The sequence below is a fragment of the Frigoribacterium sp. CFBP9030 genome (assembly GCF_034045195.1).
GTDB lineage: Bacteria > Actinomycetota > Actinomycetes > Actinomycetales > Microbacteriaceae > Frigoribacterium.
Genome location: NZ_JAXCWG010000016.1, coordinates 1 through 55,517 on the forward strand (window position 1 = coordinate 1; position 55,517 = coordinate 55,517).

The following is a 55,517-nucleotide window of genomic DNA, read 5'->3' on the forward strand; positions in this document are numbered from 1 at the left end:
CCCCGCGCGCGCCCCGCGCCCCGCGCCCGCTCCGCGTGCGCCACCCCGTCGAAGTGCCCCAAAACGTTGCTCCCCCGCCCCCGACCCCCCGCTTCGGGGCACCTCGTTCGCCACCGCCCCCGCGCCCGCGCCCGCCGCGCGTCGAAGTGCCCCAAAACGTTGCTCCTGCGCCCCCGACCCACCGCTTTGCGGCACCTCGTTCGCCGCCGCCGCGCCCGCACCCGCACCCGCGCCTCCCGCGCTCCCCGCGCGTCGAAGTGCCCCGAAAGGTTGCCCCAGCGGCCCCGATGCCCCGCTTCGAGGCACCTCGTCCACCAGCCCGGCGCCACGCAGCCTCGCGAATCGGGGCGGCAAGCGGGTGAGCCTGCGCGCCGTGCGGTCCGTTCGCGGGGCGGGCGGTTACCCTCGTACACGATGAGCGAGCACGACCCCCACCTCGGATCCGCACCCGGCAGCGCCCGCCCCCAGAGCGTGCCCCCGGGCCTCGCCGCGCCTGTCGGCTCCAGGCTGGGCGGGGCCGGCGGCTTCGAGCCGATCAGCCTCCGCACGGCGGTCGACGTGCCCGCCGCCGAGGCCCGCCTCGGGGCGCTCGGGCAGAGCCGCAGCACCTCGGCCCTCGGCGAGCGCGCCGATCTGCTGAGGCTGCTCGGTCGTCTCGACGAGGCCCTGGCGATCGCCGAAGAGGCCTTCCGTCTCGCGCACTTCACCGGCGATCGGGCCGACTCGACGGCTGCGCGGATCCGTCGGGCGCACATCTTCCGTGAGCAGGGCAAGCTCGAGCGTGCGCTCAACGACCTGCACACGAGTCTCATCACGGCGTCGACCGAAGAGTGGCGCGAGCTCGAGGCCGCGGCCGCCGAGCTCGAGGGTTACACGCTGCTCGAGCTCGGCCGCCACGACGAGGCGCGGGCGAGTCTCGCCCACGCGCTGACCGCCTACTCGGCGAGCGGCGCCCCGCGCGATCGCGCGGTGGATCTTCAGAACGCCATCGACGACATCCTCCGTGCCTACCTCGCGCAGACCGACGGCCAGTCGGTCGAAGAGCTCGACGACCCCGCTTCCGGAGGCGCGGCGGAGGTCTTCGACGCCGGTCACGACGCTCCCCGCCCCGGCGACACGAACCCCACGGGCGGTCTGCCGTCCGAGTCGCTCGTCGACCCCGCGGCCGCCGCGCGGGCCGCCGCGACGCGCACCGACGACTCCGACGAACGTGCGGCCCGCCACGCCCGGCGCGACGAGGTGCCGCCCGCCCCCGAGAGCGACCGTCCGGTGCGAGCCGACACGAGCCTGTGGGGCAAGATCTCGAGCCTCGCCGCGAACGCCGCCGGTCACCGCGAGGGCGACCGGTTCCGTGACTCGTCCCCTCGGTCGGACCGCGGTGCGACCTTTGGCCGACCCGACGACGAGGACGCCGAGACGACCCGACCCGGAGCGACCGGTGTCACCGGAGTCGTCGACGCCCTGCCCAAAGACGACCAGCCGTCGACCTGGCCGTTCCCGCCCCGGTGACCCGCGCCTCCTCGGCGTGCGCGGCACCTCGCGTGCCGGTTGCGCCTCGGATGCTCGGTGCGCCCCGCGTACGCACGCTCGGCGTGACGGGCGCACGCGTGCTCGGCGTGACGGGCGTGCCTCGCGCGACCCGCGCCTCCTGATCCGCTCATGGCCGATCTCGATCGGGTGAGGCGCTGGGCCGACGCGCTGATCGCCCTGCATCTCGACCCCGCCGTCTGGAGCTTCGGCTTCGACAACGCCAAGACCCGCGCCGGGCTGTGCAACTACACCCAGAAGCGCATCACGGTGTCGAAGCACCTGGCCGGTCGGTACGACGACGACGAGATCCACCAGGTGCTGCTGCACGAGGTGGCGCACGCCCTCGCCGGGTCGAAGGCGGGGCACGGACCGCGCTGGAAGTCCGTCGCGACCGATCTCGGCTACATCGGAAGCCGTCTGCACGACGGGGCGATCGCGTCGGATCTCGCTCCGTGGGTGGGCCTCTGCTCGGCCGGGCACGAGCACTTCCGGTACCGCGAGCCGAAGCGCCCGCTGTCGTGCGGGCGCTGCTCGCGCAGGTACGACCCCGACCACCTCATCACCTGGACGAAGCGCGAGCCCTGAGCAGCGCGGCAGGGCAGAGCGGGAGCCGAGGAGGCGCGTAACCGGTTAGAGTGGTTCGGTGCAGACCGGACAGTGGCTCAGATCAGACACCGACACCCGCTGGTTCTTCGACTCGGGCTCGCTCGGGCTCGACTTCGCCTACCTCGGAGGGTTCCGCGCCGGCTCGCGCTTCGGCCCCGAGTCGGGGCTCGCGCTGCCCGCCGACGGGTCGACCCCGTGGGACGGCCTGCTGCTGCCGCCCGACCTCGACGACTGGATCGGCGAGCGCTTCGAGGGGGTCGCCGGTGCCGCGGGCGAACGCGAGCTCGCCGACGCCCGGGGTCTGCGCGACGCGATCGCCCGGCTCGCCGTGGCCGCAGCGGACGGCACCTCGACCGATCCGCAGGACGTCGACACGCTCAACCTCTTCGCCGCGCTGCCCGACGTGCCGCCGTCGCTCGAGGGTGGTCGGCGTCAGGCCGGTGCAGGGCGGCTCCGGCTGGGGCAGGCCATGGCATCGGTCGCCCGCGATGCGGTCGCGCTGTTCACGACCGTCGGGTTCGGCGGCGGGCCGGACTCGCGGATGCGGCGCTGCTCGAACGAGGCGTGCGGGCTGGTCTTCTACGACGAGTCGCGTGCCGGCAGCCGCCGCTGGTGCTCGATGCAGCGCTGCGGCAACCGCGCCAAGGTGCGAGCGCACCGCCAGCGCACCGCCGCCCACTGACCCCCGCCGCAGCGCCCGCCCGCTCGGCCGCCTCGCGCTGCACCCGCCACGCCGCCTGCACCCCCCGCACCGCCAGCACCCCCGCACCGCTCCCCCTAAGACGCCAGCACCCCCGCGCCGCTCCCCCTAAGACGCCAGAAAGTGAACACGACGCCACGTATAAACCTGGCGTCGTGTCCATCTCCTGGCGTCGTGGCGCTGTGGCGACCTGGCGACGTGGCGACGAGGGCGGCCTGACGGGCCCGACCCGCGCCTCCTCGGGTCAGTCGACGATCTGCACGTCGTTGTAGAAGGCGACGTAGCCCGAGTAGTCCGAGCCGACGCGGTCGAACGACGACGGGATGGGGGTGGGGTAGCTCCAGGCGCGGTCCTTCAGCAGGGTGTCGCCCGATCGGACGCTGAAGTACTGGGTGTCGCCCTTCCACGGGCAGTGGTACTGAGTGGGGCTCTTCTCGAGCAGGCTCTCGTCGACGCTCGACGGCGGGAAGTACCAGTTGCCCTCGATCGAGACGAGCTCGTCTTTCGGGGCCTCGGCGACGACGGTTCCGTCGGTGAGCACTGCCTTCATGGTTCCTCCAGCGGTTCGGGCGACGGGTGGTCGCGATGCGGCACAGGCTACGCCGCGCCCCCGACAGTGGGCACCGGCGCGGCCCCGGAGGCGCGGCGCAGCTCAGGAGGCGCGGGTCGCCGACACGAGGTCGGCCCGGCCGGTCGCGACGAGCTCTCCCGCCGAGGCCGACGCCGTGAGCAGGTGCGACGTCGCCCGCCGGAGCGACACCGCGGCGGCGCAGGCGACGGCCGCCTCGGGTGACGACGAGTCGATGCCGACCGCGGCGAGCGCGTCGACGACGGCTCCGGCGGCGAGCTGGTCCTCGACCGCGGGGCGGAAGCCGTCGGGCTCGACGGCGCCGGCGGCGACGATCGCGACGACGGCGCGGTCGCCCCGGTCGGCCTGCCGCTCGAGCACGCGGCGGGCGACGCCGTCGGCGTCGGCCGGGGTCGTCACGAGCAGCACCTCGACGGTCTCGGCCTGCACGGGCCCGTCGCCGCGCTCGGTGTCGTCGGCGCCCTCGTTCCGGTCAGCCCCTTCGGACCCCTCGGCGACGGCATCGAGCACGGCGGCGACCGTCTCGTCGGTCGAGAGCAGCCCGTGCCCGTCGAGGGCGTCGACGACCACGACGAGGTGGGCGCCGGGTGCGATGCGGCCGGCTCCGGCGATGCCGTGGTCGAGCCTGACCTGGTACTTCTGCTGGCCGTGCGCGTTCATCCCTCCACAGTAGGTCGGGCGAGCGGGGCGGTGGCCGAGCATGACGCGCGATGACGGACCGCCGCGACCCGCGCCTCCTCGGCCCCTCCACCGGCGAGTCCCCTCCACAGGCGAGCCCACCCACAGCCCCCGCGCCCGCGCCGCCCCTCCACAGGCGGCCCCCTCCACAGGCGGCCCCCTCCACAGCCCGCAGGAGTTGGATCGACGCATGCACGTGCAGCTCAAGATCCGCCTCGCCTGCCCCGTCGACGTCGCGACCGACGCCCTCCGCGACCCCCGCGTGATGGTCGCCGTGACGACGCCCCTGGTGAAGTACCGTTCGGATGCGCCCGAGGGCTTCCCCGAGCGCTGGACCGAGGAGGCGCACCCGGTCTCGGCGAGCATCCTCGGCATCCTGCCCCTCGGCAGCACGCACGTCGACCTCGACTGGCACGAGCGCGACGGGGCGTGGATCCAGCGCGACACCGGCACGGGCACGAGCGGCCAGTTCGCCCGGATGCGCATCAACCACCGCATGGCCGTCTCGCCCGACGGCCCGGACGGGACGCTGCTGCGCGACCGCATGGAATTCCACGCCGGCACCCTCGGTCTGCTGCTCTGGCCCGGGCTCTGGGCGACCTGGCAGTGGCGGGCGCTCCGCATGAAGGCGCTCGCGCCGACCTGGCGCGGGGCGCCGACGCACCCGAAGCACGCCTAGAAGGCGCTCGACGGGCGGGCGCCGGAGCATCGCGGACCTGAGAAGGAGGCGCGAGCAGTGTCGGAGGCGCTGCGTACGGTGGATGACGTGACCGACCCGACCCGCGCCTCCTCGTCTTCTGAAGCATCCGACTCCGCGACCCCTGTGGCCGCGGCAGGGAGTGAAGGGCCCGGGGCCTCGGCCCCTAGCGCGGCCCGGTCGGCGCTCGACATCGCGTCGTGGCGTCGGACGATCCACCGCCTCTACCGCGATGTGCGCGAATCGGCGGATCTGACGGAGGCGCACGACCTCTGGCGACGCACCCGCGACGAGCTGTTCACGACGCACCCGTCGACGCCGCTCCTGCCCGAGGACCGTCCCGGTTTCACGGGGCTGCCGACCACTCCGTACGACCCGGCCTGGCGGTTCGAGGTGGCGGTCGAGCCGGTCGAGACGCGACGCATGGTCGTAGAGACGGGCACCGACGGCGATGTGCAGTTCGACCTGGTGGGCGTGGCGGATGTGCCCGGCGTCGGGCGGCTCGACGTGTGGAAGCTCGTGCAGTACGGCGGCGGACTGTTCGTGCCGGTGAAGGATGCGCTGGCCGGCAAGCCGGGAGGGACGTACGGAGGCGGTCGGTACCTGATCGACTCGGTCAAGGGCGCCGACCTAGGCGCGGGCACCGAGCCCGGCACGATCGTGCTCGACTTCAACTTCGCCTACAACCCGAGCTGCGCCTACGACCCCGCCTGGGCCTGCCCCCTCGCCCAGCCGGGCAACACGGTCGCCGTGGAGATCCCCGTCGGCGAGCGCTACGGGACGGTGCGCTGAGGCGTCGTTCGAACGGAGGCTTGATGCTTCCGAAGTCGCCTGGCTGACGCTCAGGAGTGAAGAACGTCATCCCTGGTGGGGCTCGCTAGCCCCCACTTGTATTACTACCAGTCGTTAGACATACTGCCTACCATGTTCACTGCAGATGACGTACACCTGCGGAGAGACCCACTGTCGGCAGACGCGAGACAACCGGTGGCTCGCGATCATCAATGCCGGGATGTGACCACAGCGAGACGCCATTGGAGGTTCTGGAGCACTCTCACACTGGGCGCTTTATACCCGCTAACACTCGCTGGTCTCTTTCGCAGCGCCGTCCTTGGGCCCACCCTCCTGACGTGCAGCATTCTCCTCGTCGTCACTATTCTCTGTCTTCACGCATGCGTGGACTCGCTCCAGTCGCGCAGATCGACTGCCAGACAGCCGCGCTTCTTCATGCGCGTTCTCCATGTGATCGTCGCTCTACTCGCGGTGTGCTACATCGCATTCCATGCTGTCTACATCGTGGCCGGGCCGAATTCGACTCGCGACTGGGTGACCGCATTCCTGACCATCGCCTACCTCTTACTGGCCATAGCTCCCGCGAGTATCAGCTTGATCGCCCTCGATATCGAGGCGCGTCCGTGCGTCTCACGTGAAAACCGGAGATTGATTCTCGGAATACTCGCCGGGGCACTCGTCGCCGTCACCGTCTTATCGGTGACGAGTTGGACTTGGCGCGGGGAGTACTGATGACCCCACCCGAGCTTCTCGATGTCGCTTCGACAAGGCTCGTCGATCTATTTCTAGGCAGCTCATGAGTCCGATTCTGATCACCAGGCTGCTCACCCTCTGCTCTGCACTCATCACATTCGCACTCATCGGGGCGCAGAGCCTCGTACTGTCGATCTGGGCTCTTGAGACAGTATGTGGAGGCGTCCGGCCTGTGCAATTGATCAGGATCGGTCTGGCGACGACCCTGACAGGTTTCATTCTGATAGGGAGCGGACGTTTCGTATCCCGACGTGATCAGAGCCAGAAGGCAGCCTCCGTCACAAGAGGCGTCCGCGCCGGTGCAATGCTGGGATTCGTATTCACCGCACTGCCTGCCTGGTTTCTCGTCTCGGCCATCTGGATACTAGGACTCTGGGGCTCCCAGCAGATGGCGACCATGATCCTGCAGACGACGATCACCCTGGCCGTGACATCGACAGCACTTCTCACCATCGCCCCCGTATGGGCTCAACTCGGGCCCCGAACAGGGTCGCGTCGAAGGTCTGCGGCACCGCATCGCTTCGGTCACACCCAATGGACCATGTTCGCCCTGATGCCCGTCTGCCTGCTCGCAGCATCGATGCTCGCCGAAGCCACCTTCGGGGCGCGCTGCCGTCCGTAGAGGACCCGCGCCTCCTCGGCACCCCCGTCGCGCTTTCCGTGCACCTCCGCTAGGCTGGGGTCACTTGCGAGTCGGCCTGACCGGCTCCCTGCGTCGTAGCACGCCCCTCCCCGCCTCTCCCGTCCTGGCACACACCCAGGCAGACCAGCAGGCGCGCGAAGCTCACTCTGCGGCGAAACGATCGTGCACACCTGCACCGTCGCCACATCTCGAGCCCGGCTACGACAGCCGTTCTCCCGGCACTGCCCCGCCTTCGCGCGAACACGTCAGCACGACGTCGTCGCCCGACACGGTGGTCACGCAGCCTGGCCCGGCTCGACACCGATGCCCCGAAAGGTGCACCACATGTCAACGAACACCCTCGACACCGAGAACACCACCCCCGACGGCTCGACCGTCGACGAGACGGCCGACACCGTCACCTTCAGCTCGCTCGGCGTCCCCGCCCCGATCGTCAAGTCGCTCACGGCAGAGGGCAAGACCACCGCCTTCCCGATCCAGGTCGACACCCTGCCCGACACCCTCGCCGGGCGCGACGTGCTCGGCCGCGGCAAGACCGGCTCGGGCAAGACCCTCGCGTTCTCCATCCCCATGGTCGCGCGCCTCGGCGGCAAGCTGGCCGGCGGACAGCGTCGCGCCGGTCGCCCCCTCGGCCTGGTGCTCGCCCCCACCCGCGAGCTCGCCACGCAGATCGACGCCGTCCTGGCCCCGCTCGCCGCGGCCTACGGCATGCGCACCACCACCATCTTCGGCGGCGTCTCGCAGAACCGTCAGGTGCAGGCCCTCAAGGCCGGCGTCGACATCATCATCGCCTGCCCCGGCCGCCTCGAAGACCTCATGAAGCAGGGCTTCGTCAAGCTCGACGCCATCGAGATCACCGTGCTCGACGAGGCCGACCACATGGCCGACCTGGGGTTCCTGCCCGGTGTCACGCGCATCCTGAGGGCCACCCCGACCGACGGTCAGCGCCTGCTCTTCAGCGCGACCCTCGACAACGGCGTGGACAAGCTGGTCAAGCAGTTCCTCCACAACGAGGTGCTGCACTCGGTCGACGAGGCCAACTCGCCCGTCGCCAAGATGACCCACCACGTGTTCGAGACCCCCGACCTCGACAGCAAGAACGCCCTCGTGCAGACGCTGGCCGGCGGCAAGGGCCGTCGCATCCTCTTCATGCGCACCAAGCACCACGCCAAGAAGCTCGCCAAGAAGCTGACCGACGCCGGCATCCCCGCCGTCGACCTGCACGGCAACCTGTCGCAGCCGCAGCGCGACCGCAACCTCGCCGCCTTCCAAGACGGCAGCGCCCGCGTGCTCGTCGCCACCGACGTCGCCGCCCGAGGTGTGCACGTCGACGACATCGAGCTCGTCATCCACGTCGACCCGCCCACCGAGCACAAGGCGTACCTGCACCGCTCGGGCCGCACCGCCCGCGCCGGCGCCGAGGGCGACGTCGTCACCCTCGTCATCCCCAGCCAGAAGCGCGACGTCGCCCAGCTGATGAAGAAGGCCGACATCCGCCCGACCATCACCGCCGTCGTGCCGTCCTCGCCCGAGGTCGCCGCGTTGGTCGGCGAGGTCGCCGCGTACGTCAAGCCCGCCCCCCGTGCCGCCGTGCAGCAGCAGCAGGGTGGCGGCGGTCGCTCGCAGGGCGCCAACGCGCAGCGCAAGCGCGCCGCTCGTCAGGACTCGCAGGGCAACCCCATCGCCCGCCAGGACCGCTCGGGTCGCCCCGCGGCGGCATCGGCCGGCGGCTCGCGCGACGGACGCCAAGGAGGCGCGGGTCGCGGCTCCGAGACCGGTCGCGGTCGCGACGGTGCAGCCCGCTCGGGTGGCTCGCGTGACGGCGGACGCCAGGGTGCCGGCCGCGACGGCGGCGCCCGCCGCGACGCCGCCCCCCGCGGTGGCGCCTCGACCTTCTACTCGACCGAGTCCGGCCGTGGCGCCGTGACGCCGGTGCGCGAGGGCGGCCGTGACGCCGGCCGCGACGAGGCCCGTGGCACCCGCCAGACCGGACGCCGCGCCCAGAGCGACGGCGGCCAGAGCCGCACCAACGCCGTCCGCAACGACCAGGCCGACTTCGCGGCGTCGCAGGGCGGCCCCCGCGAAGGCGGGCAGCGCTCCGGCGGACGCCGCGCCTCCTCGGAGGGCGGACGCCCCGGCTCGCTGAAGGTCGGCGGCCTCGTCGGCGGCAAGGCCCGCACCGGCGGCGGCCAGCGCGGCGGTCGCTGACCCGCGCCTGACGGCGCGACCCGCCTGACACCCCGTTCTCAGCGCAACACCCGCATTCATCGGGGTGTAGCGCCGAGAACGGGGTGTTGCGCGTTGCAGCGGCGCGGCGCGCGCCGCGCAGCGCGCGCAGCGCGTCAGCGCACGCCGGCGCGGCGGAGCGCAGCGACGAGCGGGTCCTTCCGGAGGGCGTCGGCCCAGCTCCACCTCACGACGGCCCTCACGCCGGACAGCGAGCGCAGGGCGTCCTCTCGGCGCTTCTCGTCGATGACGACCTGCTCGGGCGTGCGTCCGCGCCTCGGACCCGCATCTCGGTACTTCACCTCGCCGTCGAACTCGCCGATGACTCCGCATTCGGGCCACCAGAAGTCGACGATCCCCACGAGCGATCCTCCCCGCGGGAACCGGGCCTGCAGCTCGGGCTTCGAGAGGCCCGCGAGATGGATGACAGCGCGACTCAGGGATTCGCCCGGCGAATCGGCGCGAGCGTCGGCGAAGGCGATCGCGGCCGCGGCGCGTCGACTGCCCGGAACGCCGGGACGCCGGGCCGCCACCGCCTCGAGCTCCGCTCGCGAGAAGGCGCCGGTGCGCAGACCGTGGTCGAGGATCACGGCGCCGCCCGCGAGATCGTGTCGCCTCACGGCGTCGACGGCGGCCTGACGAGGCACCGCGACGCGCAGACCGTCGACGACATCGACCTCGTCGCCGACGACCGGCCCAGCGTGCTGATGCGCCCAGGGGCCGACCTTGTCGCGATGACGCCGGGGGTCGATGACGTGCACGCGCTCGGGCCAGTCCCCCAGCAGCGGGAAACCGCGGAGCGCCAGCGCCGACTCGTGCGAGACGACGACCTCGTCGCCGAACCGCGGCACGACGGCGTGCACCCGGATGACATGGCGCTCGGCGGCCGTGAGCGCCTGCCAGACCGGAGTGGGCACGTAGGCGCCGGGTGCGACCCGCCGCAGAAGCCCTCGCCGGGCGTCGCGCTCGATCGCGGAGCTGTCGCCGCCCGATCGGATGACGGAGTCACGGCGGATCAGCGTTTCGAGCACGGGTCGAGCATGACGCATGTGATCCGCACGGCGCCACCCGCGCCTCCTCGGCTGTGGATGACGGGCCCAGCACCCCGAAAGCCGCGCTACACCCCGATGAATGCGGGTGTAGCGCGGCTTTCGAGGTGTCGCAGCGAACGAGCGCCGGCGCAGCGGCGGGGCGCGGCGCGGCGGCGGCGGGCTACTGCAGGGCGCCGACGGAGGCGAGGGCGCTGCGCAGCAGAGCGCCGCGCCCGCCCTCCATCTCGGCGGCCACATCGTCGCTCGCCGCCTGGTGCGGCGTCAGCCAGGTGAGCTCGAGGGCGTCCTGGCGCGGGTCGCAGGTGCCCGTGACCGGCACGACGTAGGCGAGCGACACGGCGTGCTGACGCGCGTCGGTGTAGACCGACGTCCCCGGCAGCGGGAAGTACTCGGCGACCTGGAACGGCACGGGCGACAGCGGCAGCTGCGGGAACGCCATCGGCCCGAGGTCCTTCTCGAGGTGGCGGAAGAGCGCCGTGCGCAGGCTCTCGCCGTACATCACGCGGCCCGAGACGAGCATGCGCGACATCGAGCCCTCCGACGAGGCGCGCAGCAGCACGCCCACCTCGGTGACGACGCCCATGCCGTCGACCCGCACCGGCACCGCCTCGACGTACAGGATCGGCAGCCGCTGACGTATCTGGAAGAGCTCCTCCTCCGAGAGCCAGCCGGGATTGGGGTCAGGGGTCTGCACGGAGCTCATGGGGCATGTCTACCAACCCCGTGTGACGGTCGGGTGACGAAAACGCTACGGGCGAACACGACGACGGTGGCGCTGGATAGGCTCTGGCCATGGTGCAGATCGATCCCTCCGTGGTCACGTGGTCCGTCGACGAGTCCGAGCGCGACGGCCGGCCGCTGCTGGTGCTGCTGCACGGGGTCGGTTCGCACGAGGGCGATCTGATCGGGCTGGCCCCCTATCTGCCGCAGGCCTTCGCGATCGCCTCGCTGCGAGCGCCCCTGCCTCACGGCGACGGCTTCTCGTGGTACCCGCTCGCTCTGCCGGGCTCGCCCGACCCCGCGCCGGTCGACGAGGCGGCGACAGCCGTCCTCGACTGGCTCGACTCGCTGGCCGAGTCGTACACGAGCGTCAGCCTGCTCGGCTTCTCGCAGGGCGGCTCGTTGTCGCTGCAGCTGCTGCGTCGCGCGCCCGAGCGCTTCACATTCGCGGCCGTGCTGGCCGGCTTCGTGGTCGCCGACCCCGCCTCGGCCGACGCCGACGCCGCCCTCGCGCGGGTGCGCCCCGCCGTCTTCTACGGTCGCGGCGACGCCGACCAGGTCATCCCGATCGACGCCGTGACCCGCACCGTCGAGTGGCTCGGCGAGCACGCCGACGCCGACGTCGAGGTCTACGCCGAGCTCGCCCACGGCGTCTCGCAAGACGAGCTCGACGACCTGAACGCGTTCATCTCGAGGGTGACGAACCCGGTCACCGCCGAGGGCACGCACGCGCCCGACAGCACCGACCTGGTCGTCTAGAGGGCGGCGGAGACATGGCCGACATCGTCGTCTCGGGCACCGTCACGCACCGTCATCACGCCGAGAGGGGGCTGCTCCGGCTGGCGGTCGAGCTCGAGGGCGACGACCGCGCGGCCGTCGTCGACGAGGGCATCGCGGTGCACAACCGGGTCACCGAGCAGGCGACGGTGCTGCGCCGGCAGGGCGCGGCCACCTGGTGGACGGCGCGCTCGGTGTCGGTCGGTCTCGTGACCGAGCCGGCGTCGCCCGACGGGAGCCGTGCCTCCTCGGTCCGGTACCGCACGCGGTCGACGATCGAGGTGCGGTTCCAGGACTTCGCCGCGCTGGCCGACTGGGTCGGCGAGCTCGCGCACGTCGAGGGCGTGTCGATCGACGGCATCGAGTGGTCGCTCGGTCACGCGCGTCGCGCCGAGGTCGAACAGGACGCCCGGCTCGCCGCGGTCGCCGACGCCGTGGCGCGCGCCTCCGACTACGCCGACGCGCTGGGCCTCGGCAGCCCCGTGCTGCAGGCCGTCTACGAGCCGGGGCTGCGACCGGGCGAAGGAGGCTCAGGAGGCGCGGGTCACCTCGGCTTCGGCTCGTCCCGTTCGCTGATGGCCGCCTCGATGCTCGACGACGGCGGTTCGGTGGTCTACGACCTGCACCCCGCCGACATCGAGGTCACCGCGACGATCAGCGCCGACTTCACGGCCTGAGCCTCCTGCTCCACACCCCCTCGTACTCGAAGGGGACGAAGCCGACGGCCTCGTTGACGTCGAGCATGGGGCGGTTCTCCTCGGCGTTGAAGGTGAAGACGCCCGGGTGGCCGGGCCGTTCGGCGGTGAGCAGGTCGGTCGTCGCGATCTTCAGCAGCCAGCCGAGTCGGTGGCCGCGGTGCTCGCGCAGCACGAGGGTGTCCTGCTGGAACGCCGGTCGCGACCGCTCGGCCGGCGCCTCGAGCTGGCTGAATCCCGCCAGCCGCCCGGTCGGCACGTGCTCGACGACGGCGGTGAAGCGCGTCCGTGGCCCGGCGAGCGCCTTCTCCTCGGCGTCGCGGAACCGCTCGGGAGTCCAGACGTCCTCCGGCTCGTCGACCCCGCCCGAGGGGGCGTCGGTGCTCATCCGCGTCTCGAGCGCGGCGAGGTCGTCGAGCCACCGCTCGGGTGAGCGTCCGACCCAGGTGTGCAGTCGGTAGTCGTCTCCGGCGGCGGCGCGGGCGCGGTCTCGGATGCCGGCCAGCGCCTCCTCGTCCACCGGCAACGCCAGGCGGCTGCAGCGCACCACCTGCCCGAGCACCCAGCCGGCGCCCTGCAGCAGCTGCACGGCCGCATCGTCCGCGCCGACCGACCCGGCACCGGTGGGGGGCAGGAGGCGCGGTTCGGCCTCGCCGGTCGACCGCACGTAGGCGATCGCCTGGGTCCGGCCCTCGCGGCGCGCGACCTCCTCGACGTGGGCGAGCAGCGCCGAGCCGATCCCCCGGCGCCGGTGCGAGGGGAGCACCATCACGTCGACGTAGGCGGTGCTGGCGCCGTCGCCGTCGAGTCGGCTCTCGTACGACCCGGTCGCGACGATGCGCCCGGCGTCGCGGACGACGTACCACCGCATGTCCTTGTAGGCGTCGAGCCAGTTCGGCAGCTGCTCGTCGGGCAGCCAGGCCAGGTCGTCGGAGCCGATCGCGTCGGCCCGGATCTCGTTCTCGACGGCGACCGTCTCGACGAAGTCGGCGGCGTCGGGCGCGTCGATCGTCTGCGGGATGGTGATGCGCTCGATGACGATCGGTGCTCGGTCGATGGGCGTCGGGTCGGTCGGGTCGGCGGCGGGGGTCGGGTCGGTCGGGTCGGCGGCGGGGGTCGGGTCGGTCGGGGTCATGTCGGGCCTTCCGGCCGCAGGTGCGTGCGGTCGATGCGCGCCGCCCCGTGGGCAGCCGACCAGACTAGCGGGTCCGGTGCGGCGTAGAACAGATCGATGAGCGACACCCACGACTCCGACCCGCGCAGCCGCGAAGGCGACGCCGACGTCGCCACCGACCCGTTCGACCTCGCCCGCTTCGTCACCGCCCAGGAGGCGCACGGCACCTACGACCGCGCCCTCTCCGAGCTGCGCGACGGTCGCAAGACGAGCCACTGGATGTGGTTCGTGTTCCCGCAGATCGCGGGGCTGGGTCGCAGTGCGACGGCGCAGCACTACGCGATCGGGTCGATCGGAGAGGCCCGCGCGTACCTGGCGCACCCGCTGCTCGGGCCGCGGCTGTGCGAGAGCGTCGACGTGCTGCTCGCCCTGCCGACCTCCGACGCCGAGGCGGTGTTCGGCGGTGTCGACGCGCTGAAGGCGCGCTCGTCGCTGACTCTCTTCGCGCAGGCGGAGCCCGCCGAGCCGCGGTTCGGGCGCGCCCTGACGGAGTACTTCGGCGGCGAGCGCGACCAGGCGACCCTCGGCCTCCTCTGACGCGCACGCCGCCGCGCCCCCCGGCACGGATCGAGGAGGCGCGCGAGGGATAGCCTCGGAGCATGAGCGTTCTGATCGCGGGCTGCGGCGACCTGGGCACCGAGGCGGGTCTGCGGTTCGCCGCCGACGGCCACCGCGTGGTCGGACTCCGCCGCCGCGCCGACCTGCTGCCCGCCCGCATCGAGGGTCGCTCGGTCGACCTCCGTCGCGAGACCCCCGTGGTCGACGACGACACCGAGGTCGTCGTCGTCGCTCTGGCGGCCGGCTCGCGCACGCCGGGCGAGTACCGCGCCACCTACGTCGACGGGCTGCGCCACGTGCTCGACGGGATCGCGGCGTCGGCGGCCGACCCGCGCCTCCTCGTCGTCTCGTCGACCGCGGTCTACGACGTCGCCGACGGCGGGCTCGTGACGGAGGAGACCCCGGCGCGCGGCGGAACGCCGACCGCCGACGTGCTGCTCGAGGCCGAGCGGCTGCTGCGCGAACGGGCTCCCGAGGCGGTGCTGCTGCGGCTCGGCGGGGTCTACGGGCCCGGTCGCGAGCGACTGATCGAGCAGGTGCGCAGCGGTGCGGCCACGCTGTCCGACCGGCCTGGGGGGTCGCCGCACACGAACCGCATCCACCGCGACGACGCCGCCGCCGCGATCGTGCACCTGACGACGACCGTCTCGCAGCCCGAGTCCGTCTACCTCGGCGTCGACGACGAGCCCGTCCGCCTCGACGACGTGCTGCTGTTCCTCGCGGACGAGCTGGGGGTCGAGGCTCCCCCGAGCGCGCCTCCCACCGGGCGGCAGTCGGGCGGCGACAAGCGGCTCTCGAACGCGCGGCTGCGGGCGACGGGGTTCGCGTTCGCGTACCCGACGTTCCGCGAGGGGTACCGGGCCGTGATCGCCGGCGAGGGCGCGCGGCACGCCTGACCCGGCACGGCTGCTCCTCCTTCATGCGGGGCCCGTCGTCGCGTGGTCGGAAGATGCTCTTGCCGGCGCCCGGAAGAGCATCTTCCGACCACTCGATCGGCGCGGCCCGACGCGCGACCGAGCGCCAGGCGGCCCCGGGTACGGTGGACGCGTGCTCCCCGACCACGACGTCCCTGCCGCCCGACGACGGATCCTCCCCGTCATCACCCTGCCGATGGGCGTGCGCCGTGTCGACCGCGCGGCCGCGAACCTGATCAACGGTCGCGAACGGCACCCGCGATCGGATCGCGCCTGGAAGCGCCTCTCGCACTCGGCCGACCACGGCACGCTCTGGCTGACGACCGCCGCCGTGCTGCTGCTCGTCGGCAACCGCCGCGCCGGTTCGCGCGGCGCGCTCTCGCTCGGGATGGCCAGCCTGATCGCCAACGCGGTCGGCAAGAACCTCGTCGGGGGTCCGCGGCCTCTGCTCGACGACGTGCCCATCGGCCGTCAGCTGCGTCGCCAGCCTCGGAGCGCCTCCTTCCCCTCCGGCCACACCGCCAGCGCGATCGCGTTCGTCACCGGGGTGGCGCTCGAGTCGCCCCGCACCGGTCTCGTGCTCGCTCCGCTGGCCGCCGCCGTGTCGTACTCGCGGCTGAAGGTCGGCGCCCACTGGCTGTCCGACGTGGTCGGCGGCGCGCTGCTCGGCGCCGGGGTCGCGGTCGCGGGCCGGCTCGTGCTGCCCGTGCCGGCGCACCCCGTCGGACCGGCCGCTCTGGCCGGCGAACCGATCGGACTGCCCGCGTCGGCGCGCGGCGAAGGCGTGCTCGTCGTCTCGAACGGGGCGTCGGGGGCTGCTCGTCGGCGAGACCCCGTGACCCTGCTGCGCAAGCGGCTTCCGGAGGCGCGGTACAGGTCGCTCGGCGACACCGACCTCGGCGAGATGGTCGCCGCCGAACTGCGGCGGCGGAATCCTCCGCGGGTGCTCGCGGTCGTCGGCGGCGACGGGACGGTCGAGACCGCCGCCCGCGTCGCGCTCGAGCACGATCTGCCGCTGCTCGTCGTGCCCGGCGGCACCTTCGATCACTTCTCCCGCGCGGTCGGCACGGACTCGGTCGAGACCGCCGTCGCCGCCCTCGCCGCCGGCACCGGTGCGCGGGTCGACGTCGCCGCGGTCGACGTCGACGGCGAGCCGCACCACCTCGCGATCAACGCCACGGCCCTCGGCGTCTACGCCGACTACCTCGCCGAGCGTGACCGACTCGAAGGGCGGCTGGGCAAGCGCGTGGCCGGGCTCGTGTCCGGGGTGCAGATCCTGCGACGGGGGCGCACGGTGACCTTCGAGCGGGACGGCGATGCGGCGAGCGCCGGTGGCCCTGGTGCGGCCAGCGTCGGTGCGCCGGGCGCCGATGCGCCGGGCGACGGTGCGACGGGCGACGGCGGCGCTGTGCGCCAGGGGGCCGCGCGCACGGCGTGGTCGGTCTTCGTCGGGGTCGGGCGCAACGACGACGACGTCGTCTCGCCCATGCGGCGCCGGGCCCTCGACGACGGCTCGCTCGAGGTCCGCACCCTGTCGTCCGGCTCGAGACTCGGCCGTATCGGCGCGCTGTCGTCGCTCGCGTTCGGCCCGAGGAGCACGGCGACCCTGCGCCTCCTCGGTCTCCTGCCCGAGAAGGAGGCGTTCTCGACCGAGGTCACCTCGCGGTTCGCGGTGACCGTCGCAGGGGCGCCCCGCCCGGCGATCGCTCACGACGGCGAAGGCGACACCTCGCTGCCCGAGACCGCCGAGCGCGACGGGTACCGCTACGAGGTGCGCCTGCTGCCCCGGGCGTTGCGCGTGTACCGCCCCCGCGGCTAGCGCCGCACGCCCCACACCCCGGAACCGGCGTCACACCCCGCGTTCTCGGGGTGTCACGCCGGATACGAGGTGTGACGGGGCCTGCCCGGCCCACCGGGTGCGCTCAGCGGCGCACGGCCGGGTGCGCTACCAGCGCGGGTGCACGGCCTCGCGGAAGTACTTCTCGTAGATGCGGACGACCTCGGAGTCGAGCCCCTCGTCGAGCGTCACCTCGCCGGCCGCGGCATTGGCGCGCGCCTGCTCGACGTTGCGGGCGCCGGGGATGACGGTGCTGACGCCGGGCTGGTCGACGATCCAGGCGAGGGCCGCCTGGGGCACGGTGACGCCCTCGGGCACCGACTCGGCGAACTCGCGAGCCGCGGCGACGCCCTGCTCGAAGTCGACGCCGCTGAAGGTCTCGCCCTGGTCGAACGCCTCGCCGTTGCGGTTGTAGCTGCGGTGGTCGTTCTCGGCGAAGGTCGTCTCGGTCGTGTACTTGCCCGAGAGCAGACCGCTGGCCAGCGGGACGCGGGCGATGATGCCGACCCCCGCCTCCTCGGCTCGGGGCAGCACCTCGTCGAGCGGCTTCAGCCGGAACGCGTTGAGGATGATCTGCACGGTCGCGAGATTCGGGCGGGCGATGGCGGTGAGGGCCTGGGCCGTCTCTTCGACGCTGACGCCGTAGGCGGCGATCGCGCCGTTCGCGACCAGCTCGTCGAGCGCGTCGTACACGGCGTCGCTCTCGAAGACGGGCGTGGGCGGGCAGTGCAGCTGCACGAGGTCGAGGGTGTCGACGCCGAGGTTGCGGCGTGAGCGGTCGGTCCATTCGATGAAGTTCTGGCGGACGTAGTTGGCCGGCAACTGGTCGAGACGGCGGCCCATCTTGGTCGCGACGGTGACGTCGACCTCGGGGTTCGCGGCGCGGAACCGGCCGATGATCTGCTCGCTGCGCCCGTCGCCGTAGACGTCGGCGGTGTCGAAGAAGGTGACCCCCGCCTCGACGGAGGCGCCCAGCACCTCGAGCGCGTCGCTCTCGGTGACGTCACCCCAGTCGGCTCCGAGCTGCCAGGTGCCGAGGCCGATGACGGATACTTCGCGGCCGGTGCGGCCGAGTGTGCGACTGTGCATGCGGCCAGCGTAGGCGGTGCCGCCGACACCGGGCCGAGGAGGCGCGGGCCGGCTCAGCGACGCGGGTCGCCGCCCCGTGGAGCCCAGGAGGAGCGGGTCGGCTCAGCGACGCCGGGTCGCCGCCCGGGCGAGTGCGAACGCGACCGCGATCAGCGCGACGGCGATGACGACGAAGGCCGCCCCCGCCACGACGTGCGCCTGCAGGATCCGCACCAGACCGACGAGGAGGGCGAGCGCCGAGGCGAAGGCGAGCGCCTTGCTGACGGCCAGCTGCCCGCGGCGGAGAGCCGCGCCTCCTCGGCGGGTCATCCGCGACTCGTCGCTCGACGGCCGGGGCCGGCGGACGGGTCGATGCGGAACGCGGGGGGCATGCGACCACCGTAGCCGGGCCGCCGGCCGCGCCCGGCGACGGTCGGTCGGGGAGTCACGACCCGCCGCGAGGGAGTCGGGGCGCGCGGCGTGTCGTGACTCGTCGAGGCCCCGAGGAGGCGCGTGAGACGGAATGTCAGTGGTCCGGAGCAAGATGGCACCGATGAACGACGTGCTCGACCGCTTCTCCCCCGCCACCCGCGAGTGGTTCCGCGGGGCGTTCGCCGCGCCGACCCGCGCGCAAGAGGGCGCCTGGGCGGCCATCAGCCAAGGCGACCACGCACTCGTCATCGCGCCCACGGGGTCGGGGAAGACCCTGGCGTCGTTCCTCTGGTCGATCGACTCGCTGGCGTCGACGCCCCCGCCCGAAGAGAAGCTGCACCGCACCCGCGTCCTCTACATCTCCCCTCTCAAGGCCCTCGGCGTCGACGTCGAGCGCAACCTCCGGTCGCCTCTGGTCGGCATCACGCAGACGGCCCGGCGACTCGGCACCGAGGCACCCGACATCACGGTCGGCGTCCGCTCGGGCGACACCAGCTCGAGCGATCGCGGGCGGCTGGCCCGCACCCCGACCGACATCCTCATCACGACACCCGAGTCGCTCTACCTGATGCTCACCTCGCAGGCGCGCGAGACGCTCAAGGGCGTGCAGACCGTCATCATCGACGAGGTCCACGCGGTCGCGTCGACCAAGCGGGGCGCCCACCTCGCCCTCTCGCTCGAGCGACTCGACGCCCTGCTCGACAAGCCGGCCCAGCGCATCGGCCTCAGCGCGACGGTGCGTCCGCCCGAAGAGGTCGCGAGGTTCCTGGCCGGCCCGGCGCCGGTCACCATCGTCAACCCCCGCGCCGACAAGAAGTTCGACCTGCGGGTCGTCGTGCCGGTCGACGACATGACCGAGCTCGGCACGGCCGCACCGCTCGAGGGTTCGGCGGCGGGCGCGGCGCCTCAGGGGTCGATCTGGCCGCACGTCGAAGAGGGCATCGTCGATCTGATCGCCGAGCACCGGTCGACCATCGTCTTCTCGAACTCGAGGCGGCTGGCCGAGCGCCTGACCGCACGACTCAACGACATCTGGATCGAACGCCAGGGCGGCGACCTCGAGACCGCGGTGCGGGCCACCGAAGAGGCACGGGGCCAGCTGGTCTCGGCCGGCACGGGCGGTGCCGAGCTGACAGTGGGCGGCTCGGCGGGCGACGGTTCGGCGGGTCAGCGAACGGCAGGTGACGGCACGGATGCCGAGGTCGCCGAGGTGGACCCGTTCGCGCCCTCCCCGCCGACTCGCAACCCCGCCGTCGGCGGCGGCGCGCCCGCGCAGCTGATGGGCGGCTCGGGGCAGACCTCGGGCTCTGATCCGCTGCTCGCACGCGCCCACCACGGGTCGGTGTCGAAAGACCAGCGGGCGCTCATCGAAGACGACCTGAAGAGCGGTCGGCTGCGATGCGTGGTCGCGACCAGCTCGCTCGAGCTCGGCATCGACATGGGCGCCGTCGACCTCGTCATCCAGGTCGAGTCGCCGCCGTCGGTCGCGAGCGGTCTGCAGCGCGTCGGGCGCGCCGGGCACCAGGTCGGCGAGACGTCGCGGGGCGTGCTGTTCCCCAAGCACCGCGCCGACCTGATCCACTCCGCCGTCGCCGCAGAGCGCATGGTCGCCGGCCTGATCGAAGAGCTGCGCGTGCCGACCAACCCCCTCGACGTCCTCGCGCAGCAGACGGTCGCCGCCGTCGCGCTCGACGAGCTCGACGCCGACGAGTGGTTCGAGACGGTCCGGCGCAGCGCCCCCTTCGCGACTCTGCCCCGCTCGGCCTACGACGCGACGCTCGACCTGCTCAGCGGCAAGTACCCCTCCGACGAGTTCGCCGAGCTGCGCCCCCGCATCGTGTGGGATCGCGTGCACGGCACCCTCACCGGCCGACCGGGCGCCCAGCGTCTCGCCGTGACGAGCGGCGGCACCATCCCCGACCGGGGTCTCTTCGGCGTGTTCATGGTGGGCGAGAAGGCCGCGCGCGTCGGCGAGCTGGACGAGGAGATGGTCTACGAGTCGCGGGTCGGCGACGTCTTCGCCCTCGGTGCCACGAGCTGGCGCATCGAAGACATCACCCACGACCGCGTGCTCGTATCGCCCGCGTACGGCCAGCCCGGTCGTGTCCCGTTCTGGAAGGGCGACGGCATCGGCCGCCCGGCCGAGCTCGGCAAGGCGATCGGCGGCTACATCCGCGAGCTCTCCAACTCGAGCGAGGCCGACGCGACGACGCGGGTCGCCGCCGGCGGACTCGACGAGCGCGCCGCCCGCAACCTCATCGCGTTCCTCACCGAGCAGAAGGCCGCCACCTCGTACGTGCCGACCGACACGACGCTCGTCGTCGAGCGGTTCCGCGACGAGCTCGGCGACTGGCGCCTCATCCTCCACTCGCCCTACGGCATGCAGGTGCACGCCCCGTGGGCCCTCGCCGTGTCGGCGCGCATCCGCGACCAGCTCGGGGTCGACGGCGGGGCGATGGCCGCCGACGACGGCATCGTCGTGCGGATCCCCGACACCGACGCCGAGCCTCCGGGGGCCGAGCTCTTCTCGTTCGAGCTCGACGATCTCGACGACATCGTCACCGAGGAGGTCGGCGGGTCGGCGCTGTTCTCGTCGAGGTTCCGCGAGTGCGCCGCCCGCGCCCTGCTGCTGCCGCGGTACAACCCCGGCAAGCGCTCGCCGCTCTGGCAGCAGCGTCAGCGCTCGTCGCAGCTGCTCGACGTCGCCCGCAAGTACCCGTCGTTCCCGATCGTGCTCGAGGCGGTGCGCGAGGTGCTGCAAGACGTCTACGACCTCCCCGCGCTGATGAGCCTCACCCGCGACCTCGCCAGCCGCACCGTCCGCATCGTCGAGACCGAGACCGAGGTGCCCTCGCCCTTCGCCCGGTCGCTGCTCTTCGGCTACGTCGCCGCGTTCATGTACGAGGGCGACTCGCCCCTCGCCGAGCGCCGCGCCGCGGCCCTGTCGCTCGACTCGACGCTGCTGCAAGAGCTGCTCGGGCGCGCCGAGCTGCGCGAGCTGCTCGACGCCGACGTCATCGATCAGCACGAGCTCGAGCTGCAGCGACTCGCCCCCGACCGGCGCGCCCGCGACATCGAGGGCGTCGTCGACCTGCTGCGTCTGCTCGGCCCGCTCACCACCGACGAGATCATCGACCGCAGCTGGCTCGCGGCCACGCTCGTCGCCGGCGACGTCGCGGCCCGCGACGACGCGCACCGCTCCCTCGAGACGGCCCTGACCGATCTCGCCTGGTCGAATCGCGTGCTGCGCTTCACCCACTCCGGCGTCGTGCGCTGGGCGGGCATCGAAGACGCCTCGCGCCTCCGGGACGCCCTCGGGGTGGCCCTGCCGATCGGGGTGCCGACCGCGTTCGTCGAACCCGTCGACGACCCCCTCGGCGATCTCGTCGGCCGGTACGCGCGCACCCACGGGCCCTTCACCTCGGCCATGGTCGCCGAGCGGCTCGGGCTCGGCGGCGCCGTCGTGCTCGACGCCCTCCGCAAGCTCGCGACGCAGCGCCGCGTCGTCGAGGGCGAGTTCCGACCGCGTCAGCAGGGCAGCGAGTGGTGCGATGCCGAGGTGCTACGGCGCCTCCGCGGCAAGTCGCTCGCCGCGCTGCGGCACGAGGTCGAGCCGGTGGCGCCCGAGACGCTCGGCAGGTTCCTGCCCGCGTGGCAACACGTCGCCACGGGGCTGAAGGGCTCGGGGCTGCGCGGTCTCGACGGGGTGCTGCAGGTCGTCGACCAGCTGAGCGGGGTCTCGCTGCCCGCCTCCGCGTGGGAGTCGCTGATCCTCCCCGCCCGCATCACCGACTACAGCCCCGCGATGCTCGACGAGCTCACCGCCACCGGCGACATCATCTGGTCGGGCACCGGCACCCTGCCCGGCAACGACGGCTGGGTCAGCCTGCACCTCGCCGACGGTGCGCAGGTCACCCTGCCCGAGCCGTCGGGCGCCGAGACCGACGACCTCCAGCGCGAGGTGCTGGCGGCGCTCGCGGGCGGCGGCGCCTACTTCTTCCGCCAGCTCTCGGACGCGGTCGGCAGCACCGACGACGACGCACTCGTCACCGCGATCTGGCAGCTGGTCTGGGCCGGGCAGATCACCAACGACACCTTCGCCCCGCTCCGCACCCAGGTCGGCGGTGGCAAGGCCCCTCGGCCCCGTGCACCCACCCGCTCGCGGTCGTCGTACCGCAGCCGCGGTCGCATCGCGATGCCCCGCCAGGCCGGTCCGCCGACGGTGGGCGGTCGCTGGTCGCTGCTGCCGCTGGCCGAGCCCGACGGCACCATCCGGGCCGCGGCGACGGCCGAGATCCTGCTCGAGCGCCACGGCGTCGTCACGCGCGGCGCCGTCGTGAACGAGGGCGTGCGGGGCGGCTTCTCGACGGCGTACAAGGTGCTCAGCGGCTTCGAAGAGACCGGTCGCGCCCGCCGCGGCTACTTCATCGAGGGGCTCGGGGCGGCGCAGTTCGCCACCGGCCCGACCGTCGACCGCCTCCGCTCGTTCATCCGCGACGAGGGCGACCGCCGAGACGACGACACCCTCGTCGCCGCCGGTCGCCAGCTCGACGTGCCCGTGGTCACGCTCGCGGCGACCGACCCCGCGAACCCGTACGGCGCCGCACTCCCCTGGCCGGGGCAGACACTCGACGGCGCCCCCGCCGACGAGGCGGCCCGCGCGGCGGCGAGCGCGGCCGAGGCGGCCTCCGCTGCGGCGGCGACCACGGCGACGGGAGCCGGGGCGCGGGGCGAGGCGGGCTCCGCGGTCGACGCAGGAGGCGCGGCGACGAAGAAGAGATCGGGTCACCGCCCCGGGCGCAAGGCCGGCTCGCTGGTCGTGCTGGTCGACGGACGGCTGACCGTCTACGTCGAGCGGGGCGGCAAGACCGTGCTGACCTTCGGCGAGCCCGACGAGCGCGAGCTGGCCCTGGCGGCCGCGTCGCTGGCCTCGACGGTGCGGACGCGTCTGAAGAAGCTCGCCATCGAGCGGGTCGACGGCGAGTTCGTGCTCGGCACCGCCCTCGGCGACGCTCTGCGAGACGCCGGCTTCGCCCCCACCCCCAGCGGCATCCGATTGAGGTCGTGACCGATGCCTGAAGGAGACACCGTCTACCGCGCCGCGACCAACCTCGACGCGGTGCTGCACGGGCAGACGCTGACGGCGACCGACTTCCGGGTGCCGGCGTTCGCGACCGTGGATCTGACCGGCGAGGTCGTCGACGACGTCATCCCGCGGGGCAAGCACCTGCTGCACCACATCGGCGACCTGACGCTGCACACGCACCTCAAGATGGAGGGGTCGTGGCATGTGTACCGCCACGGCACGAAGTGGCGGCGCCCCGCCTACCAGGCGCGGGTCGTGCTCGAGACGGCCGAATGGGTCGCCGTCGGGTTCGATCTCGGCCTGGTCGAGCTGGTCGCGCGCGACCCCGAAGACAGCGTCGTCGCGTACCTGGGCCCCGACCTGCTCGGCCCCGACTGGAACGCCGCGACGGCGCTCGCGAACCTCGAGGCCGACCCCGGGCGCGAGGTCGGTCTCGCCCTGCTCGATCAGCGGGTGCTCGCCGGCGTCGGCAACGTCTACCGCAACGAGCTGTGCTTCCTGCGGGGTGTGCTGCCCACGCGTCCCGTCGGCGAGGTCGAGAACCGGCCCAAGCTGATCGACCTCGCGCACCGTCTGATCCTCGCCAACAGAGACCGCGTCGACCGCACGACGACGGGCAACCTCCGGGGCGTGACCGACTGGGTCTACGGGCGGGCCGGCAAGCCGTGTCTGCGCTGCGGCACGAAGATCCTCCGGGGGACCCTCGGCGAGAGCGAGCTCGAGCTGCGTGACACGTACTGGTGTCCGCACTGCCAGAGCTGATGCGCCGGTGCGAGTGAAACGGACGTGCCGCCGCCCGTGAGGCCGGGTGCGATGCGCCACCGCCGCCGTGTGCGACCGCCGGCGTGTGCGACGCGGCGTGTGTGACGCCGTGTGCGACGCGGCGTGTGACGCCGCGTGACGCACCCGGGCCGCCCGCCCAGCTCGCCTGCCTACGATCGGCCGCAGCCGAACTGCACGTACCCGACGTGCCGCTCACCGCCGAGAGGACGACCATGTCGAACGCCGAATCCCCCACCACCCCCCGCATCGCCGACCAGGTGACCGAGTTCGACGAGGGGTTCACGGCGCAGATCGGGCCCGAGTTCTCGAAGGTGTTCGCCGACGAGCAGAGCGCCCTCCGTGCCGCGGGCACCCCCGACGACGCGGTCGCGGCGGGCGACACGATCGTCGAGGCGACCCTCGTCACGCCCGCCGGCGACGAGGTCTCGCTCGCCGAGACCGTCGGAGAGGGCCCCGCCGTGCTGGTCTTCTACCGCGGAGCCTGGTGCCCCTACTGCAACCTGACGCTGAAGACCTACCAGGCCGAGCTGCTGCCCCGGCTCCGCGAGCGGGGTGTCGCGCTGGTCGCGATCAGCCCCCAGACCCCCGAGGGGTCCGAGGCGTCGGTGACCAACGGCTCGCTCGAGTTCCCCGTGCTGTCCGACCCGGGCAACGTGTTCAGCGGTGCGCTGGGCATCCGCACCGAGCCGAGCGCCGACGCGCGTGCCGTGCACGGTCAGCTGGGGTTCGACGTCGCCGACAGCAACGCCGATGCGACGGGTGACATCCCGTTCCCGACGGTGCTGGTCGTCGACCGCGACGGCACCGTGGTCTTCGCCGACGTGCACACCGACTACACGACCCGGACCGAGGTCGACGAGATCGTCGCGGCGCTCGACCTGCTCGAGACGCCCGGGGCCTGACCCGCAGGAGGCGCGGGTCGACCCGACACGCGCCTCCCGACCCGCAGGCGCGACGGCCCGATCGAGGCACCCGGTGCACCCGGGCCCGCACCCGGGCCCGCACCCGGGCCCCGCACCCGCGCACTCCACTACGCTCAGGGGACTCTTCGCGCCTCGACCCGTTAGGACCACGACGACATGACGTCCCAGGACATCGCCACGCAGGTCGCCGACTTCCGACGGACCTTCAACGCCGAGATCGGCCCCGACCTCGAGGCGATCTTCGAGGCCGAGCAGGCTCACCTCCGCTCGCTCGGGGTGCCGGCCGACGCCGTTCGCGTGGGCGACCAGATCGTCGACGCCGCGCTCCTCACCCCCACCGGTCGTGACATCGCGCTCATCGACGCGATCGGCGCATCTCCCGCGGTCGTGGTCTTCTACCGCGGCGCCTGGTGCCCCTACTGCAACATCACGCTCAAGACCTATCAGGACGACCTGCTTCCGGCGCTCCGCGAGCGCGGCGTCGAGCTCGTGGCCATCAGCCCGCAGACGCCGGCCGGGTCCGAGAAGTCCGTCGCCGCCGGCGACCTCGAGTTCACCGTGCTGTCCGACCCGGGCAACGTGCTCAGCCGCGCGCTCGGCATCGCGACCGAGCCGAGCGTCGGGGCCCGCGGCGCCCAGCTTGAGCTCGGCTTCGACATGGCCGACGACAACGTCGACGGGTCGGCCGAGATCCCGTTCCCGACCGTCCTCGTCATCGACGGCGACGGCCGCGTCGTCTTCGTCGACATCCACACCGACTACACCAGTCGCACCGAGGTCTCCCTCGTGCTCGAGACGCTCGACCTGCTCGAGCTGGGCGTCGTCTGACCCTGCCGGCCGGCGCAGGTCGTCCGAGTCCGCACTCCCGAAGCACGGACGCAGGAGGCGCGGGTCGGGCGAACCCGACCCGCGCCTCCTGAGAATCGACGGCCTCGCAGTCGAGGCCCGCCGCTAAGGGCGCTACGGGCGCTCGACCCCCGACGCAGCCGACGTCCCGACCCCGGCATCGGCCGATGCGTCCTCGCCCCGACCGACCCGCGAGTGCCGCCGTCCGTACGCGAAGTACACGATCACGCCGAGCACGAGCCAGGCCGCGAACCGCGCCCAGGTCAGCGTCGTCAGGTTCAGCATCAGCCACACGCAGAGCGCGGCCGACAGGATCGGCAGCACCGGCGACAGCGGCACGCGGAACGCCCGCGGCAGATCGGGGCGCTTGCGACGCAGCACGATCACGCCGATGCTGACCAGCACGAACGCCGAGAGGGTGCCGATGTTGATCATCTCCTCGAGCACTCCCACGTCGGTGAACGCGGCGACGAACGCGACGACCGTCCCGGCGATGACCTGGATGCGCACCGGGGTCTTGCGGGTCGGGCTCGTCTTCGCGAGCCAGCGGGGCAGCAGGCCGTCGCGGCTCATCGAGAACACGATGCGCGACAGGCCGAGCAGCAGCACCATGATGACCGTCGTCAGACCGGCGAGCGCGCCGACCGAGATGACACCGGCGGCCCAGTCGGCGCCCACGAGGCGGAACGCGGTCGCGAGCGAGGGGTCCTCCTCGCCGGCCAGGTCGCGGTACGACACCATGCCGGTCAGCACGATCGAGACGAGCACGTAGAGCACGGTCACGACGGCGAGACCGAGGAAGATGCCGCGGGGCAGCGTCTTCTGCGGGTTCTTGACCTCTTCGGCGCTGGTCGCGACGACGTCGAACCCGATGAATGCGAAGAAGACGAGCGACGCCGCGGCGAGCAGCCCGAAGACGCCGTACTGCGCGGGGGCCGCGCCGGTCATGAACGAGAACATCGACTGCGACCAGGTGTCGCTCGCGCCGGCGCCGTTCGCGCTCGGCTCGGCGGCGGGCACGAAGGGCGTGTAGTTCGCGGCGCGCACGAAGAAGAAGCCGACGACGATCACGAAGAGCACGATCGCGACCTTGATGATCGTGAACACGGCGCCGACGCGGGCGGTCAGCTGCGTGCCCGCGACGAGCAGCGCGGTGAAGACGGCGACGATCAGGAACGCCGGCCAGCTGACCTCGATGCCGCCCAGCATGAAGGTCGCGGGGATGCCGATGCCGAAGGTCTCGAACGCCGATGCGAGGTACACGCCCCAGTACTTGGCGAGCACGGCCGAGGCGGTGAACATCTCGAGGATGAGGTCCCACCCGATGATCCAGGCGAGGAACTCGCCCATCGTCGCGTAGGTGAACGTGTAGGCGCTGCCGGCGACCGGGATGGTCGACGCGAACTCGGCGTAGCACATGATCGCGAGCCCGCAGGTGAGCGCGGCGAGGATGAACGACAGCGTGACGGCCGGCCCCGCGTAGTTCGCGGCGGCGTTCGCACCGACCGAGAAGATGCCCGCGCCGACGGCCACGGCGACGCCCATGAGCGTCAGATCCCAGGTGCCGAGCGTGCGCTTCAGGCCGTTCTCGGCGATGTTCGAGTCGGCGATCGACGACTCGACCGACTTCGTGCGCCACAGGCTGCGGGGCCCGCGGGTGGGCGTGGGGTTCGCCATCTCGTCTCCTCGTTCGACGGTGCCGGCCCCCGCCTGGGGACGACGCGCCAGCATACAAGGAGGCGCGCCCTTCCCTCGTACGATGACGCCATGGGGAATGACACGGGCTGGCTGCGGGGTCGCTGGCACCGCGCCTCCTCGGGGCGTCGCGTCGCGACGGTCTTCGCCGCCCTGCTCGTCGCGACCGCGGTCGTCACGACGCTCGGCGTCGGCACGCAGCCCGTCTACCCCGAGTGGTCGGAGGGCGACCAGCTGCTCGGCGACCTGCGGATCGCACCGGAGGGCGAGCTGTGGAGCACCGATCTCGCGGCGATCCACGGCACACCGCTGCCCGAGGGCTGCCGGGGGATGCGACCGGTCGGCGAGATCGGGGGCGACGCCGTGATCGTGAGCTCGGCGACCGCCTACGACGGGTGCGACGGCTCGGTCGCCCTGCTCGCCCGGGTCGACCCGGCGACCGGCGAGGCCCGGTGGGTGGTCGATCTCGCCTCTCGGCTCGGGGAGTCCGGGCTGTACATGAACATGTTCCGTGACGACGAGGGGCCGCTCGCCACGGTCGTCGGGCAGTCGGCGCCGAGCTCGCGCGCGGTGCGGGTCGATCTCGACAGCGGCGCCGTGCTCGCCGACGTCATCGGGGCCGACGACGAGGCCGGGCCCGCCCAGCAGATGTCCGGAATCGCCTCGGGGCGCATGCTCGTGGCGCTGCAGCCCCGCGACCGCGTCTCCGACGGCGGCCTCGACCTCGAGTACAGCGACGGCGAGACGACCCCGTACCGCCTCGTCGACGTCGACGACCCCGACACGGCGATCTGGAGCGGCGACGTCGGGACTAGCGACACCCCGCTGCTGCTCGGGTCGTACCTGGTCGTCGAGAGCACGGACGGCCCGGTGGTGATCGACGCCGCCAGCGGGGATCAGCACCCCGTGCCCGGTGGCGCCGCGACGATCGAGGACGCCGGGGTCTCGCGCGATCTGCTCGTGGCCACGGTCACGACCCGTGCCGGCGAACGCGAGGCCATGGCCCTCGACCGGTCGGGCGCGCTGGTCTGGTCGACCCCGCTCGAACTGACCGAGACGGTGACGGTGACCGACGACTGCATCGTGCTCGACCAGGCGCCCGCGACGCTCGAATGCCTGTCGGCCGACGACGGCGCCAGTCGGTGGAAGCGGGTGCTCGACCTCGACGACGACTACACGGCACGGGTCGACGCGTATCAGCAGGTCGTCGGCGGGGGCACGATCGTCGTCAATGCGGGCTCCGCCGAGGCGGGCACGGCCGACCTCGAAGGGGTGCATCCGACGACCCTGCTCGGCCTGTCTCCGGCCACGGGCGAGACGACCTTCTCGGCCGAGGTGCCGGCGCTCTCGTATCTCGCCGGTCTGGCGCGGACCGTCGGCTTCTCGAACGCCTACGTCGGCCAGGACTTCTCGCAGACGATGGTGACGGCGTTCGACCTCTCCGACGGGCGGCGGCTCTGGCAGCAGCGGTCGCCGTCGCGGGGCACGCTCGACTTCTGGGCGGGCGCGCTCGTGTCGGTCGACGCCGACGGGGTCGCGCACGGGTTGCGGACGCAGGCCGACGTGGTGCCGCCGACCGCCGACGCCGCGACGTCGCCGCTCGGCTAGCCCGCGCCACGACGCCAGGTCATGGACACGGCGCCAGGTTCTAACCTGGCGTCGTGTCCATCTTCTGGCGCTGTGCGGGCAGCCCTCAGCGCAGCGGAGGCTAGCTCGCGCGGACGAGCGCCGGGAACACGAACACTGCGAACACGAAGAACGCCGCCATCACGCCGAGCAGGATGAACGGCCCCTTGCCGAGCACGGTCTGCCCCGCGGCCTCGCGTCGACGCAGCACCCGCCGGCGGTAGACCGCCTGCATCACGATGAGCGCGACGGCCGCGACCGCGAGGATCGAGATGATCAGGACGTCGATGACGTGTCCTTCCGAGGAGGCGCGGTGCGGGTGGTCGAAGCGCGACCAGCCTACCTGCGGTGCGCCCGCCGTCCGCCGCGCCCGCACCTCCTCGTCCGGCGCCCACCCGTACGCTGAAGGCCGAGCCGCATGGCAGCGGCACGACGACGACGACGAGGCACCGAGGAGGCGCGGGTGGGCGGACAGGGCGACCGTCGCGTCGACGGGGCCCTCCGCGCCCGCTGGCACCGCGCCTCCTTCGGGCGCCGGCTCGTCGTCGCGGCCACGGCGCTCGTCGTCGCCACCGCCGCGGTGATCGGTCTCGGTCTCGCCACGCAGCCCGGCTACCCCGTCGGCGGGGCGTCGGGCGGGCCGATCGACGGGCTCGTGGTCGACGAGCTGCGGCACCGCCCGACTCCGGGGCCGTGGCGACTCACGACCGCTGCGCTCGGTCTGCCCGAGGTCTCCGACGGCTGCCTGACCTACTCGGTGCTCGCCTCCGTCGGCGCCGACGTGCTCGTGTCGACCTCGTCGCAGCTGGCCTACACCGAGACGGGCTGCTACGACGAGCGTGGCCGCTCCGAGCGGCTCGTGCGCCTCGACCCGCTGGCCGGCACGGTGCGCTGGTCGGTCGACGTGTCCGAGATCAGCGGGGGCGGCGGCACGCTCGCCGCGTTCGTCGACGAGGCCCGGGGCGACGCGATCGTCAGCACGACCGGTCTCTACGGCTACGGGCGGGGCGCCTCGGGCTACGCGCGCGTCGATCTCGCGACCGGCGCCCTCGCCGACGTCACCACCTCGGACGACGCGACGCCGATCGTCGAGGCCGCCGACGACGGGCTCGTGCTCGTCTCGGTCTCGCCGGCACCCGTCTACGGCTACTCGGACGACCCCCTCGCGGGCGCCGCGGCCGAGGCCCTCCTCGGCTCGCAGAGCGGCCCCCGCACCCTGCTCTACCGCCGCGACGACCTCGGCACCCCGGTCTGGTCGGGCGAGCAGACCGGTGACATCAGCTCGTCGGTGCTGCTCGACGACGGTCTGCTCGTCGTGAGCGGCGGCACCGGCACCGTGATCGACGGCGCGACCGGCGACGAGCGGTCGTGGGCCGACGACCTGTCGCCCTCGGCCCAGGCCTACGGGGTCGACGACACGGTGTTCGTCGTCGACTTCGGGCGCGGCATGGACTCTCGGGCCGAGGTGTCCGCCTGGTCGCCCGACGGCACGGAGCGCTGGCGGCGCCCCTTCGATCAGGACCGGCTGCCCGTCGTGACCGGCGGCTGCGTCGCGTTCTCCGACCGGACGGGCGTGCACTGCGCCGACCTCGAGACGGGCGACGACCGCTGGGTCGTCGAGCGCACGGGTGAGAGCCGCGGCATCCCCCTCGTCAGCGACTCCCGCCCGGGTCGCTGGGACGACGACGTGTTCGTGCAGACCTTCAGCGCCCGCTCGGGGCTGGGCGACCCGGGCGCCGACCGGGCTCTGCTGCTGCTCGACGCCGAGACGGGTGCCGAGCGGATGCGGGCGTACGTGCCCCCGGACTCGTCGGTGGTCGCCGTCTCGCGCTCGGTCGCCTACGTCGCCGGCAGCGACAGCTCGGACGCGATCGCCGGTCACCGCGTGTTCTCGACCGTGGTGGGCGTCGACCTCGCCGGCGGTCGCACGCTCTGGAGGCTCGACTCCGACGCGGACCTGCAGTTCTGGGGCGGGGCGCTCGTCGAGATCGGCGACGACGGCTCGATCCGCCGACTGGTCGACGACGTGCGCGTCACCGACACAGTCGCCCGCTGACCCGCCGACCCCGCTGATCCGCCGGCTCGCCGAGGAGGCGCGGGTCGCGTCAGCCGCGCAGTCGCGGGTCGCGGGAGGCGTCAGCCGCGCAGTCGCGGGTCGCGTCAGCCGCGCAGGTCGCCGACCCAGCCGGCCAGGAACTCCGCCCCGGCCTCGTCGTGGATGAGGTCGGTGGCGCTCGTCAGCACCGGGTACGGGGTCACGGGCACGCCGTCGGCCGGGCGCACGTCGACGTGGGCGACGTCGTGCCCGTTGGCGTGCAGCCATTCGGCCATGGCGTAGTCGCTGCGCGAGTCGCCGACGGTGCGCCAGCTGATCGGCAGCGGGCCGTCGAGGGCGAGCAGCTCGAGGGCGCGCTCCGCACCCCGGTCTTTGCCGAGCAGCACGGACTCGATGTCGGTCGAGATGATGGTCGGGTCGATGCGCCACTGCACGGCGCCGTCTGCATCGGGGCGGACGTCGTCGAGACGGCGGACGCCGAAGCCCCGGGCGACCAGCGCCTCCATCGCCTTGCGGTCGAGAGCGGCCTGGCGCGCGAGGTAGGCGGCCGACGAGACCGAGGTGAGCTGCTCGATCGAGACCATGGCGCGCTTGGTGCGGTCGAAGAAGACGAGGTCGGCGAACTCGGCGGCGACCAGGGAGTCCATCTCGGCCGAGAAGTCGGCGGGCATGGCGAGCGACTCGTCGACGACGACCTCGCTCATGCCGTCGGGGCCGTGCTCGGGGCCGATCGAGAACCACGAGGCGCCCTTCTCGCAGACGCCGTGCACGCGGGCGCCGCGGGGCAGACCGGCTGCCATCAGCGGCACGACGACCTCGTCGCGGATGAACGCGTCGGAGCGGCCCGTGTTGAACACCAGCGGGATGCCGGCCGAGGCCAGGGCGACGAGATCGCGCGTGATGGCGGGGATCGCGATGCTGCGGGTGATCGGGCTGGCGATCGGCCCGTCGACGTCGAGGAGCAGCCCGAGGGCGGGGCGTGGGGTGGCAGACGAGTTCACCCCGTCATCTTCGCAGCAGAACCTCCCCCCGTCGGCTGAAACGTCCGGCGGCTGTGGATGGGATGATGGACGACCAGAACTGAAGGAGACCCTGTGGCCTCGCTCCCCCAGACCGTGATCGACGCACTCGAGGCGTTCGCCGCACCCGACCAGCGCGGCACCGTCCACGACCTCGCCCAGGTCGCCGCCGACGAGGCCGACGAGCGTCTCGCCGCCGTGCTCGAGTCGGCCGACTGGGTCGACATGAACGCCAAGCACCCGGTGGGCCCCGACCGCAGCGACCCCGAGGGCATGCGGCGACTGCTGCAGGCGATGGGCGCCGAGAGCCGATGCGCCGTCGTGACGTCGCGCGGATCCGAAGACGACCGCGATCTCGGAGGCGCGCTCGACCAGGTCCTCCAGCACCAAGACCACGGCGCGATCGTCGTGTGCCGACCCGGGCCGCTCGCGTTCCTGGTGACCGCGACCGACGAGCACTGGCTGCTCAGCGATCGCGAGATGCCGATGCTGACCGGGCAGATCCCCGTCATCCGCACCTGAGCAGACCCGACCCGCATCGCCCCGAACCGCATCGCCCTCCTGGAGGCACACGCACGTGAAGACCGCTCTCGTCACCGGATCGACCCGCGGCATCGGGCTCGTCGTCGCCCGTGAGCTCGGGCGCGACCATCACGTGATCGTGCACGGCCGCTCGCAGGAGGCGGTGGCAGCGATCGTCGAGTCGCTCCCGTCCGCGACCGCCTGGGTCGCCGACCTCGCGGGCGACTCGTTCGAGGCGCCGACCCTCGAGTCGCTCGACGTGGTCGTGCACGCGGCCGGTGTGATCGGCGGCGCCGAGGTCGAGCGCACCGCCCTCGACGACTGGCGCCGCGTCTTCGAGGTCAACGTCTTCGCCGTGGCCGACCTGACCCGGCAGCTGCTGACGGCGCTGCGCACCGCGCAGGGCACGGTCGTCACGATCAACAGCGGCTCGGGTCTGACCGCCGGCCCCGGCGGCAGCACGTACGCGGCGAGCAAGTTCGCCCTGCGGGCGCTGACCGACTCGCTGCGCGAGGAGGAGCGTCCGAACGGCGTGCGGGTCAGCTCGGTCCACCCCGGGAGGGTCGACACCGACATGCAGCACGAGCTCGTCGAGAAGGAGGGCGGCGAGTACGACGCCGCGCTCTACCTCGAGCCCCAGTCGGTCGCCGACGCCGTCCGCCTGGTGGTCGATCTGCCGCACGGGGCGACCGTCGAATCGCTCTCGCTCCGCCCCACGCGCAAGCGCTGACGCGCGCTGCGCCCCGCGCGCCCCCGCCGAACACCCCCTTCCCCGCGCAACACCCCGATAGATGCGGGTGCAGCGCCGAAAACGGGGTGCAGCGCGGCGGTCGGCCCGCGTCGGCGGCCGCGCGCTCCTCGCCGAACACCCCGTTCCCCGCGCGACACCCCGATGAATGCGGGTGCAGCGCCGAGAACGGGGTGTCAGGCTGCACGAGGAGGCGCGCGAGGGCGCCGAGCGCACCTCCCGACTAGCGTGCAGGCATGACGAACGCGCCGACCGAGTCCGCGACCCTGTTGATCCTCGGCGCGAGCGGTGATCTCGCTGCGCGCCTCCTGATGCCCGGCCTGGGCGGGCTGCTGACGCATGAGTCCGAGCGGCGGGTGCAGCTGGTCGGCGCCGGCACCGAGGAGTTCGACGAGAACGCGTGGCGCGCGCACGTCGCCGAGGCGTTCGAGAGCGTCGAGGCGTCGGGCCCGGCGGTCGAGGCGCTGCTCGAGTCGACGATCTACCGGACGGTCGACGTGACCGATGCCGAGCAGATGCGGGCGCTCCTCGGCGAGTGCACCGCGCCTCCTTCGATCTACTTCGCTCTGCCGCCCGCGATCACCGCGAAGTGCTGCGCGGCCCTGGCCGAGCTCGACCTGCCCGAGGGCACGGCGCTGGCGCTCGAGAAGCCGTTCGGCACCGACCTGGCGACGGCCGAGAAGCTGAACCGCGAGGTGCTGGCGCTGGTGCCCGAGGACCAGGTGCACCGGGTGGACCACTTCCTGGGGCGGTCGACGGTGCTGAACCTGCTCGGACTGCGCTTCGCGAACCGGCTGATCGAGCCGATGCTGAACAACACGCACGTCGAGAGCATCGAGATCGTCTACGACGAGGAGCTCGGTCTCGAGAACCGGGCCCGCTACTACGACCACGCGGGGGCGCTGGTCGACATGATCCAGAGTCACCTGCTGCAGGTGATGGCGGTGCTGACGATGAACGCCCCGGCGACGTTGACGGCGGCCGATCTGCGCGACGAGAAGGGCCTGGTGCTGCGGGCGACGCGGCTGTGGGAGGGCGATCCGGTGGCGAACAGCCGGCGGGCGCGGTACGAGGCGGGCACGGTCGACGGGCGCGAGCTGCCGGCCTACGCCTCGGAGGAGGGCGTCGACCCCTCGCTCGAGACCGAGACGCTGGCGGAGGTCGTGGTCGAGGTGGCGAACTGGCGCTGGGCCGGGGTGCCGATCCTGCTCCGGTCGGGCAAGGCGCTGGCCTCGAGGAGGCGCGAGATCGTGATCACGTTCCGCCCGCCCGCGCACGTCCCCGCCGAGTTCGTCGGCGGTGGCACGCCCGACCGCCTCCGCATCGCCATCAGCCCCGACGAGATGTCGCTCGAGCTGAACGTCAACGGCCCGGGTGACGCGTACGACCTCGGTCGGGCGGCGCTGCACGCGGAGTTCGGCAGTTCGGATCTGACGGCCTACGGCGAGGTGCTGAGCGGGATCCTCGACGACGACCCGACCCTGTCGGTGCGCGGCGACACGGCGGAGCAGTGCTGGCGCATCGTCGACCCGGTGATCGCGGCGTGGAACGCGGGCGACGTCGAGCTCGACACGTACCCGGCCGGGTCGGCGGGGCCCGAGGCGTGGCCCGCGGGGGCGCGGCAGAACGAGCCCGCGGTGCGCGCGGAGAAGACGGAGCCCGCGGCGCAGCGGCCGGAGTAGGCGCGGGTGGGGTGAGAGCCATGCGCTCAGCGCTCCAACCTTGACCCGGCCTCGTTTGATAAAGTTATCAGCGGTCGATCTAGCCTCTGATAACTTTATCTTCATGCGGTCGCCCCTCACGAACCCCTTCCAGGCTGGATCCGACATCGTCCCCGACGTCTGGGCAGGTCGCTTCGAACAGCTCAGCGACTGGAGAGACGTCCTGCGACCCCGGAGGAATGCGGGTCTGTACGAGACCGGCCGGACGATCCTCGGCGAGCCGGGCACCGGCAAATCGAGCCTGGTACGCCGCATCGCCCGCGACGCCGCAGAGCTCGGCGACTGGGTGACCCCGCAGGTGCGCATGCCGGTCGGGGCGGACCCTCTGAAGCTGGTCGCCTCCGCAGTGCTGCGCCTGGCCGACACAGCGGGTCTGCGCGCCTCCTCTCGACAGCACGTGCTGCAGCTCCTGGCTCGGGTCGAGCAGGTCGCGATCTCGGGGTTCTCGGTCACGGTGCGAGGCGGCGAGGGTGCGGAGCCGTCCACCGCCTTGTTCGAGCTGCTGGTCGAGCTCGGACGAGCGGCGATCGAGCAGGGCGTCGTCGTGATGATCCACATCGACGAGGTGCAGAACATCGCCGACGAGGCGGCCCTGTCGCAGCTGCTGATCGCGCTCGGCGACGCCCTGTCGTACGAGGTCGAGGTGACGGCCCCGGGCGGGGTCGTGGTGACACGGTTCCTGCCCATCGCCGTCTACCTGACGGGATTGCCCGACTTCGAGGACATGGCCGGGGCGCGCAAGGGGGCGACCTTCGCCCGGCGGTTCCGCACCACGACCCTGGCCGCACTCGACGAAGGGGCCCTGCTTCAGGCCCTGCAGCCGTTCGTCGTCGAAGGCTGGGAGACTGCGGCCGCCGACGGCGGTGTCGAGATCGTGCGGATGAGCCGAGAGGCGACGAAGGCGATCGCCGAGCTGTGCTGCGGAGAGCCGTTCCTCTTCCAGCTCGCGGGCCAGCGTGCCTGGAACGCGAGCGACGGCGCGACGATCTCGGAAGACGACGTCGTCTCCGGGTGGCGAGGCGCCGAGAGCGAAGCGTCAGCCCACGTCGAACGCATCCTGAACCGTCTGCCGTCCGGCGAACAGGAGTTCATCAACGCGATGGCGGCCTTGCCCCGCGACGACCGGAAGCTCACCGTGATCGCGCAGCGCATGGGGGCGACGAGCGCGCCCCAGGTGGGTGCCGTGTCGCGAAGGCTGGACACCGTCCGGGGCATCATCGATCGGGGCAAGCCCTACTCGTTCCGCAACCGCGCGGTCGAGGCGTACCTGACGACCGACTGGCCGCGGGTGGGGTGAGGCCGCGACGGCGCCCTCGAGGCGTAGCGTCGACGACGGCCCGCAGCGGAGCGCGCCCGACAAGGAGAACCCCATGGAATTCAGGTACCTCGGCAACTCAGGACTCAAGGTCTCCGAGCTCACGTTCGGCAACTGGCTGACGCACGGCTCGCAGGTCGAGAACGACACCGCGACCGCGTGCGTCCGCGCCTCGCTCGACGTCGGCATCTCGACGTTCGACACGGCCGACGTCTACGCGAACACGCAGGCCGAGGTGGTGCTCGGCGAGGCGCTGAAGGGCGAGCGGCGCGAGTCGGTCGAGATCTTCACGAAGGTCTACGGCCCGACCGGTCCCAAGGGTCACAACGACACCGGCCTCAGCCGCAAGCACATCACCGAGTCGATCAACGCGTCGCTGAAGCGGCTGCAGACCGACTACGTCGACCTCTATCAGGCGCACCGGTACGACGTCGAGACGCCGCTGGAGGAGACGATGGAGACCTTCGCCGACCTCGTGCGTCAGGGCAAGGTGCTCTACATCGGCGTCTCGGAGTGGAACGCCGAGCAGCTGCGCGAGGCGCACCGGCTGGCGCGTGAGCTGAAGATCCAGCTCGTCTCGAACCAGCCCGAGTACTCGCTGCTGTGGAGGGTCATCGAGGAGGAGGTGGTCCCGACCTCGAAGGAGCTCGGCATCTCGCAGATCGTCTGGTCGCCCATCGCGCAGGGCGTGCTGACGGGCAAGTACACGAAGGGCGCCGCTCTGCCCGAGGGCAGCCGGGCGACCGACCAGAAGGGCGGAGCGGCGATGATCGAGCGCTGGATGCGCGACGACGTCCTCGACGCGGTCGCCCAGCTGAAGCCGATCGCCGACGAGCTCGGTCTGACGCAGGCGCAGCTGTCGCTCGCCTGGGTGCTGTCGAACGAGAACGTGGCGTCGGCGATCATCGGGGCGTCGCGCCCCGAGCAGGTCGAGTCGAACGCGAAGGCGTCGGGCGTGAAGCTCGAGTCCGACGTGCTCTCGAAGATCGAGTCGATCTTCGCCGGGCTCGCCGAGACCGACCCCCGCAAGACCCAGATGCCCGCCGGCCGCGAGGCGTGACCGCGCGCTGACCGACCGACGACGCGGTGTCCGGGGCCCACGGGCCCTGGACGCCGCGTCGTCGTGTGCCGTGCGACAGGGCGCGCCAATCCCGACGGGTGCCCTTGAGAAGGCGGAACCGCCGGCGCTTCACCGATACATTCTGATGATGACCGGGATCCAAGTCGCTGCGCTCTTCTTCTCCCCTGCCTTCGCGATCTTCGGTGTCTGCTTCATCGTGTTCCATCAGCACATCTCGGACATGGCTCGACTGTTCCGAAAGGAGCGGGGGGCATACGTCGGTGCGCAGACCCAATCCCCCGGGCTGATGATCGTCGTCGGCCTCTTCATGCTGATGGTCTCGGTCGCCATCGTGCTGTACGCATTCACCGGCATATTGGGCGACCACAGCCAGATCTGATGCCGCCGGAAGGGACTGGGCGCAGCGCCACCGGGCTCGCACTCCCGCCGCCCGCTAGCCTGGCGGCAGTGACATCCTCATTCTCTCTGTGACGCCGAGGCTCATCAGCAGCACCGGTTCGCTCTCCTCGACGAGGGCGGTGATTTCGTGCGCCCGGATCGGGAATTCCTCCGGGAGTTCCCCCCTCCTCGCCCCCTATCGAAATTCACTTTCCAGAGAGCTTCTCCTCATGGCGTCCATCGACCTTCCCGACCCCTCATCTCACAGCCGCGCAGATCTCCGAGCGAACTGCGGCGACTGCTTCGCACTCTGCTGCACGGCGTTCGGCTTTCAACGCTCCGCTGACTTCGCGATCGACAAGCCAGCGGGGACCGCTTGTAGAAACCTGTCCGACGACTTCGCGTGCACCATCCACGATTCGCTTCCCCAGCGAGGCTTCCGCGGCTGCACGGTCTTCGATTGTTTCGGCGCCGGTCAGTTCGTATCCCAGCAGTTGTTCGACGACGTGAGTTGGCGAGAGAGCCCAGCGACGGCGCCCGAGATGTTCGCTGCTTTCGCGCTGGCCCGTCAACTGCACGAGATGCTGTGGCACCTCACCGAGGCCAGCGCGAGAGCGATGTCGCCTGATTCCGCAGCGCCCGCAGACGACCTCCGTGACAGGATCGCCGCCTCCCTCGCTGCTGATGCGGAGTCGGTACTGGCCACCGATGTGTCAGAACTCCATGAACAGGTTCGACAGGTTCTCATCGACGTGAGCGCAGAGGTGCGAGGCGGATACCAGAACGAGGACGAGGGTGGGGCCTCGGACTTCATGGCCGGGTCGGATCATGCGGGGGCGGACCTGCGAGCCATGACGCTCGGCGGTGCGAATCTGCGCGGGGCGTGTCTCATCGCCGCCGACCTCCGCGGCATGGATCTCTCACACGTGGACCTCCTCGGAGCCGACCTCCGCGATGCGCGGCTCGAAGGCGCGGACCTGTCCGCGGCGCTCTTCGTCACGCAGTCGCAGATCGCTGCGGCCCGGGGCGACGCCCGAACGGCGCTCCCTCAGGACATCGCACGGCCGCGTCACTGGCACCGACCGTGACTCGCGCCGGTCTCTCGTCGCGGGCACTTCTCCGGGACGGGTCGCCGCGAATCCCTGAGGCGACTGCCCGGCCACGGGCTACGCCTTGCGGCGGAACCATTCGAGGAGGAGCTGGGCACGGGAGGAGTCCTCACGGATCCCGAAGCGCCCGACGGGTGTCTCGAAGAGGGACTCGTAGCCGGGGGCCGTGCGCAGGTCGGCGTCGACGGGGTCGGGGAGGCCCATCGACCACTGCGGGAACCTCCGCTGCTCGATGGACTCGTCGAGCAGCGTCTTGAGATCCGTGTGGCGGGGATCGGCGGAGATCACCGCGTATCTCTCGCGGACATCCGAGTCGGCGCCTTCGAGGACCTGCATGAAGCGGCCCTTCTTGTAGAGGAGCATCCCGGTGAGGCCGTGGCGCTCGTTGTTCTCGCGGCTCTGCAGCAGCAGGGCCGCGATCCGCGTCGCATCGAACGGCGTCGACGCCGTGCTCAGGTAGGTCAGGGAGGTGATCACGGTCGCATCGCTTTCTTCTCGTGACGACGGGCGACCAGCACGGTGACGTCGTCCTCGGGACGGAGGGCTCCGATGGCATCCGACAGCGCTGCGAACAGGCTCGCGTCGTCGGCGGATCGTCGGACGAGGGCCGCGAGCTCGTCGAGGGCGCCCAGCGTGCCGTCGTACAGGTCGAGTGCGCCGTCCGAGCAGGTGAACAGGACGTCGCCGGGGTTCAGAGTGGTCTCGTGGGCCGTCCAACCGCCGCCCTGGGCGATCCCGATCGGGAGGTCCGTCGAGGCCAACCGCTCCGAGGTCCCGTCGGTGCGGATGACGACCGACAGGCCGTGTCCCGCGTCGGCGTATCGGAGCAGGCCGGTTCGAGTGTCGAGGGCCGCATGGAAGAGGGTGGCGAAGGTCCCCGTCGCCGAGAGGTCGGCAAGCACCTGCTCGTTGACCGCGGAGACGGCGGCTGCGGGCTCCCAGCCGGGTCGAGCCTGGAATGCGGCTCGCACCGTCGCGGCGATGAGGGCGGCGGAGTAGCCCTTGCCCATCACGTCGGTGAGGGTGACGTCGATCCGCTCGCGCGACGAGACGGAGGTGAAGAAGTCGCCTGCGACCTCGGAGTACGGCCGCGTGAAGCCGGCGACCGTGAACCCGTCTTCGTGCGTGAACGGCTCGGGGAGCATCTGCTGCTGGGTGCGACGGGCGTGATCGGCGGCGTGCACCTGGCGCAGCTCGCGTTCGACCCAGGCGCCGAGCTCGTCGAGGAGATCCTGATCCTCGAGGGTGAGGTCGCGTGCGGCCGTGTCGACGAGGCAGATCGTCCCGACCTGGGCGCCGTCGGCCACGCTCAGGGGTCGACCTGCGTAGAAGCGGATGTGGGGGTCGCCCGTGACGGACCCTCGGTGAGCGAACCGCGCATCCTCAAGGGCATCGGGGACGACGAGGATGTCGGGCTGCTGCACGACGACATCGCAGAACGAGTCCGCCCGCGGTCCGAACGGCGCCGCGCCCGGTGACTGCGGGGACTTCGTGAACTGGTGGTCCTGGTCGATGAAGTTGATCTCGGCGATCGGCACCCCGAAGAGCTGCTTGGCCATGCGCGTGATCCGGTCGAAGCGCTCCTCCGCACCGGTGCCCATGATCCCCAGGTCGTCCAGCGCCGCGAGCCGGAGACGCTCCCGCGCTTCGGAACGATCCATCGTCGTCTCGCCCACCGCGCCTCCTCGTCCTCCGCCGCTCGAACTATCCGACACCTGCAGCCCGGCCGCTGCAGATCACGCTACGCGGCTGAGGTGGGAACAGGCACCCCGCTTACGGGGTGTCGATGCTTCACGCGGCAGACCATCCGGCGGGGCGGAATTCGCGCTGCACCTCCGCGATGTCGTAGACCTCGAGCTCGAGGAGGTCCGCCAGGGTCTCGCCCTCGGCGTGCCACACCTGCTCCCGCTCCAGCGTGTCCCAGCCCGTCTCGGGCACGAGATGGTCGAAGAAGGTGTCGGTCCACGCGAGTAGTCGGGCGGCGAGTTCAGCGGAGAGGCCGTAGTCGTCGGGCTCCATCCCGTATTTGTCCGTGCCGCTCTCCCAGAGCGGATAGGCGTGACCCCAGTCGACGAACAGACGGATGCTGCGCAGCTCTCCGTCGCGAGCCTTGCGGGCACGCTCGATGGCCCGCCACGACGAGATGCCCTCGGGCACCAGGAGCTCGACCTGCGTGACAGGGTCGACCACGACTCTTCTCGAATCCATGCCACCAGGGTCGCACCCTCTCGTCGAGTCATGACTGCAAACGGAGCCGGGGCGGGGCGAGGCGGGCCGGGCGGGCCGGGCCGGGCCGGGCCGACGCTCGCGAGCTATTACGCGACGATGCGTAATAGCTGTGGCACCATGGCACCTCCTGGGCCAGGGTCTCGGACCTCGGGAGCACGGGTTCCCGCCACGTGCGCCGGGTCCGCCCCACGCACGACGGGCCCAGCCCACGCGCGGTGGGTGCGGCGGGTTCGTGTCACTCGGGGCGGGTCAGCGCTGACCCGCCGCCGATGACGGGAACCCGCCGAACCCGCCACGCACGCACGCACGCACACGCACACGCACACGAATGCACGAACCCCCAGCGCTCACCCGCGCGGCAGCACCACGCCCGTCTCGCGCTCGAGCGCCGCGAGCACCGCGTCCTGGAAGCCCTCGTCGCCGACCGACTCGTGCGGCCGCTGCTGCTCGTCGTGGAACCAGTACGCCCCGCTGACCTCGCCCAGCTCGCCCAGGGCCAGCAGCCGCTGCGTGCGGTGACCGAGCTCGAAGTCGTCGGGCGCCCCCGCGCCTCCCATCTTCGTGGCCACCCAGCCCGGGTCGACCGCGTTGCTGCGCAGATCGGGCAGGAGGCGCGCGACAGCCGCCGAGAACGCCGTCACGAACAGCTTGCTGTCGGAGTACGACCCCGTCTCGCGCGACCCCGCCCAGTCGACGGTGTCGAGCACCGACGCGCTGCCGCTCTTGTGCATGCCGCTGCTGAGGTACACGTGCCGGGTCGGCGCCGTCAGCAGGGCGGTGAGCAGGTAGGGCGCGACGACGTTGACCGGCATCATCGCCTCGCCCCTGATGAGCCCGGCGTTGTGGATGACCGCGTCGAGCGGGGAGTCGAGGGCGTTCAGCTCGTCGGCGAGCGCCGTGACCGCGTCTCGGTCGCCGAGGTCGGCGACGACGAGTCGGGCGCCGCGGTCGACGAGCGGCTGCAGCACCTCCCCGCGGGAGTCGCTGCGCGCGTGGACGACGACGTGGTGCCCCTGCTCGAGCAGGGCTTCGGCGGCGCCGCGGCCGAGGCCGTCGGTCGAGCCGGTGACGAGGATGTGTGCCATCCCTCGACTCTGGACCCCGCGCCTCCTGGGGGCCTGGGTCCGGGGGGGCATGGGTCGGGGGCTGCGGCGGGTTCCCGTCATCGGGGGCGGGTCAGCGCTGACCCGCCGCGGAGGACGGGAACCCGCCGAACCCGGCCCGCGCCTCCCGCCGAACCCGGCCCGCGCCTCCCGCTTGGCGGGATGGTCCTCGCGAGGGATGCGGGCCGCCGCCGTGCTGCCCGAGACTCGGCCCATGCCCTCCGACACGACCGACCACGCCGCCGCCGACCCCGCCGCCGCGACGGACGGCAGGAGGCGCGGGTCGAGCCGCCGCCGCACGGTCGCCCTGGTCGTCGGCCTGGCTCTGGCCGTGCCCGCTCTCGGCATCGGCGCGCTGGCCTGGCTGCTCGTGCCCGATCCGGTCGTCACGACGGTCGTCGACGCTCAGGGGCGTGAGACCGAGCTCGACTGGAGCGAGCACCCCGGCCGGTTCGGTCTGCCCGTCGACGAGGTGCTGGCCGGCCCCTCTCTCGAGGAGGGCGTCGCGGAGGGCGAGGCGATGGTCGACGAGATGGAGGCGGCGCTGACGGAGCGGTTCTCGGTGAGGTGGGTCGCGCCTCCTGCAGGTCTGTCCGACGACGACGTGGCATTCCCGACCGACAACGGATGGGGCGGGCCGTCGCTGCTCGAGGTCGTGAACCTGCCGACCGAGCAGACCTCGTCGGTGCCGCGGTCGTGGGCCGAGAAGGAGGCGGCGGTCGCGATCATCGGCGAGGTCGCCGCCCGGCACGGCTGGTCCGAGCCCTGGTTCGACGACGAGCGCTGGCCGCAGCCCGCCGCCGACCGCCTGGCGCAGACCGGCGGGACGACGCTGGCCGAGCAGGTGATCGTGTCGGGTGGTCTCGAGGGGCCGACGGGTCAGTGGCTCTCGTTCACCTTCCAGGACCTCTCGAAGGACGACGCCGAGGGCACGTTCGCGGCTCGTTTCGACGACGTGGCGGATGCGGGGTGGGAGCCCGAGTCGATCACGCTGTCGTACGGGGCGAACGGGCTGCTGCCCGAGGCGCGCCGTGCCGAGTTCGAGCGCCGCGCCGAGCCGTTCGCAGGGCAGGCGCTGCCGGAGGCGCAGGAGGACTGAGGAGGCGCGACGGCTGCGGCGGGTTCCTGTCATCGGGGGCGGGTCAGCGCTGACCCGCCCCCGATGACAGGAACCCGCCGCACTCGGTCCGCCCGCGCGTCCGCGCCGAACGCACCCGAGCACACCGCGAGCGCGCTCGCGAGAATGGCGCCCGAGAGGAACGCGGGCTGGAGGACGGCGCCGGCGATCAGGCAGCCGAGAGCGATGATGAGCAGCACGCACCGGCTCACGTCGCCACGGACGAGCGACGCTCCGAGCAGGGCGGCGCACGCGAGGGCGAACGCGATGACGGATGCGGCCGCCACGCCGATCCAGACGGTCTCCGCCCCGAAGGTCGTGCTCGACGACAGGTATCGAGCGCACCACACCGCGATGCCCCCGGTGAGCAGCACCGGCATCACCGCTAGGGCCGCGCTGCACCTCGCCCGAGTGGTCGGAGAGGACCCGCCGCTCGCGAAGACGACCACGCAGGCGACCGCCGACATCGCGATGACGAGTGCCGTGGCGACGACCCCGGGCAGGATCAGCCCGATGCCGTCCGGTCGGAATCCGCGTGACTCCGCCAGGACGTCGGCGGCCAGCCAGACGGGCCCGCCCGCGGTCACGATCGCGCCGACAGACCCGAGCGTCAGAAGCACCATGCGGAGACGGGATGCTGCGGTCGGCGACATGACGACAGTCCATCAGCAGGAGGCGCGCCCCGCATCCCCCGCGAGGACCCGATTCGGCGCGGTCACCGGCCCCGGCCGCTCACGGGTGCCGACGCAGCTCCGCGAGGATCGCCCCATGCGGGCGCGGCCGCGGCCCCGGCCCATGCCCACGCCCCGGCCGACCACCTGTCCGCGTATGCGTCTCGACCACGTCGAACCGCGCCTCCTCGAGCTCGGCGGTCAGCGCGTCGACCGACCACCGGTACGCGGTGACGACGGCATGGTCGAACGCCTCCACCTCGTCGCCGACGAAGAACCCCACCAGGAGCCGGCCGCCGGGCCGCAGCACCCGCGCGAACTCGTCGAGCGCACCGCCGAGGGCCGCCGGCTCGTGGTGGATGAGCGAGTACCACGCCAGCACTCCCCCGTAGCTGTCCGCCGGGTCGGTCAGGGCGTCGATGCTCCCGATCGCGAAGGGCACAGAAGGGTAGGAGGCGCGTGCATGGTCGACGAAGGCCCCGACCGCATCGACACCGCGGGCAGCGACGCCGCGGCCCGCCAGATGAGCCGTCCACTGACCGGGCCCGCACCCCGCGTCGAGCACCGGGCCGTCGACCCCCTCGGCCCACGTCGTCACGAGCTGCACATCGGACGGATGCGCCGCCGACATCGACCCCAGCTGCTCGATGTACTCGGCGGCACGCTGTGAGTACGACCTCTCGACGTCCCCTGTCATGCCCGAAGCCTAGGAGAATGAGGCGCCGAGCTCCCCACCCGGCCACCGGATCGCAATAGCGTGGTGGCATGAGCGACGAAATGTGGGAAGACCGAGTGGCCGCGCTGTGGGCTGACGAGACGATCGACGACCAGCAGCGGATCGATCGCATGCGCGCCCTCGCCGACGAGGCACCGCACCCCGCCCTGGGCGAGTTCGAGCTCGGGGGCGCCTTCGACACCGGCGGGCACGAGGTCGAGGCCGACGTGCACTACGCCGCCGCCACCGCAGCCGGGCTCGACGCCGTCGACCCCGACCGGGCCGCCCGGATGGTCGTGCAGCACGCGTCGACCCTCCGCAACATCGGCCGCACCGATGAGGCCATCGCGATGCTCCGGGACGCACCCGAGCACCCGGCCACCGGAGCGGCCCCCAAGGTCTTCCTCGCCCTCGCGCTGCACAGCGCCGGCCGCCCCGACGAAGCACTCCGCGTGGCGATCGAAGCCGTCGAACCGACCCTCCCCCGCTACCACCGCTCGGTCAAGGCCTACGCCGCCGCCCTCACCGAGGACGAGCGGTGATCGCACGACTCGAGCTGCCCGTGTCCGTCCGTGCCCGCGACGCGAGCGTGCTCGTGAGACGGGCGACCCGCGACGACCTCGAAGCGATCATGCGGCTGCTGTCGGACGATCCGATCAGCGCCGGGCGCGGTGACGTCGCGAGCGACGGAGACCGGGAGGCCTACGCGTCCGCGCTCGATCGGATCGTCGACGACCCGAGCAACGAGCTCGTCGTGGCGGTGGACGCCGCCGGCGTCGTCGTGGGCACGCTGCAGCTGACGGTCATCCCCGGCATGGCACGCCGCGGCAGCTCGCGGCTGCTGGTCGAGGCGGTCCGCGTCGCCAGCACGCAGCGGTCGTCGGGCATCGGAGGCGCGATGATGCGCTGGGTGACCGAGCAGGCGGCCATCGAACTCTCCACACCCCTCGTGCAGCTCACCTCGGACTCCGCCCGCACCGACGCGCACCGCTTCTACACGCGCCTCGGCTTCGTCGACTCGCACGTCGGGTTCAAGTACGCGGTGCCGCTGCCCGCGCACGCCCCGCGATAGAGGCCGATCGGGGGCGTCGTGAGCGACTCGCGGTCGGGAGTCGCGCCTCCTCGTGTCAGGCTCTCGGCATGGTTCAGATCCGAGCGTTCGCCGAGGCGGACACCGAGGCCGTGGTCGCACTCTGGCAGGAGGCGCGGCTCGTCAGGCCGTGGAACGACCCGCACCGGGACATCCAGCGCAAGACGACGACCCAGCCCGAGATGTTCCTCGTCGCCGACGATGCCGACTCGGTCGTCGGCACCGCCATGGTCGGTTACGACGGGCACCGGGGGTGGATCCACTACCTCGCCGTCGCCGCATCCCAGCGGGGCACGGGGCTCGGGAAGGCGCTTGTCGGCGAGGCCGAGGCGATGCTGGCTGCGCTCGGCTGCCCCAAGGTGCAGCTGCAGGTGCGACCCGACAACACCGACGTCATCGCGTTCTACGAGAGCCTCGGCTACGCGACCTACGAGGCGGTCAGCGTGGGGAAGCGGTTGGAGAGCGACGAGGCCGTCACGCCCTGATCATCATCCGGCCCCTCTGGACTTCCGAACGTGTTCGGAATACTCTCGAGAGATGAGCCAGACGATCTACAGCCTCTCGCGCACCCGTCGTTCCTCAGACCTGAGCAAGCACTCGGCGGAGGTCTTCGCCGAAGCGGAGGATCACCCTGTGACGGTGACGCGTCGCGATGGTGAGGCGCTCGTGCTGATGTCGCAGCGCGAGGCCGTCGGGCGAACGCGGCTCCTCGACATCGCGGCGCAGTTGATCACGGCCACGCTCGACACGGAAGGCTCCCTGAGTGAGCGGATGTCGCGATCCTTCCCGTGGATGCTCGCACTGTCACCCGCCGACCGCGAGACATGCGCGCGCGATCTCATCGACGCCGCGCGCGCCTCGTTCTCGACCGACCAGTCTCATCTCGTCACCGTCGAGTTGACCGCCTGGAAGGAGACGGCCACGGCTGTGGCGGCAGGGCTCGGCCGCGAAGATCTCCAGTGGTTCGACGACGGGGTCGTCCACTCCGTCGAGCGGCCCTAGGTTTGGCGGGCCGCAAGAGGGGCGACCTGGTTCCACGACCTCCGAAGAAGATCGAGTACGAGATCCGGTTCACGAACCACCCGAATGAGACCAAGTGACGATCGGCCGGTCCTCTCCGCCAGCCTTCTCGCCCGGCGCCTTCGTGGCCTCGAACGAGACCCCAGCACGTCGCCGAGACCCCGGAGCGCGAACTGGGGTCTCGGCGAACTGCTGGGGTCTCGGCGGCTGGTCGGCGGCTGGTCGGCGGTTCGCGCGGACACCTGCGTGACTACGGTGAGGCATGACGTTCTTTCCCGCGGTCGTGCCGTCCGACGACGACGAGGTCCCGTCGGAGTCGTACCGGGCTCCCGAGTGGGCCGCGCCTCCTACCGGCTGGCTTCCTTCGCGCATCGGGGTGTCGGCGCTGCTCGCCTCGACCGACGATGTCGCCATCACGATCAGAGGCCTCGCCGTGTACCCGACGGGCGTCGCGCTGGACGTCGACTGGTCGCTCCGCAGCCGGGGCCAGACACCTCGCGAGTGGGCTGACCTGTCCGACCGCTTCGAAGGCGGACGCTGGCGGCCGGGCAGAGCCGACCCGGCTCGAGGCATCCGGTTCGGCGTCGCTCTCGCCGACGGGACGAAGGCCCTGACCGAGGTCGGTCACGGCCACCATCACTTCGGTGACGATGCCGTGGTTCCCGACCCGCCCCTCCTGACCCTGAACGAACACGGCGGCACGGGCGACGACGAGCTCTTCACCACGTCGGCCTCGCTGTGGCTCTGGCCGCTGCCATCCGCCGGCGCGCTCGATCTCGTCGTGAGCTGGCCCGAGTTCGACGTCGCCGAAGCGCGGCACACCCTGGACGCCGTCGACTTCGCGATCGAGGCGGCGAGAGCCCGTCCGCTCTGGCCGACTCTCACCGACTGAGGGCAGCCGCGCGAGACCCCAGCGAGTCGCTGAGACCCCAGTGCGCGCAGAGGGGTCTCGGCGAGGAGCTGGGGTCTCGGCCCGTGCGCCGCAGGCTCAGCCGAGGCTGACGAACTGCGCGACGTCGTCGGTCGGGAGCTCGTCGACGACGGCGGTGACGCGCATGCTCGCGACCGTCACCGCGCCTCCTCGGCTCGACAGGAACGCCGTGTCGGACGCGTCGCGCCCGGTCGCGATCCGCACCAGCGACTGCCGCGGGGCCAGCGCCGTCGCGTCGACCACGTGCCACCGCCCGTCGACCCACGCCTCGGCGACGGCGTGGAAGTCCATCGGCGACAGCCCCGGCGCGTAGACCGACACGAGCCGCGCCGGCACATCGAGCGCCCGCAGCAGTGCGACGACGAGGTGCGCGTAGTCGCGGCAGACCCCCCGACGGTCGAGCAGCGTCTGCACGGCGCCGTCGGTCGGCGCGCTGGCCCCGGGCACGTACGCCAGGTGCGAGCCCACCCACGAGCTGACCGCCGCGAGCAGATCGCGACCGTCCAGCCCGGCGAACTCGGCCCCCGCCGTCGGGAACAGCGTGTCCGACTCGCAGTACCGGCTCGGCCGGCGGTATCGCACGAGATCGATCTCGTCGAGTTCAGGAGGCGCGAGACGGCCCTCGACGACGGCCCGGTAGTCGACGGTCACCCGCCCGGCCTCGACCTCGCACAGGTGCAGTCGCGTGCCGTGCCGGTCGTCGATCTCGCGCACCTCGATCGGCTCGCCGTTCTGCGTCACCGCCAGCGACTCGTCGACCACCCCGTCGTACAGGCGCGACACGGCGACCGACAGCACGAACTCGGCGGGCGCGGCGACGTCGAACTCGAGCAGGGCGGAGGCGTGGCGTCTCATGCCTCGATCCTGGCAGCCGCTGGCCCCTGCCGCGTGTCGCGCGTGTTACCACTCGGCGCACCGCCCGCAGCGCGCCGCCCCGCCCCGCCGCGCACCGCCCCGCCGTCGAGGAGTCACGACACGCCGCGGGCCCCCGAGGAGGCGCGGCGTGTCTTGACCCATCGAGCGCGGAACCGAGGGGGGCAGGCGACGAGAGACGCCCTCCCCCGCACGGGGAAGGGCGTCTCGCGAGCGCGCAGCGCGGCTCAGTACCAGTTGACCGCCTGGCTGTGCGACCACGCGGCGCACGGGCTGCCGTACGCGCGGTCGATGTAGTCGAGCCCCCACACGACCTGGGTGGTCGCGTTCGTGGCCCAGTCCGAGCCGGCCGACGCCATCTTGCTGCCGGGCAGCGCCTGCGGGATGCCCGTCGCACCGCCGTTGGCGTTGTAGGCCTTGTAGTTCCAGCCGGACTCCTTCGTCCAGAGCGAGACGAGGCACGAGTTCTGGTCGGCGCCCCAGCCGTAGTCGGACGCGGCGAGTCGCTGCGCGGTGGCCTTGGCCCCGGCGACGGAGTTGCCCTCGGCCAGCGACGCGGCGGCGGCAGCGGCGGCAGCGGCCTCGGCGGCCGCCTTCTCCTCGGCAGCGGCCTTGGCGTCCGCTGCGGCCTTCGCCTCGGCGGCGGCCTTCTCCTCGGCGGCCTTCTTCTCGGCGGCGGCCTTGGCCTGCTTGTCGACCTCGGCGGCGGCTGCCTGCACGGTCTGCGCCGTGCTCGCGGCCTCAGCGACCCGGTCGTCGACCGCGTCGGCGTCGAGCGACCGGTAGTCGTCGAGTGCGGCCAGCGAGGTCTCGAGCGCGCTCGTGTCGACCTTGCCGGCGGACGCGGCGACGACCTGGTTCGCGATCGAGATCGTCGACTTCGCCTTCGCGTGGCTGAGCGACTCGGCGATCGCGGCCTCCTGCTCCTCGACGTCGGCCGCGTGGGAGGCGGCGGTCACGCCGGTCGCGGGCCCGGACGTCGTGTACACGGCGAAGCCGGTGCCGCCGACGAGGGCGACGGCGGCGATCGAGCCGATGGCGACCAGCTTGCGGCGGGCGGCCCGGCGACGCGCGGTGGCCAGGGCCCGGCGGGTGGGGGGCACGGCGGTGGCGGCGGTCTCAGGGGTGGGCGGGGCGGGGGTGGTGCCGGGTGTCTCGAGGGGCATGAGGTCCTAGTGCTCGGCCGACCCGCGCCTCCTCGGTGCTCGCGAGGAATGCGCACCCCGGTTCTGACGACGGACTGGACACGTCGTCGACACCGGGGATCGGCGGTGGATTCCGTCGAGGCGGCTGAGCCTCGAGTCGTCCGCCCACGCTCCCGTGCGGACGGGCGTGCGCTCGGGCGAAGCGGCAAGTATGCAGAAGGTTCCTGATCATCCGCACAGAATCATCCTGCAGAGGGATGCGGGAGGCGCGGTGGAAGGAGACAGGAGGCGCGGTGAGGCACGACGGGGCACCGCCGAGCAGGTCAGTGCCGACCGGGGCCGTGCCGACCAGGTCCGTGCCGACCAGGGCGCCGCCGACCGGGCACCGCCGACCGGATCAGTGCTCGCGCACGAACCGCGGCCCGTCGTACCCGTCTCGCCGCACGTTCGCGACGAAGTCGTCGAGCGGGCGCACCCAGAACGAGTAGTCGTCGTAGAGCTTCCGGTAGAAGACGAGCTGCTCTTCGGTCTCGCTGTGCCGCCCGGTGCCGACGACCTCGTAGAGCGCGCCCTTGAAGTGCCGGTAGATGCCGGGCGAAGGGGCGGCACCGGGCGAAGGGGCGGCACCGGGCGAGGGCGCGGAGGTGGGCTCGGGGGTGATCGACTCGCTCATCACGATCACACTGCGACCACCCCGCACGGACTCGACTACGGCTCAGGTCCGCGCTAGTTTCGACCCCGGCGAGCCGAGAGGTGCGGCCGCCGGCAGCAATGGCGCTGACGACGGCCGTGCCTCTCGGCGAGCCCTGCGCACGCTCGTCGCCTCGACGCGGAACCCCCGCATGAGCATCGAACCCCGACGTGACAGGGTGCGATGCTCACGCGGGGGTTCGACGTGGTGCGGTGGATCAGATGGCGGCGCGGATCTCCGCAGCGGCCGCGGCGACGTCGTCCGCACCGTAGATCGCGGCACCGGCGACGGCGACCTGCGCACCGGCGTCACGGACCGAGCCGACCGACGACGCCTTGACGCCGCCGGCGACGGAGAACGGCACGCCCGAGGCCTTGCCGGCCTCGAGCAGCTTCTCGAATGTGAAGCCCTCTTCGGCCTGCTCGTCGAGACCGGCGTGCATCTCGACGAACTCGGCGCCGAGCTCGACGACCTCCTTCGCGCGGGCGGCCTTGTCGCTGACGCCGATCAGGTCGACGACGATGCCCTTGCCGTGGGCCTTTGCGGCCTTGACGGCACCGGCGATGGTGCTGTCGCCGGCCACGCCGAGCACGGTCACCAGGTCGGCGCCGGCCTTGAAGGCCTCGCCCGCCTCGAGCTCGCCGGCGTCCATCGTCTTGAGGTCGGCGAACACGATCTTGTCGGGGTGCGCCTCTTTGATGGCGGTGATGGCGCGGAAGCCCTCGGCCTTGATCAGCGGCGTGCCCAGCTCGATGATGTCGACGCTCGGTGCGGCGGCGGCGGCGAGCTCGAGAGCGGCCTCGGTGGTCAGGGTGTCCATGGCGAACTGCAGCTTCATGTGGTGCTCCTTCTATGAGGTGGGGTGGAACGGGATCCGAGGAGGCGCGGTGCGACTACTCGAGGTTGGCGTGCCGCGGCCAGAGGTCGTCGGCGTCGATGCCCGAGCGCTTCCACAGCGAGTGGAAGATCGCGTCGCCGACCAGCACGACGACCTGCTCGAACAGGCCGCCCGCGTACTGCGCCGACGCGTCGCCCGAGCGGTCGAGCTTCTCGGCCGCGGGGACGATGACGACGGCGGTCGCCAGCTCGGCCAGGGGCGACGAGGAGGCGGTGGTCACCGCGGCGACACGGGCGCCGGCCTCGGTCGCCGCCTCCGCCGCACGGACGATGCCGCCCGTCGTGCCCGAGCCGCTCGCCGTCAGCAGCACGTCGCCCTCGCGGATCGCGGGGGTGGTGACGTCGCCGACGACGTGCACGGTCAGCCCGAAGTGCATGAGGCGCATGGCCGTCATACGGAGGGCCAGACCCGATCGACCGGCGCCGTGCACGAAGACGCGGTCGGCGTCGGCGAGCAGCCCCGCGACGGCTTCGAGACCGTCGGGGCTCGTCTCGACCACGGCGCGGAGGGCCTGGTCGACCTCGGCGCGCACGAGGTCGAGCGCGTCGGCGGGTGCGGGTGCGGCGGTGTCGCTGGTGTCTGCGGGAGGCATGGGTACCACCCTCCTCGCCCGCACCTCCTGATGCGCCGTGCATCCGACGGGGTGTGACTATCCGTTCGGGTAGGTCGGGTTGTGGAGGATAGGTTGAGGCCATGCCCGACACAGCCGCCGCAGCAGCCGACACCGCCGCAGCCGACACAGCCCAGCCCCTCGTCGACCTGCCGTCGCCCGCGAGCCGGTCGCTCGTCGTCGAGCACGCCCGGTCGGTCGCCGAGCTGGTCGACCGGCAGGCCCTCACCCTCGAGTCGCTGCTCGCGACGCTCCGGTCGTCGCGCCTCGACGACCGCGCCGCCCGCACCATGGCCATCGACATCGCCGCCTCGGCCATGGTCGAGATCCGCACCGAGACCGATCACCAGCGGTCCCTGCTGCTCGAGCCGGTCGTCGGGGCCTTCGCGCGCCTCCGGAGCGATCTGCGACCACTCGTCCGCTTCGGCGACCTCGACGTGCAGTTCGTCGAGCCTCCGGCGACGGGGCGCGCGCTGCCCGGCGAGGTCGCCCACGCCGCCCGCGCCATCGTGCGGAGCGCCGTGCTCGCCCTCGTCGACACCGGAGACGCGCGGCGCGTGCGGATCCAGTGGGACTGCGACGGGCTCAACCTGCTGATGAGCATCCGCGACGACGGGGCCGGCGCCCTCACCGTGCGCGACGACTCGCTGCGGCCCATCGCCGAGCGGGTCACGGCGCTCGACGGCTCGCTCTCGGTCGCCTCGACGCCGGGGTGGGGGTCGGACGTCGCCGTCTCGCTGCCCCTCGACCCGCCGGCCGAGAGCGGGACGCTCGACGAGACCGTGGCGCTGAGCGGGCGCGAACGCGAGGTGCTGCGGCTCGTGGCGTCGGGGGCGCGCAACCGGGCGATCGCCGACTCGCTCGGGATCAGCGAGAACACCGTGAAGTTCCACGTCTCGAACCTGCTGCGGAAGGCCGGCGCCCGCACCCGGGCCGAGCTGACCGCGCTGACGCGGTAGCGCGGGCCGCACCGGACTGCAGGAGGCGCGGGTCGGCGGGAGGCGCGGCGCCGGCCGACCGCGCCGGCCAGCCGGCTCATCGCTACACCCGGTTTTCGGCGATACACCCCGATGAATGCGGGTGTCACGCCGAGAACGGGGTGTGGCGCCGGGGACGGGGTCCCGCGCCGGCGCGCGGGACGCGCGGCAGGCAGCGGCGCGCGGCGCTAGCGCTCGAGCTCGACGAGGCGGGCGCGGTGCGTGCTCCAGCTGCCGACCTCGGCGTAGCCGTCGCCCAGCAGCTCGCGCAGTCCCGACTTCGGCGACGTGCTGCCGTCGGCCGCGACGTACTCGACGAACCAGACCCGCGGAGCGTCGTCGAACCGACCGGCCGCGGCCGCCTCGGGCACCGTCAGCACGTCGTCGCGCCAGCCGTCGGCGTCGACGAACGGCGTCTTCAGCGTCACGTCGCGCAGCCCCTCGAACCCGTCGGGGTAGGTGTGCAGTGCGAGACGCGGCTCGATCGACGGCTTGGGCGACTCGTCGAAGACGAGCGCGTCTCCGGCGACGGCGTGCTCGCCGACCAGGGCGCTGAGGTCCTGCCAGCCGGTCGCGTTCTTCGCGTACGGTCCGCGCTGGTCGAGCCACACGGGTGCGGCGAGCCCGACGACCACGGCTACGCCGAGGGCCGCGACGGCAGCCCGCCGCGAAGCGAGCACGTCGATGCCGATCGCGACGAGGATCGCCACGGCCGGAGCGCTGAACGACAGGTACCGGCCCGAGAACGCGGGCACGGCGAGGTTCAGCGCGAGCAGTGCCACCGCCGGCACGAACGCCAGGAGGAGCGCCGTCACCGTGAGGACGCCGCGCGGTGTCACCGAGAGGGCGGCCGACCAGCCGTCGCGGGCGCGGTGCAGCAGCCCGGCGGCGAGCGCCACGACGGCGACTGCGACGAGCGCCCAGGCGACGACGGCGAACCGGGTGTCGCCGAACCACAGCTCGACGAGCAGGGCGCGCGGGCTGGTCGTGTCGCGCCGCGCGAGGAACGACACCTGCCCCCGCTGGGCCACCGAGAACACGACGATGGGCGACACCGCGAGCAGCGCGACCACGACCGTCGCGACCCAGGCCCGCACGACGTCGCCGACCTCGCGCAGGCGCGCCGTGCCTCCCTCGGGGTGCCGTGCCGCGCCTCCTGCGGCAGCGGCCGGGCGGGCGTCGCGGGCCAGCGCGAGCAGCAGCAGCGCGTGCACCCCGACGATCAGACCGAAGTAGACGAACACGCCCACCCCCGCGCCGGCGAGCACGCCGTAGACGACCCAGTCAGCCCGGGAGGCGCGGTGCCGGGCGGTCACGATCCGCACGAGGGCCCAGGTGCTCCAGACCGCGAGGGCGGCCCCGATCGCGTACGACCGGGACTCGGTGCCCATCGAGGTGACGCGGGGCAGCACGGCCGCGACGATGCCGGCGATCACGGCGAGGCGACGGGTGCCGAGGCGGTCGACGAGGAGCACGACTCCGGCGACCATCGCCCCGACGGCGAGCGCCGAGGGCAGGCGGGTCGAGAAGGGGGAGGCGCCGAACAGGTCGATCCAGAAGTGCAGCCCCAGGTAGTAGAGACCGTGCACGGCGTCGATGTGCCCGACCATGTGGAACAGGCTCGGCAGGGGGCGCTGGGCCGACATGACGCTCGCGGCCTCGTCGCCCCAGAACGACGGGATCCACGAGCCGGCCGCGGAGATCGCGGCGGCCAGCAGGCCGAGCAGGACCGCGACGCGGACCGGCGGGCGGGCGGTGGTGGCGGTGACGCTTGTGCTGCGGGTGCTGCCGCCGGTGCTGGCGCCCCGATCAGCGGCGGCGGAGTGAGCCGATGCGGCGGGGTGAGCCGATGCGGCGGCGCCCGGGGAGGGGGTCGATGCGGGGGTCACGGGTGCCTCTCCGACCCGGGGTCGGTCCGCGAGTCGCGGCCGAGGCGGCCGACGGGCACCCGCAGGCCGAGGGGCGGACCGCGGAGGCGGCGCCCGGCTCGTTCCGGACGGTCGACCGCACGAGACGGCCGCCGCCAGGGTATCCACGCCGGCTGCGGAGCTCCTGCGGAGCGCGCCTCCTCTGCGCTTCGCGGCCAGCGCCTCCTGCC

The 55,517-nt window shown here is 72.4% G+C and carries 53 protein-coding genes; 31 read left to right on the top strand and 22 right to left on the bottom strand.

The window, feature by feature from the left end:
* Positions 1 to 414 precede the first annotated feature (414 nt).
* The 3 genes from SOM13_RS13745 to SOM13_RS13755 all read left to right on the top strand — a co-directional run bounded on the left by SOM13_RS13745 (position 415) and on the right by SOM13_RS13755 (position 2,818).
* The gene (locus SOM13_RS13745) at positions 415 to 1,509 is read left to right on the top strand and encodes a hypothetical protein (protein ID WP_320480038.1); all 1,095 of its coding nucleotides are present in this window, start codon (positions 415 to 417) and stop codon (positions 1,507 to 1,509) included.
* A 150-nt stretch (positions 1,510 to 1,659) separates the two neighbouring features.
* Complete coding sequence (locus SOM13_RS13750) at positions 1,660 to 2,115, top strand: SprT-like domain-containing protein (RefSeq protein WP_192060984.1); 456 nt, start codon at positions 1,660 to 1,662, stop codon at positions 2,113 to 2,115.
* Between the two features lie 58 nt (positions 2,116 to 2,173).
* Entirely contained in the window at positions 2,174 to 2,818 is a 645-nt protein-coding gene (locus SOM13_RS13755; RefSeq protein WP_320480039.1) for a CGNR zinc finger domain-containing protein, read from the top strand.
* Positions 2,819 to 3,080: 262 nt separating this feature from the next.
* On the opposite strand, the gene SOM13_RS13760 is transcribed toward SOM13_RS13755, so the two are convergent.
* Together SOM13_RS13760 and SOM13_RS13765 are read right to left on the bottom strand one after the other, a co-directional pair.
* Positions 3,081 to 3,386 carry a DUF427 domain-containing protein gene (locus SOM13_RS13760; protein WP_192060982.1) on the bottom strand — a complete coding sequence of 102 codons (306 nt, stop codon included), beginning with the start codon at positions 3,384 to 3,386 and terminating at the stop codon, positions 3,081 to 3,083.
* 102 nt (positions 3,387 to 3,488) lie between these two features.
* Entirely contained in the window at positions 3,489 to 4,085 is a 597-nt protein-coding gene (locus SOM13_RS13765) for a hypothetical protein (RefSeq protein ID WP_320480040.1), read from the bottom strand.
* A 208-nt stretch (positions 4,086 to 4,293) separates the two neighbouring features.
* On the opposite strand from SOM13_RS13765, the gene SOM13_RS13770 reads away from it, so the two are divergent.
* The 3 genes from SOM13_RS13770 to SOM13_RS13780 all read left to right on the top strand — a co-directional run bounded on the left by SOM13_RS13770 (position 4,294) and on the right by SOM13_RS13780 (position 9,196).
* Positions 4,294 to 4,782, top strand: coding sequence for a hypothetical protein (locus tag SOM13_RS13770; protein ID WP_320480041.1), 489 nt, complete (start codon positions 4,294 to 4,296; stop codon positions 4,780 to 4,782).
* A gap of 144 nt (positions 4,783 to 4,926) precedes the next feature.
* Positions 4,927 to 5,592 carry a DUF1684 domain-containing protein gene (locus SOM13_RS13775; protein WP_320477558.1) on the top strand — a complete coding sequence of 222 codons (666 nt, stop codon included), beginning with the start codon at positions 4,927 to 4,929 and terminating at the stop codon, positions 5,590 to 5,592.
* Between the two features lie 1,720 nt (positions 5,593 to 7,312).
* A complete protein-coding gene (locus tag SOM13_RS13780; protein WP_320480042.1) occupies positions 7,313 to 9,196 on the top strand; it encodes a DEAD/DEAH box helicase in 1,884 nt (627 codons plus the stop codon).
* A 134-nt stretch (positions 9,197 to 9,330) separates the two neighbouring features.
* On the opposite strand, the gene SOM13_RS13785 is transcribed toward SOM13_RS13780, so the two are convergent.
* Positions 9,331 to 10,245 (bottom strand): hypothetical protein, encoded by a 915-nt coding sequence (locus SOM13_RS13785; RefSeq protein WP_320480043.1) that lies wholly within the window; start codon positions 10,243 to 10,245, stop codon positions 9,331 to 9,333.
* A gap of 181 nt (positions 10,246 to 10,426) precedes the next feature.
* Positions 10,427 to 10,969: an NUDIX hydrolase family protein gene (locus tag SOM13_RS13790; protein WP_320480044.1), complete on the bottom strand. Its 543-nt coding sequence runs from the start codon at positions 10,967 to 10,969 to the stop codon at positions 10,427 to 10,429.
* A gap of 89 nt (positions 10,970 to 11,058) precedes the next feature.
* Between SOM13_RS13790 and SOM13_RS13795 the strand changes: the two genes are divergently transcribed.
* Together SOM13_RS13795 and SOM13_RS13800 are read left to right on the top strand one after the other, a co-directional pair.
* The gene (locus tag SOM13_RS13795; protein WP_320480045.1) at positions 11,059 to 11,745 is read left to right on the top strand and encodes an alpha/beta hydrolase; all 687 of its coding nucleotides are present in this window, start codon (positions 11,059 to 11,061) and stop codon (positions 11,743 to 11,745) included.
* A gap of 14 nt (positions 11,746 to 11,759) precedes the next feature.
* Positions 11,760 to 12,440 (top strand): SIMPL domain-containing protein, encoded by a 681-nt coding sequence (locus SOM13_RS13800; protein ID WP_320480046.1) that lies wholly within the window; start codon positions 11,760 to 11,762, stop codon positions 12,438 to 12,440.
* On the opposite strand, the gene SOM13_RS13805 is transcribed toward SOM13_RS13800, so the two are convergent.
* Positions 12,430 to 13,593, bottom strand: a complete 1,164-nt coding sequence (locus tag SOM13_RS13805; protein WP_320480047.1) for a GNAT family N-acetyltransferase — start codon at positions 13,591 to 13,593, stop codon at positions 12,430 to 12,432. The two genes, SOM13_RS13800 and SOM13_RS13805, sit on opposite strands and share 11 nt — an antisense overlap.
* A gap of 96 nt (positions 13,594 to 13,689) precedes the next feature.
* Between SOM13_RS13805 and SOM13_RS13810 the strand changes: the two genes are divergently transcribed.
* From SOM13_RS13810 to SOM13_RS13820, 3 genes are all read left to right on the top strand, one after another.
* Positions 13,690 to 14,169 (top strand): DUF1810 domain-containing protein, encoded by a 480-nt coding sequence (locus tag SOM13_RS13810; RefSeq protein ID WP_320480048.1) that lies wholly within the window; start codon positions 13,690 to 13,692, stop codon positions 14,167 to 14,169.
* A gap of 62 nt (positions 14,170 to 14,231) precedes the next feature.
* Positions 14,232 to 15,086 carry an NAD-dependent epimerase/dehydratase family protein gene (locus SOM13_RS13815; protein ID WP_320480049.1) on the top strand — a complete coding sequence of 285 codons (855 nt, stop codon included), beginning with the start codon at positions 14,232 to 14,234 and terminating at the stop codon, positions 15,084 to 15,086.
* Positions 15,087 to 15,237: 151 nt separating this feature from the next.
* Positions 15,238 to 16,923, top strand: coding sequence for a bifunctional phosphatase PAP2/diacylglycerol kinase family protein (locus tag SOM13_RS13820; protein ID WP_320480050.1), 1,686 nt, complete (start codon positions 15,238 to 15,240; stop codon positions 16,921 to 16,923).
* A gap of 126 nt (positions 16,924 to 17,049) precedes the next feature.
* Here the strand turns inward: SOM13_RS13820 and SOM13_RS13825 are convergent, their stop codons facing one another.
* Both SOM13_RS13825 and SOM13_RS13830 read right to left on the bottom strand, forming a co-directional pair.
* The gene (locus tag SOM13_RS13825; protein WP_243216398.1) at positions 17,050 to 18,030 is read right to left on the bottom strand and encodes an aldo/keto reductase; all 981 of its coding nucleotides are present in this window, start codon (positions 18,028 to 18,030) and stop codon (positions 17,050 to 17,052) included.
* Positions 18,031 to 18,132: 102 nt separating this feature from the next.
* The gene (locus tag SOM13_RS13830) at positions 18,133 to 18,339 is read right to left on the bottom strand and encodes a hypothetical protein (protein WP_192060968.1); all 207 of its coding nucleotides are present in this window, start codon (positions 18,337 to 18,339) and stop codon (positions 18,133 to 18,135) included.
* A 223-nt stretch (positions 18,340 to 18,562) separates the two neighbouring features.
* Between SOM13_RS13830 and SOM13_RS13835 the strand changes: the two genes are divergently transcribed.
* The 4 genes from SOM13_RS13835 (at position 18,563) to SOM13_RS13850 (ending at position 26,061) form a co-directional block, all read left to right on the top strand.
* The gene (locus tag SOM13_RS13835) at positions 18,563 to 23,509 is read left to right on the top strand and encodes an Lhr family ATP-dependent helicase (RefSeq protein ID WP_320480051.1); all 4,947 of its coding nucleotides are present in this window, start codon (positions 18,563 to 18,565) and stop codon (positions 23,507 to 23,509) included.
* Positions 23,510 to 23,512: 3 nt separating this feature from the next.
* Positions 23,513 to 24,289 carry a DNA-formamidopyrimidine glycosylase family protein gene (locus SOM13_RS13840; RefSeq protein ID WP_320480052.1) on the top strand — a complete coding sequence of 259 codons (777 nt, stop codon included), beginning with the start codon at positions 23,513 to 23,515 and terminating at the stop codon, positions 24,287 to 24,289.
* A gap of 233 nt (positions 24,290 to 24,522) precedes the next feature.
* Positions 24,523 to 25,212, top strand: a complete 690-nt coding sequence (locus tag SOM13_RS13845; protein WP_320480053.1) for a peroxiredoxin-like family protein — start codon at positions 24,523 to 24,525, stop codon at positions 25,210 to 25,212.
* Positions 25,213 to 25,389: 177 nt separating this feature from the next.
* Complete coding sequence (locus SOM13_RS13850) at positions 25,390 to 26,061, top strand: peroxiredoxin-like family protein (RefSeq protein ID WP_320480054.1); 672 nt, start codon at positions 25,390 to 25,392, stop codon at positions 26,059 to 26,061.
* 132 nt (positions 26,062 to 26,193) lie between these two features.
* Here SOM13_RS13850 and SOM13_RS13855 read toward each other — a convergent pair whose 3' ends face one another.
* The gene (locus SOM13_RS13855) at positions 26,194 to 27,756 is read right to left on the bottom strand and encodes an APC family permease (protein ID WP_192060963.1); all 1,563 of its coding nucleotides are present in this window, start codon (positions 27,754 to 27,756) and stop codon (positions 26,194 to 26,196) included.
* 90 nt (positions 27,757 to 27,846) lie between these two features.
* Between SOM13_RS13855 and SOM13_RS13860 the strand changes: the two genes are divergently transcribed.
* The gene (locus SOM13_RS13860; protein ID WP_320480055.1) at positions 27,847 to 29,382 is read left to right on the top strand and encodes a PQQ-binding-like beta-propeller repeat protein; all 1,536 of its coding nucleotides are present in this window, start codon (positions 27,847 to 27,849) and stop codon (positions 29,380 to 29,382) included.
* A 100-nt stretch (positions 29,383 to 29,482) separates the two neighbouring features.
* Here SOM13_RS13860 and SOM13_RS13865 read toward each other — a convergent pair whose 3' ends face one another.
* A complete protein-coding gene (locus SOM13_RS13865; protein ID WP_320477386.1) occupies positions 29,483 to 29,776 on the bottom strand; it encodes a hypothetical protein in 294 nt (97 codons plus the stop codon).
* Positions 29,777 to 29,818: 42 nt separating this feature from the next.
* On the opposite strand from SOM13_RS13865, the gene SOM13_RS13870 reads away from it, so the two are divergent.
* Positions 29,819 to 31,456, top strand: coding sequence for a PQQ-binding-like beta-propeller repeat protein (locus SOM13_RS13870; protein WP_320480056.1), 1,638 nt, complete (start codon positions 29,819 to 29,821; stop codon positions 31,454 to 31,456).
* 104 nt (positions 31,457 to 31,560) lie between these two features.
* On the opposite strand, the gene SOM13_RS13875 is transcribed toward SOM13_RS13870, so the two are convergent.
* Positions 31,561 to 32,457, bottom strand: coding sequence for a hypothetical protein (locus tag SOM13_RS13875; protein ID WP_320480057.1), 897 nt, complete (start codon positions 32,455 to 32,457; stop codon positions 31,561 to 31,563).
* A 93-nt stretch (positions 32,458 to 32,550) separates the two neighbouring features.
* On the opposite strand from SOM13_RS13875, the gene SOM13_RS13880 reads away from it, so the two are divergent.
* The 7 genes from SOM13_RS13880 to SOM13_RS13910 all read left to right on the top strand — a co-directional run bounded on the left by SOM13_RS13880 (position 32,551) and on the right by SOM13_RS13910 (position 39,328).
* Positions 32,551 to 32,997, top strand: coding sequence for a hypothetical protein (locus SOM13_RS13880; protein ID WP_192060958.1), 447 nt, complete (start codon positions 32,551 to 32,553; stop codon positions 32,995 to 32,997).
* A gap of 55 nt (positions 32,998 to 33,052) precedes the next feature.
* On the top strand, positions 33,053 to 33,727 hold the full coding sequence (locus SOM13_RS13885) for an SDR family oxidoreductase (RefSeq protein ID WP_320480058.1): 675 nt from the start codon (positions 33,053 to 33,055) through the stop codon (positions 33,725 to 33,727).
* Between the two features lie 254 nt (positions 33,728 to 33,981).
* Positions 33,982 to 35,427: a glucose-6-phosphate dehydrogenase gene (locus tag SOM13_RS13890; RefSeq protein ID WP_320480059.1), complete on the top strand. Its 1,446-nt coding sequence runs from the start codon at positions 33,982 to 33,984 to the stop codon at positions 35,425 to 35,427.
* A 103-nt stretch (positions 35,428 to 35,530) separates the two neighbouring features.
* Positions 35,531 to 36,763: an ATP-binding protein gene (locus SOM13_RS13895; RefSeq protein ID WP_192060955.1), complete on the top strand. Its 1,233-nt coding sequence runs from the start codon at positions 35,531 to 35,533 to the stop codon at positions 36,761 to 36,763.
* A gap of 73 nt (positions 36,764 to 36,836) precedes the next feature.
* The gene (locus SOM13_RS13900; RefSeq protein WP_243215331.1) at positions 36,837 to 37,841 is read left to right on the top strand and encodes an aldo/keto reductase family protein; all 1,005 of its coding nucleotides are present in this window, start codon (positions 36,837 to 36,839) and stop codon (positions 37,839 to 37,841) included.
* Between the two features lie 148 nt (positions 37,842 to 37,989).
* The gene (locus SOM13_RS13905) at positions 37,990 to 38,241 is read left to right on the top strand and encodes a hypothetical protein (RefSeq protein ID WP_192060953.1); all 252 of its coding nucleotides are present in this window, start codon (positions 37,990 to 37,992) and stop codon (positions 38,239 to 38,241) included.
* A gap of 229 nt (positions 38,242 to 38,470) precedes the next feature.
* The gene (locus SOM13_RS13910) at positions 38,471 to 39,328 is read left to right on the top strand and encodes a pentapeptide repeat-containing protein (protein ID WP_320480060.1); all 858 of its coding nucleotides are present in this window, start codon (positions 38,471 to 38,473) and stop codon (positions 39,326 to 39,328) included.
* A 78-nt stretch (positions 39,329 to 39,406) separates the two neighbouring features.
* Here the strand turns inward: SOM13_RS13910 and SOM13_RS13915 are convergent, their stop codons facing one another.
* The 4 genes from SOM13_RS13915 to SOM13_RS13930 form a co-directional block, all read right to left on the bottom strand.
* The gene (locus SOM13_RS13915) at positions 39,407 to 39,826 is read right to left on the bottom strand and encodes a BLUF domain-containing protein (RefSeq protein WP_320480061.1); all 420 of its coding nucleotides are present in this window, start codon (positions 39,824 to 39,826) and stop codon (positions 39,407 to 39,409) included.
* Positions 39,823 to 41,025 carry a GAF domain-containing SpoIIE family protein phosphatase gene (locus tag SOM13_RS13920; RefSeq protein WP_320480062.1) on the bottom strand — a complete coding sequence of 401 codons (1,203 nt, stop codon included), beginning with the start codon at positions 41,023 to 41,025 and terminating at the stop codon, positions 39,823 to 39,825. The genes SOM13_RS13915 and SOM13_RS13920 overlap by 4 nt, the downstream gene beginning before the upstream one ends.
* Before the next feature lie 115 nt (positions 41,026 to 41,140).
* Entirely contained in the window at positions 41,141 to 41,557 is a 417-nt protein-coding gene (locus SOM13_RS13925; protein ID WP_192060950.1) for a hypothetical protein, read from the bottom strand.
* Between the two features lie 368 nt (positions 41,558 to 41,925).
* Positions 41,926 to 42,663, bottom strand: a complete 738-nt coding sequence (locus tag SOM13_RS13930) for an SDR family NAD(P)-dependent oxidoreductase (RefSeq protein ID WP_243216612.1) — start codon at positions 42,661 to 42,663, stop codon at positions 41,926 to 41,928.
* Between the two features lie 232 nt (positions 42,664 to 42,895).
* Here SOM13_RS13930 and SOM13_RS13935 point away from each other — a divergent pair, with 232 nt between their 5' ends.
* A complete protein-coding gene (locus tag SOM13_RS13935) occupies positions 42,896 to 43,780 on the top strand; it encodes a hypothetical protein (protein ID WP_320480063.1) in 885 nt (294 codons plus the stop codon).
* Between the two features lie 29 nt (positions 43,781 to 43,809).
* Here the strand turns inward: SOM13_RS13935 and SOM13_RS13940 are convergent, their stop codons facing one another.
* Together SOM13_RS13940 and SOM13_RS13945 are read right to left on the bottom strand one after the other, a co-directional pair.
* Complete coding sequence (locus SOM13_RS13940) at positions 43,810 to 44,451, bottom strand: hypothetical protein (protein ID WP_320480064.1); 642 nt, start codon at positions 44,449 to 44,451, stop codon at positions 43,810 to 43,812.
* 79 nt (positions 44,452 to 44,530) lie between these two features.
* Positions 44,531 to 45,166, bottom strand: coding sequence for a class I SAM-dependent methyltransferase (locus tag SOM13_RS13945; protein ID WP_192060946.1), 636 nt, complete (start codon positions 45,164 to 45,166; stop codon positions 44,531 to 44,533).
* A gap of 68 nt (positions 45,167 to 45,234) precedes the next feature.
* On the opposite strand from SOM13_RS13945, the gene SOM13_RS13950 reads away from it, so the two are divergent.
* From SOM13_RS13950 to SOM13_RS13970, 5 genes are all read left to right on the top strand, one after another.
* The gene (locus SOM13_RS13950; RefSeq protein WP_320480065.1) at positions 45,235 to 45,726 is read left to right on the top strand and encodes a tetratricopeptide repeat protein; all 492 of its coding nucleotides are present in this window, start codon (positions 45,235 to 45,237) and stop codon (positions 45,724 to 45,726) included.
* The gene (locus SOM13_RS13955; RefSeq protein ID WP_320480066.1) at positions 45,723 to 46,256 is read left to right on the top strand and encodes a GNAT family N-acetyltransferase; all 534 of its coding nucleotides are present in this window, start codon (positions 45,723 to 45,725) and stop codon (positions 46,254 to 46,256) included. Before SOM13_RS13950 ends, SOM13_RS13955 begins: the two co-directional genes overlap by 4 nt.
* Before the next feature lie 68 nt (positions 46,257 to 46,324).
* Positions 46,325 to 46,759, top strand: coding sequence for a GNAT family acetyltransferase (locus SOM13_RS13960; protein WP_320480067.1), 435 nt, complete (start codon positions 46,325 to 46,327; stop codon positions 46,757 to 46,759).
* Positions 46,760 to 46,811: 52 nt separating this feature from the next.
* Positions 46,812 to 47,276, top strand: a complete 465-nt coding sequence (locus SOM13_RS13965) for a prevent-host-death protein (protein ID WP_320480068.1) — start codon at positions 46,812 to 46,814, stop codon at positions 47,274 to 47,276.
* A 280-nt stretch (positions 47,277 to 47,556) separates the two neighbouring features.
* Positions 47,557 to 48,186, top strand: coding sequence for a hypothetical protein (locus tag SOM13_RS13970; protein WP_320480069.1), 630 nt, complete (start codon positions 47,557 to 47,559; stop codon positions 48,184 to 48,186).
* Between the two features lie 96 nt (positions 48,187 to 48,282).
* Here SOM13_RS13970 and SOM13_RS13975 read toward each other — a convergent pair whose 3' ends face one another.
* The 5 genes from SOM13_RS13975 to hxlB form a co-directional block, all read right to left on the bottom strand.
* The gene (locus SOM13_RS13975; protein ID WP_320480070.1) at positions 48,283 to 49,080 is read right to left on the bottom strand and encodes a transglutaminase family protein; all 798 of its coding nucleotides are present in this window, start codon (positions 49,078 to 49,080) and stop codon (positions 48,283 to 48,285) included.
* A 245-nt stretch (positions 49,081 to 49,325) separates the two neighbouring features.
* On the bottom strand, positions 49,326 to 50,264 hold the full coding sequence (locus SOM13_RS13980) for a phospholipase (protein ID WP_320480071.1): 939 nt from the start codon (positions 50,262 to 50,264) through the stop codon (positions 49,326 to 49,328).
* Between the two features lie 376 nt (positions 50,265 to 50,640).
* Positions 50,641 to 50,916, bottom strand: a complete 276-nt coding sequence (locus SOM13_RS13985; RefSeq protein WP_320480072.1) for a DUF1653 domain-containing protein — start codon at positions 50,914 to 50,916, stop codon at positions 50,641 to 50,643.
* Between the two features lie 235 nt (positions 50,917 to 51,151).
* Positions 51,152 to 51,772, bottom strand: coding sequence for a 3-hexulose-6-phosphate synthase (gene hxlA, locus SOM13_RS13990; protein ID WP_192060937.1), 621 nt, complete (start codon positions 51,770 to 51,772; stop codon positions 51,152 to 51,154).
* A gap of 55 nt (positions 51,773 to 51,827) precedes the next feature.
* Positions 51,828 to 52,424: a 6-phospho-3-hexuloisomerase gene (gene hxlB, locus SOM13_RS13995; protein ID WP_320477367.1), complete on the bottom strand. Its 597-nt coding sequence runs from the start codon at positions 52,422 to 52,424 to the stop codon at positions 51,828 to 51,830.
* Positions 52,425 to 52,525: 101 nt separating this feature from the next.
* On the opposite strand from hxlB, the gene SOM13_RS14000 reads away from it, so the two are divergent.
* Positions 52,526 to 53,401, top strand: a complete 876-nt coding sequence (locus tag SOM13_RS14000; protein ID WP_192060935.1) for a LuxR C-terminal-related transcriptional regulator — start codon at positions 52,526 to 52,528, stop codon at positions 53,399 to 53,401.
* Between the two features lie 206 nt (positions 53,402 to 53,607).
* On the opposite strand, the gene SOM13_RS14005 is transcribed toward SOM13_RS14000, so the two are convergent.
* A complete protein-coding gene (locus SOM13_RS14005; protein WP_320480073.1) occupies positions 53,608 to 55,308 on the bottom strand; it encodes a glycosyltransferase family 39 protein in 1,701 nt (566 codons plus the stop codon).
* Between the last annotated feature and the right edge of the window lie 209 nt (positions 55,309 to 55,517).

What these genes read in the sequence shown, in the direction of transcription:
- SOM13_RS13750 (WP_192060984.1), top strand. Translation starts at nt 1,660, where the DNA reads ATGGCCGATCTCGATCGGGTGAGGCGCTGGGCCGACGCGCTGATCGCC.
- SOM13_RS13980 (WP_320480071.1), bottom strand. Translation starts at nt 50,264, where the DNA reads ATGCCCCTCGAGACACCCGGCACCACCCCCGCCCCGCCCACCCCTGAG.
- SOM13_RS13970 (WP_320480069.1), top strand. Translation starts at nt 47,557, where the DNA reads ATGACGTTCTTTCCCGCGGTCGTGCCGTCCGACGACGACGAGGTCCCG.
- SOM13_RS14000 (WP_192060935.1), top strand. Translation starts at nt 52,526, where the DNA reads ATGCCCGACACAGCCGCCGCAGCAGCCGACACCGCCGCAGCCGACACA.
- SOM13_RS13905 (WP_192060953.1), top strand. Translation starts at nt 37,990, where the DNA reads ATGACCGGGATCCAAGTCGCTGCGCTCTTCTTCTCCCCTGCCTTCGCG.
- SOM13_RS13895 (WP_192060955.1), top strand. Translation starts at nt 35,531, where the DNA reads ATGCGGTCGCCCCTCACGAACCCCTTCCAGGCTGGATCCGACATCGTC.
- SOM13_RS13790 (WP_320480044.1), bottom strand. Translation starts at nt 10,969, where the DNA reads ATGAGCTCCGTGCAGACCCCTGACCCCAATCCCGGCTGGCTCTCGGAG.
- hxlA (WP_192060937.1), bottom strand. Translation starts at nt 51,772, where the DNA reads ATGAAGCTGCAGTTCGCCATGGACACCCTGACCACCGAGGCCGCTCTC.
- SOM13_RS13855 (WP_192060963.1), bottom strand. Translation starts at nt 27,756, where the DNA reads ATGGCGAACCCCACGCCCACCCGCGGGCCCCGCAGCCTGTGGCGCACG.
- SOM13_RS13760 (WP_192060982.1), bottom strand. Translation starts at nt 3,386, where the DNA reads ATGAAGGCAGTGCTCACCGACGGAACCGTCGTCGCCGAGGCCCCGAAA.
- SOM13_RS13900 (WP_243215331.1), top strand. Translation starts at nt 36,837, where the DNA reads ATGGAATTCAGGTACCTCGGCAACTCAGGACTCAAGGTCTCCGAGCTC.
- SOM13_RS13890 (WP_320480059.1), top strand. Translation starts at nt 33,982, where the DNA reads ATGACGAACGCGCCGACCGAGTCCGCGACCCTGTTGATCCTCGGCGCG.
- SOM13_RS13825 (WP_243216398.1), bottom strand. Translation starts at nt 18,030, where the DNA reads ATGCACAGTCGCACACTCGGCCGCACCGGCCGCGAAGTATCCGTCATC.
- SOM13_RS13975 (WP_320480070.1), bottom strand. Translation starts at nt 49,080, where the DNA reads ATGAGACGCCACGCCTCCGCCCTGCTCGAGTTCGACGTCGCCGCGCCC.
- SOM13_RS13795 (WP_320480045.1), top strand. Translation starts at nt 11,059, where the DNA reads ATGGTGCAGATCGATCCCTCCGTGGTCACGTGGTCCGTCGACGAGTCC.
- SOM13_RS13810 (WP_320480048.1), top strand. Translation starts at nt 13,690, where the DNA reads ATGAGCGACACCCACGACTCCGACCCGCGCAGCCGCGAAGGCGACGCC.
- SOM13_RS13805 (WP_320480047.1), bottom strand. Translation starts at nt 13,593, where the DNA reads ATGACCCCGACCGACCCGACCCCCGCCGCCGACCCGACCGACCCGACC.
- SOM13_RS13965 (WP_320480068.1), top strand. Translation starts at nt 46,812, where the DNA reads ATGAGCCAGACGATCTACAGCCTCTCGCGCACCCGTCGTTCCTCAGAC.
- SOM13_RS13830 (WP_192060968.1), bottom strand. Translation starts at nt 18,339, where the DNA reads ATGACCCGCCGAGGAGGCGCGGCTCTCCGCCGCGGGCAGCTGGCCGTC.
- SOM13_RS13835 (WP_320480051.1), top strand. Translation starts at nt 18,563, where the DNA reads ATGAACGACGTGCTCGACCGCTTCTCCCCCGCCACCCGCGAGTGGTTC.
- SOM13_RS13840 (WP_320480052.1), top strand. Translation starts at nt 23,513, where the DNA reads ATGCCTGAAGGAGACACCGTCTACCGCGCCGCGACCAACCTCGACGCG.
- SOM13_RS13845 (WP_320480053.1), top strand. Translation starts at nt 24,523, where the DNA reads ATGTCGAACGCCGAATCCCCCACCACCCCCCGCATCGCCGACCAGGTG.
- SOM13_RS13910 (WP_320480060.1), top strand. Translation starts at nt 38,471, where the DNA reads ATGGCGTCCATCGACCTTCCCGACCCCTCATCTCACAGCCGCGCAGAT.
- SOM13_RS13985 (WP_320480072.1), bottom strand. Translation starts at nt 50,916, where the DNA reads ATGAGCGAGTCGATCACCCCCGAGCCCACCTCCGCGCCCTCGCCCGGT.
- SOM13_RS13925 (WP_192060950.1), bottom strand. Translation starts at nt 41,557, where the DNA reads ATGGATTCGAGAAGAGTCGTGGTCGACCCTGTCACGCAGGTCGAGCTC.
- SOM13_RS13860 (WP_320480055.1), top strand. Translation starts at nt 27,847, where the DNA reads ATGGGGAATGACACGGGCTGGCTGCGGGGTCGCTGGCACCGCGCCTCC.
- SOM13_RS13930 (WP_243216612.1), bottom strand. Translation starts at nt 42,663, where the DNA reads ATGGCACACATCCTCGTCACCGGCTCGACCGACGGCCTCGGCCGCGGC.
- SOM13_RS13950 (WP_320480065.1), top strand. Translation starts at nt 45,235, where the DNA reads ATGAGCGACGAAATGTGGGAAGACCGAGTGGCCGCGCTGTGGGCTGAC.
- SOM13_RS13940 (WP_320480064.1), bottom strand. Translation starts at nt 44,451, where the DNA reads ATGTCGCCGACCGCAGCATCCCGTCTCCGCATGGTGCTTCTGACGCTC.
- SOM13_RS13935 (WP_320480063.1), top strand. Translation starts at nt 42,896, where the DNA reads ATGCCCTCCGACACGACCGACCACGCCGCCGCCGACCCCGCCGCCGCG.
- SOM13_RS13870 (WP_320480056.1), top strand. Translation starts at nt 29,819, where the DNA reads ATGGCAGCGGCACGACGACGACGACGAGGCACCGAGGAGGCGCGGGTG.
- SOM13_RS13765 (WP_320480040.1), bottom strand. Translation starts at nt 4,085, where the DNA reads ATGAACGCGCACGGCCAGCAGAAGTACCAGGTCAGGCTCGACCACGGC.
- SOM13_RS13815 (WP_320480049.1), top strand. Translation starts at nt 14,232, where the DNA reads ATGAGCGTTCTGATCGCGGGCTGCGGCGACCTGGGCACCGAGGCGGGT.
- SOM13_RS13780 (WP_320480042.1), top strand. Translation starts at nt 7,313, where the DNA reads ATGTCAACGAACACCCTCGACACCGAGAACACCACCCCCGACGGCTCG.
- SOM13_RS13770 (WP_320480041.1), top strand. Translation starts at nt 4,294, where the DNA reads ATGCACGTGCAGCTCAAGATCCGCCTCGCCTGCCCCGTCGACGTCGCG.
- SOM13_RS13960 (WP_320480067.1), top strand. Translation starts at nt 46,325, where the DNA reads ATGGTTCAGATCCGAGCGTTCGCCGAGGCGGACACCGAGGCCGTGGTC.
- SOM13_RS13945 (WP_192060946.1), bottom strand. Translation starts at nt 45,166, where the DNA reads ATGACAGGGGACGTCGAGAGGTCGTACTCACAGCGTGCCGCCGAGTAC.
- SOM13_RS13850 (WP_320480054.1), top strand. Translation starts at nt 25,390, where the DNA reads ATGACGTCCCAGGACATCGCCACGCAGGTCGCCGACTTCCGACGGACC.
- SOM13_RS13800 (WP_320480046.1), top strand. Translation starts at nt 11,760, where the DNA reads ATGGCCGACATCGTCGTCTCGGGCACCGTCACGCACCGTCATCACGCC.
- SOM13_RS13745 (WP_320480038.1), top strand. Translation starts at nt 415, where the DNA reads ATGAGCGAGCACGACCCCCACCTCGGATCCGCACCCGGCAGCGCCCGC.
- hxlB (WP_320477367.1), bottom strand. Translation starts at nt 52,424, where the DNA reads ATGCCTCCCGCAGACACCAGCGACACCGCCGCACCCGCACCCGCCGAC.